General features: G+C 48.6%; 56 protein-coding genes, 1 riboswitch and 2 other annotated features (2 of these 59 running past the window's edge). Of the genes, 33 read left to right on the forward strand and 23 right to left on the reverse strand.

Annotation, left to right across the window (positions count from 1 at the left end; genetic code table 11):
• From lpdA to trpA, 11 genes are all read left to right on the forward strand, one after another.
• On the forward strand, positions 1–410 hold the 3' end of the coding sequence (gene lpdA / locus ABIC15_RS05685) for a dihydrolipoyl dehydrogenase (protein ID WP_354019970.1). Its footprint begins 1012 nt before the window's first position; the window shows 410 of its 1422 coding nt (coding positions 1013–1422); the start codon falls outside the window, past its left edge; its stop codon occupies positions 408–410.
• Positions 411–423: 13 nt separating this feature from the next.
• Positions 424–1437 (forward strand): thiamine pyrophosphate-dependent dehydrogenase E1 component subunit alpha, encoded by a 1014-nt coding sequence (locus tag ABIC15_RS05690; RefSeq protein WP_012369823.1) that lies wholly within the window; start codon positions 424–426, stop codon positions 1435–1437.
• The gene (locus tag ABIC15_RS05695) at positions 1434–2417 is read left to right on the forward strand and encodes an alpha-ketoacid dehydrogenase subunit beta (RefSeq protein WP_354019972.1); all 984 of its coding nucleotides are present in this window, start codon (positions 1434–1436) and stop codon (positions 2415–2417) included. The genes ABIC15_RS05690 and ABIC15_RS05695 overlap by 4 nt, the downstream gene beginning before the upstream one ends.
• Before the next feature lie 13 nt (positions 2418–2430).
• Positions 2431–3714: a dihydrolipoamide acetyltransferase family protein gene (locus ABIC15_RS05700; protein ID WP_012369825.1), complete on the forward strand. Its 1284-nt coding sequence runs from the start codon at positions 2431–2433 to the stop codon at positions 3712–3714.
• 61 nt (positions 3715–3775) lie between these two features.
• Positions 3776–4008 (forward strand) — a binding site (T-box leader).
• A 47-nt stretch (positions 4009–4055) separates the two neighbouring features.
• Positions 4056–4299 (forward strand) — a binding site (T-box leader).
• Positions 4300–4348: 49 nt separating this feature from the next.
• On the forward strand, positions 4349–5743 hold the full coding sequence (trpE, locus tag ABIC15_RS05705) for an anthranilate synthase component I (RefSeq protein ID WP_012369826.1): 1395 nt from the start codon (positions 4349–4351) through the stop codon (positions 5741–5743).
• Positions 5740–6306, forward strand: a complete 567-nt coding sequence (locus ABIC15_RS05710) for an anthranilate synthase component II (RefSeq protein ID WP_012369827.1) — start codon at positions 5740–5742, stop codon at positions 6304–6306. Before trpE ends, ABIC15_RS05710 begins: the two co-directional genes overlap by 4 nt.
• 5 nt (positions 6307–6311) lie before the next feature.
• Positions 6312–7331 carry an anthranilate phosphoribosyltransferase gene (trpD, locus tag ABIC15_RS05715; RefSeq protein WP_354019973.1) on the forward strand — a complete coding sequence of 340 codons (1020 nt, stop codon included), beginning with the start codon at positions 6312–6314 and terminating at the stop codon, positions 7329–7331.
• On the forward strand, positions 7328–8104 hold the full coding sequence (trpC, locus tag ABIC15_RS05720) for an indole-3-glycerol phosphate synthase TrpC (protein WP_354019974.1): 777 nt from the start codon (positions 7328–7330) through the stop codon (positions 8102–8104). Before trpD ends, trpC begins: the two co-directional genes overlap by 4 nt.
• Positions 8091–8669 (forward strand): phosphoribosylanthranilate isomerase, encoded by a 579-nt coding sequence (locus ABIC15_RS05725; protein ID WP_354019976.1) that lies wholly within the window; start codon positions 8091–8093, stop codon positions 8667–8669. The genes trpC and ABIC15_RS05725 overlap by 14 nt, the downstream gene beginning before the upstream one ends.
• Positions 8666–9865, forward strand: coding sequence for a tryptophan synthase subunit beta (gene trpB, locus ABIC15_RS05730; protein WP_354019978.1), 1200 nt, complete (start codon positions 8666–8668; stop codon positions 9863–9865). The genes ABIC15_RS05725 and trpB overlap by 4 nt, the downstream gene beginning before the upstream one ends.
• The gene (gene trpA, locus ABIC15_RS05735) at positions 9865–10644 is read left to right on the forward strand and encodes a tryptophan synthase subunit alpha (protein ID WP_354019980.1); all 780 of its coding nucleotides are present in this window, start codon (positions 9865–9867) and stop codon (positions 10642–10644) included. The genes trpB and trpA overlap by 1 nt, the downstream gene beginning before the upstream one ends.
• A 72-nt stretch (positions 10645–10716) precedes the next feature.
• Here trpA and ABIC15_RS05740 read toward each other — a convergent pair whose 3' ends face one another.
• The 6 genes from ABIC15_RS05740 to ABIC15_RS05765 all read right to left on the reverse strand — a co-directional run bounded on the left by ABIC15_RS05740 (position 10717) and on the right by ABIC15_RS05765 (position 19594).
• Positions 10717–12705, reverse strand: a complete 1989-nt coding sequence (locus ABIC15_RS05740) for a penicillin-binding transpeptidase domain-containing protein (RefSeq protein WP_354019982.1) — start codon at positions 12703–12705, stop codon at positions 10717–10719.
• Positions 12706–12830: 125 nt separating this feature from the next.
• Complete coding sequence (locus ABIC15_RS05745; RefSeq protein WP_131503109.1) at positions 12831–13547, reverse strand: peptidoglycan DD-metalloendopeptidase family protein; 717 nt, start codon at positions 13545–13547, stop codon at positions 12831–12833.
• A 326-nt stretch (positions 13548–13873) separates the two neighbouring features.
• A complete protein-coding gene (locus ABIC15_RS05750; RefSeq protein ID WP_354019983.1) occupies positions 13874–14764 on the reverse strand; it encodes a diacylglycerol/lipid kinase family protein in 891 nt (296 codons plus the stop codon).
• A 120-nt stretch (positions 14765–14884) separates the two neighbouring features.
• Positions 14885–16360 carry an alanine/glycine:cation symporter family protein gene (locus ABIC15_RS05755; protein ID WP_114596320.1) on the reverse strand — a complete coding sequence of 492 codons (1476 nt, stop codon included), beginning with the start codon at positions 16358–16360 and terminating at the stop codon, positions 14885–14887.
• A gap of 213 nt (positions 16361–16573) precedes the next feature.
• Positions 16574–18424 carry a ribosomal protection-like ABC-F family protein gene (gene abc-f / locus ABIC15_RS05760; protein WP_354019986.1) on the reverse strand — a complete coding sequence of 617 codons (1851 nt, stop codon included), beginning with the start codon at positions 18422–18424 and terminating at the stop codon, positions 16574–16576.
• Between the two features lie 288 nt (positions 18425–18712).
• The gene (locus ABIC15_RS05765) at positions 18713–19594 is read right to left on the reverse strand and encodes a DUF1002 domain-containing protein (RefSeq protein ID WP_354019987.1); all 882 of its coding nucleotides are present in this window, start codon (positions 19592–19594) and stop codon (positions 18713–18715) included.
• A gap of 190 nt (positions 19595–19784) precedes the next feature.
• A riboswitch (TPP riboswitch) is annotated at positions 19785–19890 on the forward strand.
• Positions 19891–19964: 74 nt separating this feature from the next.
• Between ABIC15_RS05765 and tenA the strand changes: the two genes are divergently transcribed.
• Positions 19965–20660: a thiaminase II gene (gene tenA / locus ABIC15_RS05770; protein WP_354019988.1), complete on the forward strand. Its 696-nt coding sequence runs from the start codon at positions 19965–19967 to the stop codon at positions 20658–20660.
• A 67-nt stretch (positions 20661–20727) separates the two neighbouring features.
• Here the strand turns inward: tenA and ABIC15_RS05775 are convergent, their stop codons facing one another.
• Positions 20728–21501, reverse strand: a complete 774-nt coding sequence (locus ABIC15_RS05775; protein WP_114596316.1) for a sporulation protein — start codon at positions 21499–21501, stop codon at positions 20728–20730.
• Between the two features lie 116 nt (positions 21502–21617).
• On the opposite strand from ABIC15_RS05775, the gene ABIC15_RS05780 reads away from it, so the two are divergent.
• The 6 genes from ABIC15_RS05780 (at position 21618) to ABIC15_RS05805 (ending at position 26445) form a co-directional block, all read left to right on the forward strand.
• Positions 21618–22802, forward strand: a complete 1185-nt coding sequence (locus tag ABIC15_RS05780) for a class I SAM-dependent methyltransferase (RefSeq protein WP_114596315.1) — start codon at positions 21618–21620, stop codon at positions 22800–22802.
• Positions 22803–22836: 34 nt separating this feature from the next.
• The gene (locus ABIC15_RS05785) at positions 22837–23262 is read left to right on the forward strand and encodes a BrxA/BrxB family bacilliredoxin (RefSeq protein ID WP_354019989.1); all 426 of its coding nucleotides are present in this window, start codon (positions 22837–22839) and stop codon (positions 23260–23262) included.
• Between the two features lie 284 nt (positions 23263–23546).
• The gene (locus ABIC15_RS05790; RefSeq protein WP_354019991.1) at positions 23547–24323 is read left to right on the forward strand and encodes a transporter substrate-binding domain-containing protein; all 777 of its coding nucleotides are present in this window, start codon (positions 23547–23549) and stop codon (positions 24321–24323) included.
• A 60-nt stretch (positions 24324–24383) separates the two neighbouring features.
• Positions 24384–25040: an amino acid ABC transporter permease gene (locus ABIC15_RS05795; RefSeq protein WP_114596312.1), complete on the forward strand. Its 657-nt coding sequence runs from the start codon at positions 24384–24386 to the stop codon at positions 25038–25040.
• A 13-nt stretch (positions 25041–25053) separates the two neighbouring features.
• Positions 25054–25776: an amino acid ABC transporter ATP-binding protein gene (locus tag ABIC15_RS05800; protein WP_041261856.1), complete on the forward strand. Its 723-nt coding sequence runs from the start codon at positions 25054–25056 to the stop codon at positions 25774–25776.
• Positions 25777–25836: 60 nt separating this feature from the next.
• A complete protein-coding gene (locus tag ABIC15_RS05805) occupies positions 25837–26445 on the forward strand; it encodes an HD domain-containing protein (protein WP_354019992.1) in 609 nt (202 codons plus the stop codon).
• A gap of 42 nt (positions 26446–26487) precedes the next feature.
• Here ABIC15_RS05805 and ABIC15_RS05810 read toward each other — a convergent pair whose 3' ends face one another.
• From ABIC15_RS05810 to ABIC15_RS05825, 4 genes are all read right to left on the reverse strand, one after another.
• Positions 26488–27201, reverse strand: coding sequence for a ZIP family metal transporter (locus tag ABIC15_RS05810; protein ID WP_012369847.1), 714 nt, complete (start codon positions 27199–27201; stop codon positions 26488–26490).
• A 150-nt stretch (positions 27202–27351) separates the two neighbouring features.
• A complete protein-coding gene (fadH, locus tag ABIC15_RS05815) occupies positions 27352–28116 on the reverse strand; it encodes a 2,4-dienoyl-CoA reductase (RefSeq protein ID WP_354019994.1) in 765 nt (254 codons plus the stop codon).
• A gap of 88 nt (positions 28117–28204) precedes the next feature.
• Positions 28205–29140 (reverse strand): manganese-dependent inorganic pyrophosphatase, encoded by a 936-nt coding sequence (locus tag ABIC15_RS05820; protein ID WP_354019996.1) that lies wholly within the window; start codon positions 29138–29140, stop codon positions 28205–28207.
• Between the two features lie 56 nt (positions 29141–29196).
• On the reverse strand, positions 29197–30282 hold the full coding sequence (locus tag ABIC15_RS05825) for an N-acetylglucosaminidase (protein ID WP_214766053.1): 1086 nt from the start codon (positions 30280–30282) through the stop codon (positions 29197–29199).
• A 78-nt stretch (positions 30283–30360) separates the two neighbouring features.
• On the opposite strand from ABIC15_RS05825, the gene ABIC15_RS05830 reads away from it, so the two are divergent.
• Together ABIC15_RS05830 and ABIC15_RS05835 are read left to right on the forward strand one after the other, a co-directional pair.
• Positions 30361–31314, forward strand: a complete 954-nt coding sequence (locus ABIC15_RS05830; RefSeq protein ID WP_354019997.1) for an aromatic acid exporter family protein — start codon at positions 30361–30363, stop codon at positions 31312–31314.
• A gap of 228 nt (positions 31315–31542) precedes the next feature.
• Entirely contained in the window at positions 31543–32667 is a 1125-nt protein-coding gene (locus ABIC15_RS05835) for a M20/M25/M40 family metallo-hydrolase (RefSeq protein ID WP_012369853.1), read from the forward strand.
• A gap of 57 nt (positions 32668–32724) precedes the next feature.
• Here ABIC15_RS05835 and ABIC15_RS05840 read toward each other — a convergent pair whose 3' ends face one another.
• Positions 32725–32904, reverse strand: coding sequence for a hypothetical protein (locus ABIC15_RS05840; protein ID WP_012369854.1), 180 nt, complete (start codon positions 32902–32904; stop codon positions 32725–32727).
• A 107-nt stretch (positions 32905–33011) separates the two neighbouring features.
• Between ABIC15_RS05840 and rnz the strand changes: the two genes are divergently transcribed.
• From rnz to ABIC15_RS05875, 7 genes are read left to right on the forward strand one after another with little or no spacing between them, the layout of a single operon-like run.
• On the forward strand, positions 33012–33917 hold the full coding sequence (gene rnz / locus ABIC15_RS05845; RefSeq protein ID WP_354019999.1) for a ribonuclease Z: 906 nt from the start codon (positions 33012–33014) through the stop codon (positions 33915–33917).
• A 5-nt stretch (positions 33918–33922) separates the two neighbouring features.
• A complete protein-coding gene (locus ABIC15_RS05850) occupies positions 33923–34819 on the forward strand; it encodes a hypothetical protein (RefSeq protein ID WP_354020001.1) in 897 nt (298 codons plus the stop codon).
• Entirely contained in the window at positions 34816–35226 is a 411-nt protein-coding gene (locus ABIC15_RS05855) for a DUF4430 domain-containing protein (protein WP_318929503.1), read from the forward strand. The genes ABIC15_RS05850 and ABIC15_RS05855 overlap by 4 nt, the downstream gene beginning before the upstream one ends.
• Positions 35204–35902: a hypothetical protein gene (locus ABIC15_RS05860; RefSeq protein WP_354020003.1), complete on the forward strand. Its 699-nt coding sequence runs from the start codon at positions 35204–35206 to the stop codon at positions 35900–35902. The genes ABIC15_RS05855 and ABIC15_RS05860 overlap by 23 nt, the downstream gene beginning before the upstream one ends.
• Positions 35865–36830 (forward strand): ATP-binding cassette domain-containing protein, encoded by a 966-nt coding sequence (locus tag ABIC15_RS05865; RefSeq protein ID WP_354020004.1) that lies wholly within the window; start codon positions 35865–35867, stop codon positions 36828–36830. Before ABIC15_RS05860 ends, ABIC15_RS05865 begins: the two co-directional genes overlap by 38 nt.
• Positions 36821–37387, forward strand: coding sequence for an ECF transporter S component (locus tag ABIC15_RS05870; protein WP_354020006.1), 567 nt, complete (start codon positions 36821–36823; stop codon positions 37385–37387). The genes ABIC15_RS05865 and ABIC15_RS05870 overlap by 10 nt, the downstream gene beginning before the upstream one ends.
• A 32-nt stretch (positions 37388–37419) precedes the next feature.
• On the forward strand, positions 37420–37794 hold the full coding sequence (locus ABIC15_RS05875; protein WP_354020008.1) for a hypothetical protein: 375 nt from the start codon (positions 37420–37422) through the stop codon (positions 37792–37794).
• 63 nt (positions 37795–37857) lie between these two features.
• Here ABIC15_RS05875 and ABIC15_RS05880 read toward each other — a convergent pair whose 3' ends face one another.
• Positions 37858–38670: an SDR family NAD(P)-dependent oxidoreductase gene (locus ABIC15_RS05880; RefSeq protein WP_354020010.1), complete on the reverse strand. Its 813-nt coding sequence runs from the start codon at positions 38668–38670 to the stop codon at positions 37858–37860.
• 156 nt (positions 38671–38826) lie between these two features.
• Here ABIC15_RS05880 and ABIC15_RS05885 point away from each other — a divergent pair, with 156 nt between their 5' ends.
• Entirely contained in the window at positions 38827–40287 is a 1461-nt protein-coding gene (locus ABIC15_RS05885; RefSeq protein WP_354020012.1) for an MDR family MFS transporter, read from the forward strand.
• Between the two features lie 54 nt (positions 40288–40341).
• Here ABIC15_RS05885 and ABIC15_RS05890 read toward each other — a convergent pair whose 3' ends face one another.
• The gene (locus ABIC15_RS05890) at positions 40342–41235 is read right to left on the reverse strand and encodes a DMT family transporter (RefSeq protein ID WP_354020013.1); all 894 of its coding nucleotides are present in this window, start codon (positions 41233–41235) and stop codon (positions 40342–40344) included.
• 43 nt (positions 41236–41278) lie between these two features.
• Here ABIC15_RS05890 and ABIC15_RS05895 point away from each other — a divergent pair, with 43 nt between their 5' ends.
• The 5 genes from ABIC15_RS05895 to ABIC15_RS05915 all read left to right on the forward strand — a co-directional run bounded on the left by ABIC15_RS05895 (position 41279) and on the right by ABIC15_RS05915 (position 48679).
• Positions 41279–43396: a DNA topoisomerase III gene (locus tag ABIC15_RS05895; RefSeq protein ID WP_354020015.1), complete on the forward strand. Its 2118-nt coding sequence runs from the start codon at positions 41279–41281 to the stop codon at positions 43394–43396.
• Complete coding sequence (locus ABIC15_RS05900; RefSeq protein WP_012369866.1) at positions 43396–43812, forward strand: hypothetical protein; 417 nt, start codon at positions 43396–43398, stop codon at positions 43810–43812. The genes ABIC15_RS05895 and ABIC15_RS05900 overlap by 1 nt, the downstream gene beginning before the upstream one ends.
• Before the next feature lie 70 nt (positions 43813–43882).
• A complete protein-coding gene (locus tag ABIC15_RS05905) occupies positions 43883–44416 on the forward strand; it encodes a hypothetical protein (protein WP_012369867.1) in 534 nt (177 codons plus the stop codon).
• A gap of 394 nt (positions 44417–44810) precedes the next feature.
• Complete coding sequence (locus ABIC15_RS05910; RefSeq protein ID WP_354020017.1) at positions 44811–47381, forward strand: ATP-binding protein; 2571 nt, start codon at positions 44811–44813, stop codon at positions 47379–47381.
• Between the two features lie 239 nt (positions 47382–47620).
• Positions 47621–48679, forward strand: a complete 1059-nt coding sequence (locus tag ABIC15_RS05915; RefSeq protein WP_354020019.1) for an MFS transporter — start codon at positions 47621–47623, stop codon at positions 48677–48679.
• A gap of 72 nt (positions 48680–48751) precedes the next feature.
• Here the strand turns inward: ABIC15_RS05915 and ABIC15_RS05920 are convergent, their stop codons facing one another.
• The 9 genes from ABIC15_RS05920 to ABIC15_RS05960 form a co-directional block, all read right to left on the reverse strand.
• A complete protein-coding gene (locus ABIC15_RS05920; RefSeq protein WP_354020020.1) occupies positions 48752–49930 on the reverse strand; it encodes an MFS transporter in 1179 nt (392 codons plus the stop codon).
• Positions 49931–50076: 146 nt separating this feature from the next.
• Entirely contained in the window at positions 50077–51207 is a 1131-nt protein-coding gene (locus ABIC15_RS05925; protein ID WP_354020022.1) for an ABC transporter permease, read from the reverse strand.
• A complete protein-coding gene (locus ABIC15_RS05930) occupies positions 51207–51908 on the reverse strand; it encodes an ABC transporter ATP-binding protein (RefSeq protein WP_354020024.1) in 702 nt (233 codons plus the stop codon). The genes ABIC15_RS05925 and ABIC15_RS05930 overlap by 1 nt, the downstream gene beginning before the upstream one ends.
• 15 nt (positions 51909–51923) lie before the next feature.
• Positions 51924–52520, reverse strand: coding sequence for an MFS transporter (locus ABIC15_RS05935; RefSeq protein WP_354020026.1), 597 nt, complete (start codon positions 52518–52520; stop codon positions 51924–51926).
• A 10-nt stretch (positions 52521–52530) separates the two neighbouring features.
• Positions 52531–53958, reverse strand: a complete 1428-nt coding sequence (locus ABIC15_RS05940) for an FAD-binding oxidoreductase (RefSeq protein ID WP_483298753.1) — start codon at positions 53956–53958, stop codon at positions 52531–52533.
• An 8-nt stretch (positions 53959–53966) separates the two neighbouring features.
• The gene (locus ABIC15_RS05945; protein WP_290830300.1) at positions 53967–54989 is read right to left on the reverse strand and encodes an ABC transporter permease; all 1023 of its coding nucleotides are present in this window, start codon (positions 54987–54989) and stop codon (positions 53967–53969) included.
• Positions 54986–55852: an ABC transporter permease subunit gene (locus ABIC15_RS05950; protein WP_318091905.1), complete on the reverse strand. Its 867-nt coding sequence runs from the start codon at positions 55850–55852 to the stop codon at positions 54986–54988. The genes ABIC15_RS05945 and ABIC15_RS05950 overlap by 4 nt, the downstream gene beginning before the upstream one ends.
• A 23-nt stretch (positions 55853–55875) precedes the next feature.
• Positions 55876–56943, reverse strand: a complete 1068-nt coding sequence (locus ABIC15_RS05955) for a DUF58 domain-containing protein (RefSeq protein WP_354020028.1) — start codon at positions 56941–56943, stop codon at positions 55876–55878.
• A 4-nt stretch (positions 56944–56947) separates the two neighbouring features.
• Positions 56948–57671 carry the 3' portion of an AAA family ATPase gene (locus tag ABIC15_RS05960; RefSeq protein ID WP_354020030.1) on the reverse strand. 200 nt of this gene lie beyond the right edge of the window, so only the last 724 of its 924 coding nucleotides appear in the window; its start codon lies beyond the right edge, outside the window; it ends in the stop codon at positions 56948–56950.

Raw genomic sequence — 57671 nt, forward strand, 5'->3', positions numbered from 1 at the left:
TCGAAACGATTGTCAACGGTTCAACGACACCGCTGAACTATGCCTTTGTTCCGCGTTGTATTTACAGTGTGCCGGAAGCCGCCTCCGTCGGATTGACGGAAGCCGAAGCGAAGGCAGCAGGACTCGATGTCAAAACGGGGATGTTCTCGTTTAACGGTCTTGGAAAAGCACGGATTGAAGGGGAAGCAGCCGGATTCATTAAACTCGTTTCCGATGCCAAGACGGATGATCTGGTCGGCGTTCATATCGTTGGACCTAAAGCAACGGAATTAATCAGTGAAGGTGGTCTTGCGCTTGTGCTGAATGCAACGGCATGGGAAGTCGGACAGCTTGTCCATCCACACCCTGCACTTTCAGAAGCGTTCGGGGAAGCAGCACTGGCAGTCGACGGATTAGCGGTTCACGCCTAAGGAGGAAAAACAGATGGAAAAAATAGAATTCAAAGAACTCGTCGAACTGGGTTTGACGGAGCAGGACGCGATTCAAATGTTCGAAACGATGGTCCGCGCACGGAAAATCGACGAACGGATGTGGAAATTAAACCGGGCGGGTAAAATTCCATTTCTCGTTTCCTGTCAGGGGCAGGAAGCAGCACAAGTCGGTGCTGCCTTCGCGCTTGAAAAAGGAACAGACTATATCTTGCCGTACTACCGCGATCTCGGAGTTGTCCTGCATTTTGGACAGACGTCACGTGATATCATGTTGTCCGCTTTCGCAAAAGCGGAAGACCCGAACTCAGGTGGACGTCAAATGCCGGGTCATTACGGTTCACGTGCCCTGAACATCGTGACAGGATCAAGTCCGGTCACGACGCAAGTACCGCATGCGGTCGGGATTGCCCTTGCTGCGAAGATGCGTCGGGAACCGCTTGTCGCCTACGTTTCGTTTGGTGAAGGGTCGTCGAACCAAGGAGACTTCCATGAAGGAGCAAACTTTGCCGGCATTCACAAATTACCGGTCATTCTGTTCTGTGAAAACAATAAATATGCGATTTCGACACCACTCTCGAAACAATTATCGGCGAAACACGTTGCCGACCGGGCGATCGGATACGGGATGCCGGGTGTGACGATTGACGGCATCGATCCGCTTGCTGTCTACAAAGCGGTCAAAGAGGCACGTGAACGCGGTCTGCGCGGTGACGGTCCGACACTGATTGAAGTTGAAGTCGAACGTCTCGTACCGCATTCGTCCGATGATGATGATAAATCTTACCGTTCGGCAGAAGAACTGGCTGAACTGAAAACACGCGACGGTGTCAAACTGTTCCGCGAAAAACTGATTCAAATGGGTGTCCTGACAGAAGAAACGGCACAGGAACTCGAAACGAAACTCGAACAAGAAGTCGATGAAGCGACGGCGTATGCGGAAGCGGCAGCTTACGATGCACCGGAAAATGCACTCCGTTACGTGTACGATGAGGGGGAAACGAAATGACGACATTAAGTTTAATCGAAGCCATTAACAGTGCGATCAAAGAAGAGATGGAACGCGATGAATCCGTCTTCGTCCTCGGAGAAGACGTCGGCGTCCGCGGCGGTGTTTTCCGCGCGACACAAGGATTGCTGGAGCAGTTCGGGGAAGAACGTGTCATCGACGCGCCACTCGCTGAAAGTGCAATTGCCGGAGTCGGAATCGGCGCAGCGATGTACGGAATGCGTCCAATTGCTGAAATGCAGTTTGCTGATTTCATCATGCCGGCCGTCAACCAAATCGTCAGTGAAGCGGCGAAAATCCGTTACCGTTCGAACAATGACTGGTCGTGTCCAATCGTCATCCGGGCACCGTTCGGCGGCGGGATTCACGGCGCACTTTACCACTCGCAATCCGTCGAAGCGATGTTCAATTCGACACCGGGCTTAAAAATCGTCATTCCGTCTAATCCATATGATGCGAAAGGTTTGCTGAAAGCAGCCATCCGTTCAAACGATCCTGTCCTGTTCTTTGAACATAAACGCGGCTATCGTCTGCTCAAAGGTGAAGTACCGGAAGAGGATTATATCGTTGAAATCGGCAAAGCCGACGTCAAACGGGAAGGCGAAGATTTGACGGTCATCACGTACGGTCTCTGTGTTCAATTCGCCCTTGACGCAGCGGCGCGTCTTGAAAAAGACGGCATCGATGTCCATATTCTCGACTTGCGGACCGTCTATCCAATCGACCGGGAAGCCGTCGTCGCAGCAGCCCGGAAAACCGGAAAAGTCTTGCTCGTGACAGAAGATAACAAAGAAGGCAGTGTCATGAGTGAAGTGTCGGCCATCATTGCGGAAGAAGCATTGTTTGATCTCGACGCACCAATCGAACGACTGTGCGGTCCGGATGTCCCGGCGATGCCATACGCTCCGACGATGGAGAAATTCTTTAACATCTCGAGCGAAAAAATCGAGGACAAAATCCGGACGCTGCACGCGTACTAAGGGGGAAACGTCAATGAAAACTGAAACATTAACGATGCCACAGCTTGGTGAGAGTGTAACGGAAGGGACGATTTCCCTTTGGCTCGTCAAACCAGGTGATACGGTCAAGAAGTATGATCCGATTGCGGAAGTCATTACTGATAAAGTTACGGCAGAAGTACCGTCGTCGTTTGACGGCGTCATCGACAAACTGCTTGCTGAAGAAGGAGATACGCTGCAAGTCGGGGAAGCAATCGTAACCTTGCAAGTCAGCGGCGGATCGACAGAAGTCGCGGCAACGGAAGAAGCTGTTCCGGCGATTGAAGAAACGCCGGTCTCGAGTGATCAGTCGATGAAGAAACGTTATTCACCAGCCGTTTTGAAATTGTCGGCTGAACACGGCATCGATTTGGAACAGGTTTCGGGAACAGGTGCCGGCGGCCGGATTACCCGGAAAGACTTGTTAAAAATCGTCGAAACCGGACAAATCAAGCAACCGGATACAGTCGAAGCACCGACGATTGAGTCGGTTCCGGCAGCAAAACCGGCTGAGCAACGGGAATCGGCGCAACCGTCACGTCCGCAAGCAGCTAAATCAACAGCAAGCACGACGGAAGACGGAGACATCGAAATTCCGACAGCAGGTGTCCGTCAGGCAATCGCAACGAACATGGTCCGTTCTAAGCACGAAGCACCGCATGCCTGGTTAATGATTGAAGTTGACGTGACAAACTTGGTTGAAGCCCGGAACCGTCATAAAGACGCCTTCTTCAAACAAGAAGGCGTAAAATTGACATTCCTACCGTTCTTCATGAAAGCAACGGTTGAAGGCTTAAAGAAACATCCGATCATGAACTCGACGTGGGCGGGTGACAAGATCATTCAGAAAAAAGCGATCAACCTGTCACTGGCAGTCGCAACACAGGAAGCACTATTCGTACCGGTCGTCAAAAATGCCGACGAGCTCAGCATTAAAGGACTTGCCCGGTCGATTGATGATTTCGGTAAACGCGCGCAAGCCGGACGCTTGTCATCAAGCGAAATGCAGGGCGGAACGTTTACGGTCAACAATACCGGATCATTTGGATCGATTCAGTCAGCACCGATTCTGAACTTCCCGCAAGCGGCAATCTTATCCGTCGAATCGATCGTTAAACGTCCGGTCTGGATCAACGGTATGTTCGCAGCACGCGATATGGTCAACCTCTGTATGTCGATTGACCACCGGGTGCTCGATGGACTCGTGGCCGGTCAATTCCTGCAGACAGTCAAACAGTCACTCGAATCAATTGACCCGAATCAACTGTCTTTATATTGATTCAGACAAATCTGTTGACAGAAAACGGTTTCCAACGTAATATAAAAAACAATTAAACAATACAGACGCAATGACGAAGAGAAGTAACCTATGAAACGATTCAAGAGAGCTGATGGATGGTGCGAATCAGTATCGGGAAACAGGTGAATGGACTTCTGAGCATCAGACCGAACTTATAGTAGGCTCTGACGGGTACCTTCCGTTATCAAGGACGACGAATCAGGGTGACCGGTTCGTTCGAGGGGACTAGCATTAGTCAACGAAGGTGGTACCGCGGGTTTTCCCGTCCTTCATGTTTATCATGAATGGACGGGAAAACCCTTTTCGTATTTAATTGAATAAATAAATCGATGAATGAGTTAAGTAATCAGACAAATCGTTGTTTCAGAGAGCGGAAGAATGGTGGGACTTCCGTACAAGGATGTGTGATGAATGGTCTCATGAGAGCAGGACTGAAAGGTAAGTAGGTCGTGACGGAAGCCCCCGTTATCTCAGGCTACGATGTCTCGTCAAGACGCATCGGAAAGAGTGGGAACGTACTTCGTTCCAATTGTGAGGTGGCACCGCGAGTCTATCGTCCTCCATACGGCATTTGCTGTATGGAGGACTTTTTTTATATCAGGAGGCGAACAGGATGATCGAGACAGAACAATTGATAATCGAACAAATCGAAATGAACGGCGATGAGTTAACACCGATTTCGATCTTTTTACATCTGGAAGGAGACCGGAAATGTCTGCTTGAAAGTTCGGCGAGCGGTGGGAACGGTCGCTACTCGATCATCGGCGTTAATCCGGTTGAACTGCTTCGGGCGGAAGGCAGTCAAGTGACACGACATCATCTTCAGACGGAAGAAACCGTAACGATGACAGGAAATCCGGTCCAACTTCTGCAACAGTCTGTGACACGGGGAACAACGGATTTCGAGTTTCCGTTTTTAAGCGGCGCAATCGGCTATGTCGGCTATGATGCGATTCGGGCCTATGAAAACATCGGACCTGTGCCGGACAGTGATCGGAATTTACCGGACGCACTGCTTGCGGTCTATGACGAAATCATTTTATACGATCATTTGGAACACCGCGTGCATTTGATTCATACGTCACTCGGCGGGCTGACCGACCGGCAGGAGATGGTACGGAAGCTGCATATCCGTAAAACGCAGCTCGAACAAACCGGTCAACAGACGCGGATCGAACTGCCGCTTGAAAATATCGTCTACCAACCGCAGATTGAGAAAGAAACGTTCATCTCGCTCGTCGAGCAGGCAAAACAGCATATTCGGCAGGGTGATGTCTTCCAACTGGTGCTGTCACAACGGTTAGACGCAACATTCGCCGGTGATCCGTTCCACTTTTACCGGAAGTTGCGGCAGGACAATCCGAGCCCGTACCTCTTTTATATTGATTTGGGAGAAGTCATCGTCCTCGGCGCATCCCCGGAAAGCCTGGTTCAAGTCAAAGGTCGTCATGTCACGACGAATCCGATTGCCGGGACACGCCCCCGCGGCAAAACAAAACAGGAAGACATACAACTGGCGGATGAGTTACTGAACGACGAAAAAGAGCAGGCTGAGCACCGGATGCTCGTTGACTTGGGTCGAAACGATCTCGGTCAAGTCTGTCAGATTGGCAGCATTCATGTTTCACGGCAAATGGAAATCGAACGCTTTAAAAATGTCATGCATCTCGTTTCCGTCGTCGAAGGGACACTGGCGGAAGGAAAGACAGGGGCAGACGCCTTGATTTCTTGTCTGCCGGCAGGTACGGTCTCCGGAGCTCCGAAAATTCGGGCGATGCAACTGATCAATCAATACGAGACAAAAAAGCGCGAAGTGTATGCCGGAGCCGTCGGATATTTTGATGTCAGCGGGAATCTTGATTTTGCGCTTGCGATCCGGACGATGGTCATCCAGCACGGAAAAGCGTATGTTCAGGCCGGAGCGGGTATAGTGTATGACTCTGATCCGACCTTGGAGTATGAAGAGACGTTGCACAAAGCGAAGTCACTACTGGAGGTTTGGAAATGATTGTACTGATTGATAACTATGATTCTTTTACCTATAACCTGTATCAATATGCGGCTGTCTACGATGACATCCAGGTCATCCGAAATGATGCGATTGAAGTGACTGCACTTGCTGACTTGCATCCCGACGGTATCATCTTATCACCGGGTCCGGGAAATCCGAATGACGCCGGCATCTGTCTCGACGTGATTAAGACCTATTCCGGAAAAATCCCGATTCTCGGTGTCTGCCTCGGACATCAGGCGATCGGTCAAGCCTTTGGCGGACACGTCATTGAAGCGGATGAAATCCGACACGGGAAAACCTCAACCATCAAACAAACCGGACGCCTGTTTACCGGTCTTCCGGAACGATTCGATGTCATGCGTTACCACTCGTTGATTGTCGACCGGACGACCTTACCCGAAGTACTTGAAGTAACGGCAACGACGGATGACGGCATAATCATGGCACTCGAACACCGTGACCATCCGACCTACGGGATTCAGTTTCACCCGGAATCGATCGGAACACCATTTGGACAAGACATGATTCAACGATTTATCGAATTGATGAAGGAGTGACAGGAATGAAGGACGTATTAACAAAACTGGCAAACGCCAATCATCTTCGTTTTGAAGAAATGCAACAAGCTGCCCGTGAACTGTTTGCGGAAGACGTCACGGACAGCGAAATCGCAGCTTTTTTGATTGCCTTAAAAGCAAAAGGGGAAACAGCGGAAGAACTGGCCGGTCTCGCCTCAATCATGCGTGAAGTCGCACTCGACATTCCGGTGACGGGAACGGATTTTATCGATAACTGCGGTACAGGCGGCGACGGTTCCCAATCCTTTAACATCAGTACGACAGCGGCATTCGTTTTGGCCGGTGCCGGAGCCAAAGTAGCAAAACACGGAAACCGGAGTGTCTCAAGCAAAACGGGCAGTGCCGATGTACTCGAAGCACTCGGTGTCCCGCTCGATGTGACGGCAGAAGACATTGCGAAGTTGCTTGAAGCAAACGGGATTGCGTTTCTGTTCGCCCAACGGATGCACCCGCGTGTCAAACAGATCATGAAAGTCCGCCGCGATTTACGGATTCCGACAATCTTTAATCTGATTGGACCGCTAACGAATCCGGTACCATTAAAAACACAGTTACTCGGAATTTACCGGGAAGATTTGCTGGAGACGATGGCCTTGACCTTGCATCGGCTTGGACGAAAACGTGCCATCGTCTTACACGGAGCGTGTGGGATGGATGAAGCATCACTCGCAGGAACAAATCAATTGGTACTGCTCGATCAAGGCGAGTTGATCCGGTTCAGTCTTCATCCGGAAGAAGTTGGACTGGCGGTCGCGCCACTCGAAGCCATCCGTGGCGGTACGGCTGCAGAAAACGCGGAAATCCTCTTGCGGGTCCTCCGCGGGGAAGCGGGTCCGTACCGGGATACCGTCTTACTCAATGCCGGAATCGCTTTGTTTGCGGAAGGTCGGGTCGAGACGATTCGCGAAGGAATCGAACGGTCGGCGGAAAGCATCGATTCCGGTCGCGCCCTTGAAAAATTACAATTTTTACAACGGATGAAACAACAGGAGGCAATCGGATGAATATATTAGACCGCATCATCGAGACGAAACGACAGGAAGTTGCCCGCTTGAAAATCGACGGCGTGGGTCAAGCGGAGCCGAGAAGACTTAACCAATCGATTCATCAATCGCTTGGCGGAACGGATTTGTCCGTCATCGCGGAAATTAAACGGGCTTCACCGTCAAAAGGCGATATTTCACTACATGTCGATCCTGCCGAACAGGCAAAACGGTATGCCGCGAGCGGAGCGACCGTGATCTCGGTGTTGACCGATCAGACGTATTTTAAAGGAAGCATGGAAGATTTAGCGGCCGTCACGAAAGCAGTCAACGTTCCGGTGCTGTGTAAGGACTTTATGGTCGACCGGATCCAGATTGATCTTGCGAAAGCGCATGGTGCCAGTTTGATTCTGTTGATCGTTGCGGCGCTTGACGAAGAAACCTTACACGATCTATACGCCTATGCTTATGCGAGTGGCCTCGAAGTATTGGTCGAAGTGCACGATGCGACGGAACTGGAACGGGCGGAACGGTTGCAGGCAAAAATCATCGGCATCAACAACCGCAATCTGAAAAAATTCGAAGTGAGTCTCGAAACATCGCTCGAACTGCTGAAGACGAAGTCACCCGATGTCCGCTATATCAGTGAGAGCGGCATCAAGACCGTTGCTGAAGCACAGATGCTTCATGCAGCAGGAGCGGACGGGATTCTGATTGGAGAAACACTGATGCGGGCGGAGAATCCGGCAGATTTCATTGAAGCCGTCAACGGAGTCAAACATGACACGTATTAAATTCTGCGGGCTGAAGCGGGCGGAAGACGTCCGGTACGCTGTAAGACTGGCGGATTATATCGGATTCGTCTTTGCTCCGAGCAAGAGGCAGGTCACATTGACGGAAGCAGCACGGCTTCGGGCAGAAATTCCGGAGACGGTCCAGGTCGTCGGTGTGTTCGTCTCTCCGACGAAACAGGAAGTCGAAGAAGCGATTGAACAGGTCGGACTGGATTTGATTCAGCTTCACGGGCAGGTCCCGGATGAGTTGTACCGGGAGAAACGGGTGCCGGTCATTCAGGCGCTCGCGGCCGGAACACAGGTTACGATTCATCCGGACGCCGATTATGTGTTATTTGATGCACCGGAAGCGGGAAGCGGTCAAACCTTTGATTGGACAACCAATCTACGGGTCGATCAACCGATGTTCGTCGCAGGTGGTCTGCAGGCAGATAACGTCGGACAAGTGATTGAACGGTATCAGCCGTTTGCTGTTGATGTCTCAAGCGGTATTGAAACGAATGGTCAAAAAGATACGAAAAAAATGCAGGCATTTCATGATGCCGTAAAGGAGACTTTTAAATGACACGTTATTCACAACCTGATGCACTGGGACAGTACGGAATCTACGGAGGACGTTACATTCCGGAAACGTTGATGCAAGCCGTTCTTGAGCTCGAACAAGCCTATACCGAAGTGAAGGAAGATCCGGCGTTTCATGAACGGATGAATGATTTACTCGAAAATTATGTCGGACGAAAAACACCGCTTTATTACGCGGAACATTTGACGCGGGCGATCGGCGGCGCCAAAATCTACTTGAAACGCGAAGATTTGAATCATACAGGAGCGCATAAAATCAACAATACGATTGGGCAAGCACTACTCGCCGAACGGATGGGAAAACGGAAAATTGTTGCCGAGACCGGTGCCGGACAACACGGTGTCGCGACGGCGACCGTCTGTGCGCTACTTGATCTCGAATGTGTCATCTTTATGGGAGAAGAAGACATCCGGCGCCAGGAATTAAACGTCTTCCGGATGGAGTTGCTCGGCGCGAAAGTCGTTTCGGTAACGCAAGGAAGCCGGACGTTAAAAGATGCTGTCAATGAAGCGTTACGTTACTGGGTCAAACACGTCGACGATACGCATTACTTGATGGGATCGGTCCTCGGCCCCCACCCGTTCCCGGAAATCGTCCGTGATTTCCAAGCCATCATCGGTAAGGAAACACGGGCGCAGATTCTTGAAAAAGAAGGCAAATTACCGGAAGCCATCGTTGCCTGTGTCGGAGGCGGAAGCAACGCAATTGGCATGTTCCATCCGTTCATCGACGATGAAGAGGTCGCATTGTACGGCATCGAAGCAGCCGGAAACGGACTCGAGACGGAGAAACATGCCGCCACGATGTCTAAAGGTGAGGTCGGTGTCCTGCACGGTTCAATGATGTATCTCTTACAGGATGAGCATGGTCAAGTCACGGAAGCGCACTCGATTTCAGCCGGACTGGACTATCCGGGAGTCGGACCGGAACACAGCCTGCTAAAAGACATCGGCCGTGTTCAGTACGAAGCAGTAACGGATCAACAGGCACTCGATGCCTTGCAACTGCTCTGTCAAAAAGAAGGCATCATTCCGGCCCTGGAGTCGGCTCATGCCGTCGCACAGGCGACGGAACTCGCAAAAAGGATGAAACCGGAAGAAGTTGTCGTCATCTGTCTTTCAGGACGCGGCGATAAAGATGTCATGACCGTCAGAAATGCCTTGAAGGGGGAAGCATGATGCGATTAGAAGAAGCAATCCGAACAGTTAACGCACGTGGTGAAAAAGCGTTTATCCCGTATGTCATGGGAGGAGACGGAGGCATCGATCGTCTGCCGAATATTTTAGCGTTTCTTGAACGATCCGGTGCGACAGCGATTGAAGTCGGGGTGCCGTTTTCCGATCCAGTTGCCGATGGTCCGGTCATTCAGGAAGCAGGACTACGGGCACTGGCAGAGAAAATCAGTTTGAAGGATGTCCTTGAGGCGATCCGGATTGCGCGTCAGTCAACCAGCGTGCCAATCGTCGTCATGACGTACTTGAATCCAATCTTCCGCTTCGGCATTGATTCCTTTTTATCGACGTGCCGTGAAGTCGGTGTCGACGGGTTGATCATTCCTGATCTGCCACTCGAACAAAGCGATCAGTTTTTTGCCGGGCGCAATAAAACAGAAATCGCACTCGTTCAACTGGTCTCGCTGACCAGTCCGATTGAACGAATTGAAAAACTGGCCACACACAGTGAAGGGTTCCTTTACGCCGTGACCGTTAACGGGACGACAGGGGGACAAACCAACTTCGGGGATTCACTTGAACAGCATTTGGCGAAAGTGGCGCAACTGAGTCCGGTTCCGGTCATGGCTGGCTTCGGGATCAGTACACCGGAACACGTCCGTCAGCTCAGTACAAGTGTCGCCGGTGTCATCGTTGGCAGTAAAATCGTCGAATTGTTGCAGCAAGGGGATGAAAAGGCAATTGAACAGTTGATGGCAGCCCGCCTGCCGGACGTGACAGTGTAAAAATAGGAGCATCACAAAACGAGGGTACCGGATTTTTCATTCCGGTACCCTCGTTTGCTGTAGCATCACTTTTCATTTGTTGGCATGACTTTTTAAAACGTCGGCGACAAGACCCGATACATACGGGCTGCCCCGGTCTTCCTTCTCGACCGATTCAATCATGATCGCAACGAGCAAATCTTTCTTGTCATTATCATAGCCGACGAAAAAGCCGTTCTCCTGACCGTTTTCTTCACCGGACTTCTTTAGTTCAGCTGTACCTGTTTTGCCGGCAACTTTAATTTCAGGAATATCAGCCGGTAAGGAATAGCCGGCATGAACGACATCATACAGATCGTCGCGGATCATTGCAGCATCTTTTGCGTCGAGGACGTCTTTTTTCCAGACCTGCTTCGTTTTTTCTTCTGCAAGCAACGTCGGTCGATAAATTGTCCCGTCCGTCAGGAAAATCTCGTACATCGAAGCAAGGTGCAGGATGTTTGTCAGCATCTGTCCTTGTCCATAAGATGTATCCATCAGCTGACCGTCGGAAGCAATCGAACCGTCGTTTGAAATTTGTGACGCCCGCATCGGATAGGTGAAGGGAATCTTTTCTCCGTATCCAAGTGCTTCAAGACCGGAAGTAAACGTGCTGGTTCCGATTTGTTCGAGTGTCGATTTTGCGAAGTAGATATTATCCGAGTAGACCAAAGCATTATGGAGATTGACAGGATCCGGTGTCTCGTGAATCCGAGTGACGTTGAAACCGTCGATTTTTGTCTTTAACCCGTCAATCGTATACGCTTTTTCCGGATCGAGCGTTTGACTTTTTAAGCCGACCGCTGCCGTCAACGGTTTTTGGGTCGAGCCGGGAGCAAAGGCACTCGTAAACCGGTTCAACAGCGGTTGATCCGGATCGTTCGTCAGCGTATCGAGACGGGCCTGTGAAATACCCGTTGTAAATTCCGACGGATCGAATCCGGGAGAACTTAACAGGACACGGGTCTCACCGGTCCGGGGATCAATCGCGGTCGCAGTCCCCGGATCCTCTTTCATCGTCGCATAGGTCGTTTGTTGTAACTTCCCGTCGATCGTCAGTTCGATATCCTGTCCATCCTTTGCTTCCGTCTCGGCGACGGTAATCGTTGTTTTATCCGGCTTGACGATGTTGATTCGGGCACCGGACGTACCGCGCAACGTCTCGTCGAGCACTTGTTCAAGTCCCCGTTTTCCGACTTGTTCGCCTGCTTGGATCGTTTGTTTGGATTGTTTGATGTCATCGGCTGTTGCGGAACCGGTATAGCCGATCAAATGGGAAGTCGCTTTCCCGAACGGATATGTCCGGACTTCCGTTTCCTTGACGCTGATACCGTCGAGTTGCTTGAGGCGGTCGATTTTTGATTTATCATTTGCTGTATACGTCTTCAGCGGAACGAATTGTCCATCCTTGACCCAACTGGCGCCGAGTGCATCTTCGATTGCAGAGACAGGACGGTCGAGCCGTTTGGCAAGCGCCGTAAGATCCTTGACTTCACCTGCAACGGCCCCGACTTGGTAACCGGTGCCTGTCGTGGCGAGAGGCTGATTTTTGACATCAAGTAAATCACCACGTTTTGCATCGAGCGTCGTCAACTGGACTTGATCCTCTTTCTTGAAATCCTTCAAAACAAACGAAGAATCCCAGTCAATGAACCAGTTTTCCGTATCTTGTTGTTTCTCGAACGTCAACGGGACGTCTTTTTTATAGGAAACCGGTCCGGCCAGTGTCTCAAAAGAGATTGTCACCGGTAAACTGGTCTGTTCCTTCTCTTCGTTTTCTTCGGTTTTCATTCGTTCGACAGAGATCTTTTCAATGGCAAGAGAATCGGCTAATTTTTTTGTCCGATCAATAAACTCTTTTTTACCGTATGTTTTTTTAGTTTCCTTGCTGGCATAATCAGCATACATTTTATCGTAATCTTGTTTTTCCCATAATTTGATATAGGCATCTAATCGTTCTTCAGGTGTCGGCTGATCTTGGCAGCCGGCAAGGATGGTCAGTACGAAGCTTGTCGAAAGCAGAAGCGGGAGTGTCTTCTTCAAGGGAAATCCTCCTTTACGGAAAGTCTGTCCTATAACCGTATCATTCTTTGCAAAGGATTTCATCTCGAACGAACGACAAAAAAACTCACGCGAAGACAAACAGTCGCGTGAGAGAAGATCAGGTCTTAATTAAAATAGTTCAGCGGGTTGACGCTGTTTGCTGCAGAAGAAGCGCTGTAAACATAGTTTCCACGGTGCATTTCAAAATGAAGGTGTGAGCCGAATGAGTTGCCGGTGTTGCCGATATTACCGATGCGTGAACCCTTAGCAACCGTTTGTCCAACAGAAACAGCACGACTGCTTAAGTGTGCATATACCGTCGTATAGGAAATTCCATTGACAGTATGCTTCATCATGATGTGGTTACCGTAAGCGCCGTAATACCGGGAAGTGATGACTGTACCGGCAGCAGAAGCATAAACCGGTGTACCGGTCGGGGCAGCGATATCAATCCCGTTATGGAACGTGTAACCGTAAGTACCGCTAGCGGCGCCATACCCTTGGGCAATCCGTCCACTGGCTGGTCGTGAAAATCCGCTAGACGCTTTTGTAGATGTCGTAACACTGTATTTTTTAGCATATGTAGAAGAGATGTAACGAGATGTGCCGCCGTAAGAAATTTTTGTCCAAGATCCGGACACTCCTAAATAATTGAAGGTTTGACCAGAATTGACACTACCGACAACTTTGTAAGCAGTCGAAGGACCCGTTCGAACCCGCAACCCGTCTGCAGTTACTTTTACTTTGTACGTTGTTGCTGCTTCAACTTTTTCTATACCCGTTGTAGCGAAACCAGAAACCATCAGTGCTGTCATTGTCATAGTTGTAATCATGCGTTTCATGTAGAAGTTCCTCCTAAAGTGTGAAAGACGACGGACGATTATGTAAGGGAACAAGACCCTTTCAAAGTTGTAAGATGCAAAGCATATGTATTTAATATGTATAAATATTTTCTTGATAGAATGATTATAGCATCGCGAATAACACAAAAATATTTCAGTTTCATTGCAAGATTATAGTTGTATAACATATATTGTAATGGAATATTTTTCATTTAGTATCTGAATTTATTTTTACTAAAATAGAATGTATAGCCCTTTTTATGAAAAAAATTAATAGCCCGTGATGATGTGTGTCTCACATCGTCACGGGCTATAGGCAAAAAGAATTAGGTGGAAACGGGTGCGAAAACAGTTAAATGCTGACTTAAGACCTGAACCGTAACGGGAAGATGACCCGCTGTGTCGCCGTCAGCATTAATCGGGAGACGTTCCTTTGAATCGATATGAACTTCTTTTGTCGTAAAATATTCCACCTGATCAGCGTCAGAAATTTTTCCGGTTAATAGTTTCGGTAAGGCCTGTAAGGCATCAAAGAAACCAAGCTGTTTGACGATGAAGACATGCAACAGACCATCGTCGACACGGGCTTCTTTCGCAAACGATTCGAAACCGCCGACGGAATTGGTCAAGGAAATGATCAGGAGAGGCGTTTCACCATCAAACGATTTTTCTTTCGCCGTCAGTTGGATCGGATAGGGACTGTGGTCTTTAAAGGCTTTTAGTCCTTCAATGAAGTAGGCGACGGAACCAAGCGATGTTTTTTGTTCGACACTTACTTCTTCGACCGCTTCTGCAATCAAACCGACAGCGATGACGTTCATGAAATAATGATCATCATACTTACCGATGTCGAGCGGGCGGGACGGGGCATCCTCTAAAACGCTGATAGCTTCCTGCGGATCTGTCGGAATGTTTAATGCACGCGCTAAATCATTGACCGTTCCGAGCGGCACGATGCCAAGCGTCGGTCGATGTTCTTGTTCCGCGATGCCGGTGATGACTTCATTAACCGTTCCATCTCCACCCATAGCGACGACGGCATCATAATGCCCGACTGCAGCTTGTTTGGCAAATTCGGTTGCATCGCGTTCTTTTTCCGTAAAACGGACATCGACTTCCGTAAACCGTTGCGCCAATGTTCCTTCCGCAAATTCAGCGTGTTTCTTTCCAAGTTCTTTACCGGATGACGGATTGATGATGAGCATGACTTTTGACACAAATGATTCCTCCTTTGATTCTACCTGTTCCTATTTTCCCAAGATTCCATAAACATAATCCTGGACAGAAAAAAACCTTGGACATCACGAAGATTCGTCATGTCCAAGGAAACGATGAAATTAGCGACGGGCGATTGGAGGAGGGGATGCTTCTCCTGCTGCCGGACGAACGGTTTCTTCTTCGTCCCAACACTCTGTATTTTCGATACCGAGTGCTTTCGCCGAGAAGACAGGATCGAGTCCTTTTTTCCGTTGTTCCTGGTAATCGTTGATGACTTTGAGGGCGATACCGCCTAAGAGTGAGATGGCCGTCAAGTTGATCAACGTCATACCTGCCATGAAGAGGTCAGCGAAGCTCCAAACCATTCCCAGACTGAGTACGGAACCGATGAAAACAAAGGCCATTGTCGCAATTCGGAATCCGAAGACAGCAGCCGGACTGTTTTTGATGAATTCGATGTTTGTTTCACCGTAGTAGTAGCTGCCGACGATCGAACTGAAGGCGAACAAGAAGACACAGATTGCAATGAAAGCTGGAGCGATAGCGCCAAGCTGCTCACCTAGAGCATTCTGTAGCATGGCGATTCCTTCGCCGTTACCCGAAGCATAGCTGTCACTCAACAAGACGATAGCAGCTGTTGCTGTACAAACGATCAACGTATCAAGGAAAACACCAAGTGTTTGTAGGAATCCTTGTTTGGCTGGGTGAGAAACTTCGGCCGCCGCGGCAGCGTTCGGTGCAGAACCCATACCGGCTTCGTTTGAGAACAGACCCCGTTTGACACCAAGCGAAATCGCGGCTCCGACCGATCCGCCGAAAGCTTGCTCGATGCCGAAAGCGCTCTTGAAGATCATCGCGAAGACGCCGGGAAGTTCCGTCAGGTTCGTGACGACGACGAACAGAGCAGCAATCAGGTAAAGACCGGCCATGACAGGGACGACGATGGCTGAGAACTTCGCCACCCGGTGAACACCACCGAAGATGACCAGTCCTGTCAAGACAACGAGTACTCCGCCGACGACAGCTTTATTGACACCAAAGGCATTATCAAATGCTGCCGCAATCGTGTTCGATTGAACGGAATTGAAGATTAAGCCGAACGTGACAGCGATTAAGATGGCGAAGACAACACCGAGCGCACGGTTTTTTAAACCTTTTTCGATGTAGTAGGCGGGACCGCCGCGGTAAGCATTCGTTTTACTGTCGCGGACTTTATAGACTTGAGCAAGCGTACTTTCAATTAAAGCCGTTGCGCCTCCGAGTAATGCGACCATCCACATCCAGAAGACGGCACCGGGACCGCCGAGCGTAATGGCAATCGTAACACCGGCGAGGTTACCAGTTCCGATTCGCGTAGCGGCACCGATGAAGAACGACTGTAAAGAGGTGATGCTTTGTCCTTCATCGTCCGTTGTCTTCTCGTTTTTATCGAGTGTGACACGGAACATTTCTTTTAAGTACCGGAACTGAATGAATTTTGTCCGAATCGTAAAGTAGATGCCGACTCCGATCAGTGCCGCGATTAAAACATAAGACCATAATAAGTTGTTGGCAAAATCGACTCCTGATTGTACTGCTTGCTGAAAGGCATCCATCTGAAAAATTCCTCCTAATGTGTTGTAGTAAAATGGCTATACGCTAAATTATACGAATTTTCAGATAATAAGCAAGGTAAATTTTAAAACTTTTTTTCACAAACTAACTGTGTTAACTATTTAGAATGTAAAAAAGAGTTTGTTTTTTACTATGAAAAAAGACCTGCCGAAGAGGACGACAGGTCAAAAAAGAAATGCTAAGAAACAGATTGGTCATTCCAAAGTCAGAAATTGTTCGTAAAGGTCGTTGAGGTGATGCACCAGCTCTTCACGCGCGTCAAAAAGTTTCGTCAATATGTCGTAATCCGTTGCCTGTTCCAGTTCTGATCCCAGCAGATGGAGCTCCTGCTCTGTCTGATTAATGGATTCTTCCAGTTGTCGTGAGCGTTGCATCGGAGAAATCGGAGTTGATCGTTTAGGCAGTTTTTTATTTGAAGGGATGTGTTCCGTTTCAGCCACAGGAGACTTTACAGCGTGCTTACTTACCGCATAGGCGTAGGGACCGTGATACAACGCCGGCGTTTGCTCAAGCCAAAGTGTTTTCGTAAACAGACGATTCAAGAAGTAGCGGTCATGTGAAACGGCGATCAACGTCCCTTCAAACGACTCAAGTGCCTCTTCGAGAGCGTCACGTGATTCGATATCGAGATGATTCGTCGGTTCATCGAGAATCAAGACGTTTAGTTCCGAGTGGACTAAAATTGCGAGCATCAGACGCATACGCTCGCCCCCGCTTAAAGCGCTCACAGGTAAAAAGACACGCGGACCGAAAAATAAAAACTGGGCGAGGTGTTTTCGGGCTGTCCCTTCATCGCTAGCGATACTTGACCGGAAGATATCAATCAAACGTTGATCGTCAGGAAAATCGATGTGTTGCGATAAATAGCCGATTTTCACCGAAGGCCCCCGCGAGATGAGACCGCTTGTCGGTTGGATCCGTCCTAACAACAGTTGCAACAGTGTCGTTTTTCCGCTGCCATTGGCGCCGACGATGGCCAGGCGATCTTTTGCGACGATTTCAACAGTTAAGGCGTGAAACAAAGGATTCTCGGTAAAGGAGACCCTGACATCTTCTAGTCGATAGACCATCCGGCTTGTTTTGCCTTGGGCATTAAAAACGACATCGGGCGTCACGGCTTCGAGTTGAGGACGTTTAATACGTTCGATCCGTTCAAGTGCCCGTTCCATCGATTTCGCTTTCCGAAACAGCTTTTCGCTCGGTGGAGAAGCTTCATTCGCCCACTGGCGAAGGCGGCGGATCGCATCCTTCATTTGCTTGATTTTTTTTTGTTGTTCTTGATAGGCATGGAATTGCTCGAGCAACAGCCGTTCTTTTTCCGTCATATAGTACGAATAGTTCCCCCGGTATAGTTGAATCTGACCATCTTCCAGTTCGGCAATGCTCGTTACGACCGTATCGAGAAATACACGATCGTGTGACACGATCAGAACGGCGCCGGCATAGCTCGATAAAAAGGATTCAAGCCATTCGACGGCTTCGAGATCAAGATGGTTCGTCGGCTCATCGAGAATCAACAAATCGGGTTCGGTTAACAGCATACGTCCGAGGCAGATTTTCGTTTGTTCGCCGCCGCTGAGCTGCTCGAACGACCGGTCGAGTAGAGGATGTAGTCGTAAACCGTTAATCATCCGGTCGACTTTGGATTCAAGCAGATAACCGCCTTGCCGCTCGAATGTTTCCGTCACCTTCGTGTACTGCTCAAGCAACGATTCGATTTGATCCGTGTTCGTTGTCATGGCTTGTTCGAGATCGTGTAGTGACTGGCGTAAGTCGAGCAAGGAGGCAAAAGCGGTCCATAGGACATCAAGTCCGGTCATGCCGGAATTGTAGACCGGTAACTGTTCCAAGTAACCGATCGATAGTCCGCTTTTTTGATAGATAGTCCCGGCATCGGGTGAATCAAGTCGTGCCATCAAACGCAGGAGAGTTGTTTTCCCGCTCCCGTTGCGTCCGATTAAACCGATCCGGTCGTTTGATTGGATAAAGAGGGAGACGTCCGTTAGAACGTCTTCGCCTCCGAATTGTTTTGTCAGGTGTTGCATGTCGCAGATCATCATAGGAAATGTCCTCTCTGACGCATCAAAAAAGGAGAGTGCAAACAGCACTCTCCTCGACTCGTGGAAGATGCGCTTTGCTTTATTTTTCAAGTATGGAGTTCTTCAAAAAAGGGCAGACTGATCCCTTAGAACGCCATTCCATGAAAAATTGCGCGCAACAGATAAAGTTGTTCCATCAACCAATGCTTACACGCAGCAAAACCCATGTCTTCCCACCACCTTTTCTCATTCGATGACTCTATTTTACCATTTCAACCGGAACGAAAGAACAGATTATTTAAATAAGCCGGCAATGGAGTTGAAAAATGCACTTAAGCCGTCAAACAGCTTTGCAAAAAATCCTTTTGTTTCTTCTGAGGTTGCAAAGGATTGAATGTTTTGCCCGGCATCCTTCAATCCATTTTCAATTTGTCCCCAGTTGAGGTCTGCTTGCTCCATTTGATTAAACAAACCGGTCAAGCGTTCCATCTGGGCATCGGACAGATTGATGTTGTTGTTTTGAATGACTTGGACGATGACATTCTCGATCTCGACTTTTGTTTCCGGTTTTTGTTTGGCGATTTCCGCTTTGATTTCGTTCATCAAGTCGGCGACTTTGTCCGTTCCGACCGTTTTCCCAACGTCCGACGTGACGGACAATTCTTGTTGGGCCAAATCTTTTCGTTCATCCGTCAGTTTGATCCCGGTTTCAGCCGACGTCTGATCGTAGGCTTTCATGATTCCGGTCAAAGCCGAAGTGCCGGTTACTTTATAAGGGGATGTGATGGTGATGTCGGCATCGGTTACGCCGGCCGTGACGAGGGCATTCAAGTACATGTCTTTCGTCACCCACGTGATATTTTCCGTTGCGACGGACAGACCGTCACCTTTTTCGGCTAACTCGATCTTGGCGGAGGAATACATGCCGCCGCCGCGCTGGGACTGGGGAATATTTTTCCCGAGATATTTTTCTTCGTCCGCAGACGTCGCGATAATCGGAGTGATGCCTTCCGGTGCATTCAGGCGGGACAAGACCCATGTTTTATCCTTTGCCCCAAGCGATTCGCCCAGTGTGATGATTGTTTTATCGACGACCTGCTCGGCAGATGCAGCGGTTGGCAGTAATAGCATCGTGGCAAGTAATGCCGAAGCGGTCCATGTGATGGTTTTATTCATAAAAAATTCCTCCGTTATTTAAGTATCAGGTACTAAGTTCAGTCTAATCGACCGGTGACAGAAGAGAATCGGTCTCAAGAACGAGCTGGCATCGACCTTCCGTCATGTACATTGTACAAAAAAATCGAGTGAAATGACGAGAATGGGTCAATTCCATATCAAATCATGATAAACTCAAAACAAATCAAATAACGACCACTAGGGGAGTCAGTAGGCTGACTGAGACGACGGAGACGTGCGGACCCTTTGAACCTGATTAAGTTTGGACTTACGGAGGGAAGTGGCGTGGCTGATCCTCTTTTTGTGATCGTTTCACGTCATACCTGACAAATGGTGTGGCGTTTTTTTGATTAACAAAGGGGGAAACAAGATGACATTCAGTGAAGAAATCCGGCAAGCGGCAAGACGGTATTGGGACAGCAGCTTTATCCATCCATTCGTAACCGGCATTGCGGACGGAACATTGCCGGAAGAAAAATTTCGTCATTATGTTTTGCAGGATGCCTATTACTTAAAACATTTCGCAAAAATTCAGGCACGGGCCGCTTCGAAAGCACAGGACTTCGCAATGATTGCCGAACTTGCGGAACATGCGACGTCGACCTATGCTGCAGAACTCAGTCTGCATCAATCGTTTTTTGAACCGCTCGGAATTTCAGACAAGGTACTGGCAGAGTTTGAACCGGCACCGACTGCATACGCGTATATTTCGCATATGCACCATGCGAGTGAAGGAACGCTTGGGGAGACGATCGCTGCGATTTTACCGTGTTACTGGCTTTATTATGAGATTGGACAACAGTTACAAGCCGCGACACCGGCTTCACCGATTTATCAGCAATGGATTGCGACATACAGTTCGGAATGGTTCGAGCGGGTGGTCTTTGAACAGATTGACCGGTTAAATGAGTTGGCAGAGAAGGCGGGTGAACATGAACGCGTCCGGATGAAACAACATTTCGTCAGAAGCTGTTATTACGAATTGATGTTTTGGCAGATGGGCTGGGCGGAAGAAACGTTTGAACGGCAGTATGAACAGACGATGGAAATGACATCATCCAAGTAAAGAAGGAAATACAAACACCGGATCCGCTTATCGTCGGATCCGGTGTTTGTTCTATAGAAAACATCAATCAACTGTGGTGTTCAATCAAATCGGCGAGACGTTGCTTCACGAGTGACGGATTGGTTAAGTCCTGATTCGATAATGAAAGTTTTGTCATCGTCTCGTCGGTTCCTGCCATTTCGCTGAACAGCGAACCGAGACTGTGGGCACGGCGGTCAATTTGGACGACGATGTCGATGCCGGAGCGGTCCTGTAATAAAATGACTTCGATTTCGTCCAGCTTGTGAGCGTAATGTGTCCCGCGGGCAGAATACTCGAGTTCCTGTGCAATCGGCAAATCTTTCCGGAAACGTCCCGGTAATTTTTCTGTATCGGCCTTTTTTAAGCGGAATCCAAGATCTTCCATTGCTTCGAGGATGACCGATTGATGGTCGTTCGCCTTGACGACGACCGCGTCATGGTCGGAAGGGTCGACGGCTTGCGCGATGTCGAGGCCGGTCTCAATCCATGATTTCGATTGGCTGACGGAGAGTGGTGTATTAAAGGGAACTTGGAGTGTAAACGGAATTTCCCGTTCAACGCCTGCTTCGATTGTAAACGGTGCTTCATTTAATGCAAAACGGTCGAGTGTGAACGTTGTAAATGACGTACTGTCCCCGACTTCTTGTTTGTACTGGGTATTAAAGGCGAGATAAATCCGGGCGATTTCCTGATCGACGTTACCGCCTTTAATATGAACGACTCCTTGAATCGTTCCACCTGGTTCACATTGATCGTGCTCGAGGCGTGTATCGACGGTGGCGGCACCGATGCCGATTTGCGAAAGAATTTTTTTGAACATGTTGTGTTCCTCCTTAAATTAAGTATGACAGCCGAAAATAAAGCTGACTTGCTTGTCGAACGGGGACGAATTTGCTACAGTTTCGAAAGACCAAACAAAAAAGGACGGGACGATACGTGGAACTACACCAATTAAAAGACCTGCTCACTAAAAAACTGGAGGCGGCTTCACTCGTCCACGCGACGATCAGCGGTCCGCGCCAAAAATCAAACGATCTTCGTCGAATCAAGTTAAAGCCGATTCTACTTAAAGATACGTATGCAATCCAGTTAGAGTTTCAACATGAACGGATCATTAAGCATGAGAACTTAAGTATAGAAGAATTTATTTTACGAATGGACGAATATTTTAATGAATTTCGTCAATTTTTATTCCGTTTTGAGACGGAAGAAGTCCAGTTCCAGCTTTCGAAGAAAATGAAAGTTTCGCTGAAAACGACAGCCAAGGAACCGGTGAAGGCCGAACTGTCTCATAATCGAAAGAAAAGTCATCTGCTCGAAGACGGCGTGCCGGTCCCGTTTTTGATCCGTCTTGGTGTCATGACGGAAGACGGACAGGTCAAACGTCAAAAATACGATAAGTTTAAACAAATCAATCGTTTTCTTGAATTCGTCGAAGACAGCATTGCAGCGTTGCCGCAAGGGCGTACGTTACGGATTTTGGATTTCGGGTGCGGTAAATCGTATCTGACGTTTGCTCTTTATCATTACCTGAAGGTCGTCAAGGGCTTTGATTTAAATGTCACCGGTCTTGATCTTAAGAAAGAAGTCATTGAGGACTGCACCGTGATCGCTGCTGACTTAGGGTATGACGATTTATCATTCCGTGTCGGGGACGTCCATGATTACGACCAGGATACGGAAGTTGATTTAATGGTGACGCTGCATGCTTGTGACGTGGCGACGGATGTCGCACTTGCCCGTGCCGTTGATTGGAACGCATCAGTCATTCTCAGTGTCCCGTGTTGTCAGAAAGAATTGAACCGTCAATTGGATTGTTCACCGCTTGACGTCATGCTGCAACATGGATTGATTCAAGAAAAGTTTGCTTCACTCGCGACGGATTCCATCCGGGCAGAGTTATTGACACTGGTCGGATACGATACGCAATTGCTTGAGTTCATCGATTTGGAACATACGCCGAAAAACATCTTGATTCGGGCCTACAAGAATCCGAAGCAGCCAACGGAAGAAAAAATTGACCGGTATATCGCTTTCCGAGACCTGTTACACGCTAAACCGTATTTAGAACACGAATTGAGCGGCAGACTTGGACAGATTTCACCGAAACTCGTACAATAAAGAAGACAACGATTTAAAGGGGGAAATAAATACAATGGATTTCCAAATGTATTTTGAAGATGTCGTTCAAACGGCACGTAAAGAAGCAGCTGCGGCTGGTTTTGAAGAATTAACGACGGCCGAAAGCGTCGATGAGGCGATGAAGCGTGACGGTTTGACGCTCGTCCTCGTCAATTCGGTTTGTGGATGTGCCGGTGGCATCGCGCGTCCGGCTGCAGCTTATATCAACCGGATGGAAGGTGTAAAACCGGATCATTTCGTGACCGTATTTGCAGGACAAGACCGGGAAGCAACAGACCGGGCGCGTGAATACTTCGAAGGATATCCATCGTCATCACCATCATTCGCATTGATGCAAGATGGAAACATCCTCTCGATGGTCGAACGGTTTGACATCGAATCGTTTACTGCAGAAGAAGTCGTCGAAAAGTTAGAGTCATTGATTGAAATCTACGCGTAACAGTGAAAAAGAGGCCAACGTGAAAACGTTGGTCTTTTTTTGTTTGCACGGGAATAAAACAAAAATAAATGTAAGCGTTAACAAAAATGGTGTTGATCAAATAAAGCGAATAAATTCAGGTTTTATGCACTATTTTCATATTTTTATGCTTTACAATGAATAAATATTCGTATATTCTAAAAGCAATTAATCAGGTCGAACTTTTTAGTATTGAATTAGAAAAAAACATAAGTCATACTATTGTTAAAGTTCTGACAATTGAGCGTTGGAAGGGGAATTTATTGATGAAGAAATTAGTAGCAACGGCAATGGCAGGCATTCTTGCAGTCACGATGGCAGCATGTGGGGCTTCGGAGGAATCAACAGGCGACACGACGAAGAAGAACGATAAAGTATTGACGATGGGAACATCAGCGGATTACTTCCCGTTCGAGTATATCGATACAGCAAAAGGCGATGATATCGTCGGCTTTGATGTGGCAATCGCCAAAGAAGTGACAAAAAATCTCGGATACGATCTAAAAATCGAGGACATGGAATTTGGTAGTCTGCTCGGAGCACTCAGTGCGGGACGTGTTGATTTCGTCATGGCAGGAATGACGCCGACCGACGAGCGGAAGAAAAACGCCGACTTCACGGATATTTATTTCCAGTCTAAAAACCTGGTCATGACGAAAGATAAAGCCATCACGTCAGATGACGAATTAAAAGGCAAGAAGCTAGGTGTCCAACTCGGATCGATCCAGGAAGCGTTGGCGAAGGACCGTTACAAAGACAGTGAAGCTGTTTCATTAAATAAAATTCCGGAAATCATTCAGGAGTTGAATACGGGCCGGATCGACGCCTTGATCATTGAAGACGCAGTGGCCGTCAAGTACATGGATCAGGACAAAGCATTAAAAACGTATGAAATCAAAGAAGACGGGCCAACCGGTTCGGCCGTCGCCTTCAAAAAAGGGGACAAAATGCGTGACGACTTCAACAAAGAGTTGAAGAAGATGATCGACAACGGCGACATCGATAAACTCGCGGAAGAATGGTTCCAAAAAGAAGCAAAATAAGAGTAGTGCATAGGGGTGGGGGTAACCTCATCCCTTTTGTGCGACGTTAGGAGATTGGTTATGATAGACTTTACAAAGATTCAAGATTCAATCCCATATATTCTGCAAGGAATTCCAGTTCTATTTCAAGTCGTCATCGTCGCCGCGATTGCCGGTATGTTAATCGGGATCGTCGTCGCAGCGCTGAAGATTACGAAAAATGGATTCGTTCGGTTCATTGGTCATGCCTATACGGCAGTTTTCCGCGGAACGCCGCTCATTTTACAACTGGCGATCATTCACTTTGGGTTACCGCAGTTGACAGGGTACGTGACGACCGGTTATCAATCGGCGGTCATTGCCTTTTCTCTGAACTCCGGTGCCTATATCTCTGAAATCATCCGGGCCGGGATTCAAGCCGTTGACCGCGGACAATGGGAAGCAGCAGACGCCCTTGGTATTCCTTACATGAAACAGTTACGATCAATCATCTTGCCGCAAGCGTTCAAAAACATCCTGCCGGCACTCATGAATGAATTGATCACATTAACAAAAGAATCGGCATTGGTCTCAACGGTCAGCGTACTTGACGTCATGCGCCGGGCGCAGGTCGTCGGAGGAGAAAAGGCCTTGTATTTTGAGCCGCTGTTGTTTGCGGGATTCATTTACTTCGTACTTGTCATGGGATTGTCCTTGATTGGTCAACAAGTCGAAAAAGCTATGAGAAAGAGTGGGTAATCAGATGGAACCTATGATTCAAGTGACTGATCTGTATAAGCAGTTCGGAAAATTAGAAGTCTTAAAAGGCATTACGACGACGGTCGGGCGGGGAGAAGTCGTTGCCGTCATCGGTCCGTCGGGATCCGGGAAATCAACGTTCTTACGATGCATCAATTTGTTGGAACAGCCGACAAGCGGCACGATTAACGTCGATGGGTTTGAACTGACGAAACCGAAAGCCAATATCGCGAAGGCCCGTCAAAACATCGGCATGGTGTTCCAACAGTTTAATCTGTTCCCGCATAAATCGGTCCTCGATAACTTGATTTATGCACCGATTAACGTGCTTGGTCTCTCGAAAGATGCAGCTGTCAAACGGGCGGAAGTCCTGCTCGAACGCGTCGGTTTGGCCGAAAAACGGGACAACTTCCCGAACCAGCTGTCGGGCGGTCAAAAACAACGGGTCGCGATTGCCCGAGCGCTCGCGATGGAACCGAACGTCATGCTGTTTGACGAACCGACATCAGCCCTTGACCCGGAAATGGTCAATGAAGTGCTTGACGTCATGAAACAACTCGCGGAAAGCGGAATGACAATGGTCATCGTTACGCACGAGATGGGCTTTGCAAAAGAAGTTGCAGATCGCGTCCTGTTCCTCGATGAAGGGATTCTGATGGAAGAAGGCAGTCCGGTTGAACTGTTTGATCATCCGAAAACCGATCGCGCCAAAAAATTCTTGGAAAAAGTGTTATGACGAAAAGCGCTGACTCGATTCAACGAGTCGGCGCTTTTTTTAAGACAGGGGAGGTAGATTATGGGGAACGAAGAAACGGAACGGTTTGTCCAAGCGTTTCATGCCGCTGATTTTTCCGGACATGACTTTGCCCACATCGAACGTGTCCGGAAGATGGCATTACGGATTTCAGCAGCTGAGGGAGGCGACGCACACATCATTGAACTCGCTGCACTCCTGCACGATGTAGCAGACAGTAAACTCGGCGGAACGAGTGACAGCGTCGATCAGTATTTGCGACCACGCGTCCCGGAACAGGACCGCCTGCATATCCTCGACATCATCAACAGCTTATCGTTTAAAGGAGGCAACCGTCCGACGATGAAGACACTGGAAGGGAAGATTGTCCAGGACGCGGACCGCTTGGACGCGATCGGTGCGATTGGGATTGCCCGGACATTTCAATTTGCAGGACACTTTAAGGAACCGATGTATGTGCCGGGACTCGTTCCCCGCGAGCCGGGTGATCGGACAGGGACGACAAGTGCCTTACATCATTTCGATGAAAAATTATTCCGCTTAAAAGATTTGATGAATACGAAGACAGCGAAGATCATTGCTGAAGATCGTCATCAGTATATGCTGGAATTCGTCGAACGGTTCAAGCAGGAATGGAACGGTCAGTACTGATAAAAACAGGGATCTGCTCCTGATAGAGCGGATCCCTGTTCGTTAACTTAAGATGACAGCTGTAATCAGACCGAGGGAAGCGAACAGACCAACGATGGCTCCGCCTTCCTCATGCGCTTCCGGCATCATTGTTGAAGCGAGCATGGCAATGATACCGCCACTGGCAAAAGCACCAATCATCGCAAACTGCATATCCGGCAATTCTGATAAAATCGAATACCCGGCAAGGGAGGCGAGCGCGGAAATCAACCAGACGACTCCCCACATGACCAGGATTTTTTTCTTCGAGAAACCGTCTTTTTGTAAGCCGGTCGTGCTCGACAAACCTTCCGGGATGTTACTGACGAAAATGGCTGCGACAAGCGCGGCGCTGACATTTCCCGATAATAAACTGGCACCAATCATGATCGATTCCGGAATCGCATCAAGAATCGTTCCGAAAAAGATGGCAGTTCCTGTCCCTTCGTTTCCGCCGGATGAGCGTTTTCGTTTACTGGCCCCACGTGAGGAAACAAACATATCAAAAGCAGTGAACACGAGTGCCCCCACGATGAAGGAGATGCCGACAATCTTCGTCGTGGATTTATTTAGGGCTTCATCCAATAACTCAAACGTTGCCGCCCCGATTAAAATCCCTGTTCCAAACGACATCACGTATCCGATCAACCGTTGTTTAAGAGGGAGAAACAAACCAATCAAAGCTCCGATGACGACGGCTCCTCCAGCGATGGCCCCCCACATAAAAGCGATTCCCATGTAAACATCCTCCTTAGCTCTTTCCCTATCTGTATTACTATTTTCCTAAAAAAATGATTGATAAACATAGCTAGTTAAAAAAGCAGAAAAGGTAATCCGCAAACAAGGAAAAACGCCTTTCGCTGAAAAGGCGAGAGGCGTATTGTATGATCAAAACGGTTGTTTATTTAACCAATGCCCGCCGTCGAGGGCAATACATTCCCCATTTAAATAACTCGCTTGATCGGACAACATCCAGGTCGCTAGTCCGGCGATTTCTTCCGGTGTGCCGAATCGGCCGAGCGGGACGTTGCGGCGAATCCGTTCCGCATGTTCCGGTGACATGGCAAGTTTATCGGCGCCGCCGGTCCGTTCAATCGGTCCCGGACTGATTGCATTGATGCGGGCTCCGTATTTGTATCCCCATTCGACAGCAAGTGTTCGTGTCAGGTTCAGGACACCAGCTTTTGCCGCAGCACTCGGTGCGACACCGGCACCTGCCTGCCACGCGTATGAGGCAACGATATTCAAGATTTGTCCGCCCGATACGTTGTCTTCCTGCCAGCCTTTGACGAGGGCATGGGAACAGTTGAATGTCCCGTTCAAGACGATATCAATTACCGTTTTCCATCCGTTCGGTGAGAGTTCGTCCGTCGGACAGATGAAGTTACCGGCGGCATTGTTGATCAGGGCTTCCAGCTGTCCAAACTGTTGCCGGGTTTGATTGACGGCAGCGATACAGGCATCCGGATCCCGGACATCCATTTGTATGACACTGTGTTGTCCGTCAATCGCTTGTAAATCCTGATCGGTTTGCTGCAACCGTTCGGCATTCCGACCGGTCACGACGACATTCCACCCGGCTTCTTTTAAAGCGATTGCCATCGCTTTCCCCATTCCGCTCGTACCACCTGTGACAAGTACTGTTTTTGCCATTTCCAAAACCCCCTTATAAAATGAATGAATTGCCATTCAATATAAGTATTCAAAAAAGAAGGAGTAAACTCCTTCTTTTGAACAGAAATTATTCGACGGCTACTGCCGTATTTGTCAACACAGGAACAACTTGTTTTTTCCGCGAAACGACACCTTCGAGATAAAGGAGATGGTTCGTCGCTTCAAGTCCGAAGGCCCGTTCGACAAGCGATGCTTCAGGTCCGAGGACGAGCGCCACCGAATTGTTCGTCAGGATATCCGTGACGAGTAACATGTACAAATCCAAATCTTTTTCGGCAATCAAGGCTTCGATCCGCGTTTCGAGTTCTGCCTGACGAAGCAAGACTTCTGCCGTGTCGACCGTGTTTGCTTGGGCAATCTCGACTTTGAATGGTCCCATTGAGAATTCTTTTGCATCAAGTGAGATCAGCTCATCGACGGTTTTCTTCGATAGATCAGCACCCGCTTTTAACATGTCGAGACCATAAACGTTGGCGTCGACACCGGCAATCGTCGCCAGTTCACGTGCGGCTAACACGTCTTGCTCCGTGCATGTCGGCGACTTAAACAACAAGGAATCGGAAACGATGGCTGACAACATCAAACCGGCAATTTCCGGTTTGATCGCAACACCGTGTTCTTTGTACATTTTGTTTAGGATCGTCGTCGTGCAACCGACTGGTTCCGCACGGTAATAAACCGGATCAGATGTCTCGAAGTTGGCAATCCGGTGATGGTCGATGACTTCCGTCACTTTGACAGCATCGATATCATCCGCGCTTTGTTGACGTTCATTGTGGTCAACAAGAATGACGTGTTGTGCTTCTTTTGATACTTCCGTTACGAGGCGGGGACGAGCGACTTTAAAGTAGTCGAGGGCAAATTGTGTTTCCCCGTTGACTTCACCAAGACGAACGGCTTCAGCATGAACACCGAGCTCTTTTTTTAATTCGGCATAGGCGATCGCCGATGCAATCGTATCCGTGTCCGGATTTTTATGACCAAATACTAAAACTTTTTCCATGTGTATTCACTCCTAAATGATTGATGTCTCGCCCATTAGTGTACCATAAGTCCGTTTTAGACGGCGTTCATTTTCAAGAGTATGCCGGCGATTTTTTCGCTCCAATACGGATCGGATGCGTAAAAAACATTCATTCCACGTGCCTTGTTTCCAAGAAACGGACCGCGGTAGTATTTCCCGTCTTTCGAAAGATAGTCGCGGGCAATGAAGCGGCCTGTTTTCCGGATGGAGTCTTCAAACGAATCATAGGCCGTCGCATTTTGACCGGGAGCAATATCCGTTGCATTGACGCCAAACAGATTGAACTTGTCTTTTGCGATGTCCGACCGTCCGTAATCGGACTCGTGAATCGCATGGGCAAGCAGATAAGCCGCATTGATGCGATAGGTGCGTTCAACTTGCTTAAAGGTCTTTCCTTTCCCGATCAACGGACTGTCGGGAGCATTTTTTTTAATGTAGGCATCGAGTTGTTTCGCTGTCAAAGCGGTCGGTTTCCGTAAATCCTGCGTTAGTGTTTTCGATTCAACGTACTGCATCGTTCGGTCATCTAACGACGCTGGTGCTTCCCCGGCTGTGATCAAACCGCCGAGTCCGGCATCGGCGACGATGTAATGCAACAGACGATCGCCTTGCTTTTCATAATAGGACCGGTTACTGGATTGTTCAAGCGGGTAAAGAGTCAGCCGATCGGAAGCAACGTAACCGGTCAGACCGGCAATTTCAACCCGGCTGACGGAATCTGTGTACGCAAGCAGGGAAAGACGGCTGCCGGGGGCGATATACGTATGTCGTTTTTTTAGAGCGCGGTCGGTGTAGATGTTCAGCGTCTGATTCGGCTTGACGATGCCGATCCCGCTGCCGGTCAAATAGATATAACGTTCATCCGCCGTCCGTTTGACGGCCCCGCGGCGTCCGTCGATAAAGGCCTTCGCTTTTTCGGCAGAATCGAATTCTTCTTCCCGGATGACTTTCCCGTCCCGATATAATTCCGCAACATAAGGAGAAGCCGGAGGAAGAATGGTTTGCGGTTTCTCCCGTAACAGCAGGAACAATCCGCAACCGAGTAAGAAAAAGAAGACAAGCCCCTTGAAAGAACCCGTTCGACGGACCGGGCGGGCGGGGCGAATTGTACGTTTAGTCAAAAAATCACGTCCTTCAAAAAAATCAATCGACAACCTAGGTAAAGAATAGGTAACCTAACAAAGAATGGAGGGAAGTCTGTGTTTATCGGATATCGAACGTTAAAAACCGCTGTCGCAGCGGCACTGGCGATGTGGATTGCGGAAAAGATGCAGCTGGATTACTACGTCTTTGCAGCCATCATCGCTATTTTGAGTATTCAAGCGACAAGAAAAAAATCATTTCGGTCGTCGTATGAACGGATCATGGCGTCCATTCTCGCGATTGGACTTGGTTTTGTCATCTTCGAAGTCATCGGCTACCGTCCGATTGCCATTGCACTTTATTTCATTCTATTTCTTCCGTTGACGCAACGCCTCCGCCTGCAGGACGGTTTTATCACGAGTGTCGTCATTCTCACCCATCTTTACGTCGCACAGCAATTGAATCTGGCCATCTTTTTAAACGAAATTTATTTGCTGCTGATCGGTGTCGGTGTCGGACTACTCATGAACATGTATATGCCGAGTCTCGACCGGACGATTGCCGAGCGGCGGCTGCAGATCGATCAACGGATTGCCGCCTTGTTCTTTGAAGTCGCAGCCGCGATTGAAACGGGATGGATCAATCGGCATTCGTTGACACTGCACGAGACGGAACGGCTGTTGAAGGAAGGAAAGGATGCTTCGCTGAAACGGATGGGCAATGCCATCGGTCGACGGAATGATGATGAAGACTACCTGTATTTCCGAATGCGTGAACAACAGTTTGAATTATTAAACGGAATCGTCCGCAACGTCGATGATCTTGTCCTCGTCGTAGAAGAAGGAAAAAAAGTCGCCGGCCTGTTCCGGACAATTGGTGACAATGTCCGACCCGATGCCGACGCAACGTTATTTTTAGCGGAACTCGAACGACTGCTCGAAGAGTTTCGCGAGTCACCGCTCCCGAGGACACGGGATGAGTTTGAAGTCCGGTCCGCTTTACTGCATATGTTGCAGGAAGCAGAGCAATATTTGCAATTAAAGCAACGATTCGTCAATCAGAAGAGGTAGAACATCGTCGAGGCAAAGGTGCCCAGCAGGAAAATTGTCAAAATCGTAATCGTCGTCCACTTAATGATTCGTTGTTGTTTTGATGGTTTTGCCATAGCAAGACCGCTCCTTTCATACTTCCATTGATTATAGCCATTGTACAAACAACGCTTGCGAAGTGCAAATCTGCCTATAGATGGTATACTAAAAAAGCGCTAGATGAACTGAAAAAATGAGGAGGAATGCAACATGGTTAATGAGCAACGTGTGCTCGACACCTTTTTAGAACTGGTCCAGATTGATTCGGAATCAAAAGAAGAGGCACAAATTTGTGCCCATTTGAAAGAGACGTTTACGGCACTGGGGTGTGACGTATTCGAAGATGACGCTTCATCGAAAACCGAGCATAAAGGGAACAACTTAATCATCACGCTTCCGGCAACAAAAGACGGCGTCGATAAAATTTATTTCACTTCCCATATGGATACGGTTTTCCCGGGACAGGGAATCAAACCAATCATCGAGGACGGTTACGTGAAGACGGACGGAACGACGATTCTTGGGGCAGATGATAAAACGGGGCTTGCTTCGTTGATCGAACTGGTCCATGTCTTAAACGAAACGAACCAGCCGCACGGGAAAATTCAATTCGTCATTACGGTAGGGGAAGAATCAGGCTTAGTCGGCGCTATGGTTCTCGATCCTTCGAAGATTGATGCGGATTACGGTTTTGCTTTGGACTCGGACGGTAAAGTCGGAGACATCATTACGGCTGCACCAACCCAAGCGAAAGTAAATGCCAAAATTTACGGTAAAACCGCTCATGCCGGTGTGGCACCTGAAAAAGGAATTTCGGCCATCACGATTGCAGCAAAAGCGATTGCCAAAATGCCGCTCGGCCGCATCGATGAAGAAACGACAGCAAATATCGGACGCTTCAGCGGTGGTGGTCCATCGACCAACATCGTATGTGATTACGTGGAAATCTTTGCCGAGGCCCGTTCGCTCGTTGCGCCTAAAATGGAAGCTCAAACAGCGAAAATGAAAGCGGCGTTTGAAGAGGTTGCCGCTGAATTTGGCGGACGTGCCGAAGTCGAAGTTAAAGTCATGTATCCTGGTTTCAAATTTGAAGACGGTGATCAAGTTGTCGAGGTTGCGAAAGCAGCGATTACACAACTCGGTCGGACACCACGTCTCTTGCACTCTGGCGGGGGATCAGATGCAAACGTGATTGCCGGTTTCGGTATTCCGACCGTCAACCTGGCTGTCGGCTATGAAGACATTCATACAACGAATGAAAAAATGCCGATTGAAGAGCTCGTGAAAACAGCAGAATTGTGCGTGACGTTAGTCGATTACATCACAAATAAATGATGACAGACTAAAAAGAGTGTACCGCGACATTGCGGTACACTCTTTGTTCGTTTACGATTAAGTTAATTGAGGACGTTCGAAAAATTCCATCGACTCCAGAATGAGTTCCTCGGTACAGAGTAAAGTCGTTGCGATTTCTTGAAGTTGAATCGATTTTCCGTACTGTTGCCGATAGTTCTCGTTCAATAAACGAGCAGCTTGTACGACACGTGCATAAGTCCGTTCGATTTTGGTCATGGAAAACCCACCTTTCGAATCAGTATAGGCCCATTTTAGCATGCTTCGGACCGAGAAAGGTGTATTTTATGTATTAAAAATGCTAATTTTACGAAAAGGGGAAAAAGATGGAATTTTATTTTTTAGGGACCGGTGCAGGAATGCCGTCCAAACAACGGAATGTGTCTGCGATTGCGCTCTTACATCCGAAAATGACCTGGTTGTTTGACTGTGGAGAAGCGACACAACACCAAATGTTGCACAGTCCGATTAAACCGCGCAAAGTCAGTACGATTTTTATTACACATCTGCATGGAGATCATATTTTCGGTCTTCCCGGCTTCATCAGTACGCGGGCTGCACTCGAAGGAACGACGTTATTAACGATTTTCGGTCCAAAAGGAATCAAGGAATGGCTCGAGGCAACTTTGCGTATCACCGGTACGTACTTACGTTATCCGCTTGATGTCATTGAAGTCGAAGCCGGTCAGACCTATGAGCAGGAAGGATTTCACATTCACGTTGAAGCGTTGGAACATCGCTTTTTAGCCTACGGTTACCGGATTGAAGGTCAGGAAGAAAAAGGAGCTCTGCACGTTGAAGCGCTGAAACAACTGGGTGTCCCTTCAGGACCGCTCTATCGACAAATCAAACAGGAGGAAACGTTTGTTTTCGAGGGAACGGAATATCAGTCAACGGATTTTCTCGGAGAACCGAAGCCGGGCATCAAGTTGGCGGTGTTAGGAGATACGGTACCATGTGAAGGAAGCCTTCGGTTGGCGGAAAAAGTCGATGTTCTTGTCCACGAAGCGACATTTGCCGATTCGGAACAGGATCATGCAGGACGATTTGGTCATTCAACAGCTAGACAAGCGGCTGAAATCGCTTTGAAAGCAGGGGTGAAGAAACTGTTGTTGACGCATATTTCGGCGCGATATGTCGATCAGGAACAACGGTTGGAAGCGGAGGCGCGGGAAGTATTTGAAGAGTCATACCTCATGACGGATCATCAATCTGTCGTGATTAAGGGGTAACCAACATGGACTTTCTTATCCAATGGTCATTGTTTCTGTTAGCAAGTATCCTGCTCGGTTTCTTTTTAGAAAAACGGACCGAAAAGGAACAATATCTTTACCTGAAGTTTGTTTTTTATGCTTGCTTAGGATCAGTGTCGTTTCCTGTTTACGATATCCAATTGCCGCTTGGCATTATTTTGTTCCTGATTGTCCTGCATCCGAAAAAAAATTCACGGTACAAACGATATATGGCCTTATTCGGATTCCTCTTTTTTCTGCTTCAGCTCATCATGGGACCGTTTGATACGTTTACGCTGCGGGAAGAAACGCAACAAATGGGACAGGTCACGATTACGAATGAATCGTTTGATACGCTGATGACGCACATTGATCGGCGGATCGGAGATGACTCTTTGCGACTTGAACAAAGTCAGTTGTTATTTGATCAGGGAGGTAACTTGCGGAATGCGACATTTGAGTTGATTGCGAAAAGTCCGAAACGGTTCATCCGGTACGAAGTGTCGTATCAGGAAGTGACGGGCACATTAACGTATCGTCCCCGGGAAGAAGTCCTGACGCGTTCGCTTGAGGTTTATTATCAAAAATTAATTGATGCTTCAACCTCGTTTCAGACATTGAAGACGTTATCCATCAAACAGATTCTTCATGAATCGAAGACTCCTTATGTCGAGATGGATTTGGACGGGTTGTATGAAACGTTCAGCTTACAGGATGCGACAGTTCTCTTGATTAACGATCAAGGCGAACTGATTCCGTATGTCAACACGGGAGACGATGTGTTAGCCAACGCGATTCGATTGACGTACTTGCGTTCTGACGGTCAATCGTTACGGGAGAAAACCATACTTTTATACAATTACAGTTTTGAGACCTCAAGACGAAAAGGAGTCGTACGATGAAAAAATGGATATTAATCGGGGGAGTCCTCCTCCTGGCAGGATGTGCGGAACAACCGACAGATCAAGCTGCTGAATCAAAGAAGTGTGAACGTTTGGTAGAAGTATCGGTCGTCAATCATGCAAGTGATAAGACATTATATGAAAAAGACATGTGTCTCAAGAAATCAGAGACGGCACTTGATGCGTTAGAAGAAACGGATCTTCCAGTCGTCAAAACCGGTAAGGGTGAGATGGCATACGTGACGGCCGTTGACGGCATCCGTGAAAAATCAGCCGGAGCAAGCAGCGGCTGGGTGTTCGGCGTCAATGACAAACCGGCACAAGTCGGGGCAGGGGCGTATCAATTAAAAGACGGCGACCGTCTGGAATGGCGATTTGAAAAAGATGCAATGGCTTATTTTCAGTAAGGCGGAACGGGAGCGACTTCATCCACTGAATGTCGCTCTTTTTTTAGTGGCGATGTTATCGGTCCCGTTTTTTTTGCAGACGCATGTCAGCATTCTGATTGTCTTGAGCGGACATCTACTGTTCTTTACGTGGATTCGGCAATGGAATGTCCTGCGTTATTTAACCTTACCCTTGATTTATATCGGAATGATGTATGTTCCTTTGCTTGTCGGTGCTTCCGTTGATCCATACGGAATTTGGTTGACCGGTCTGACGGTGGCATTGTTCGTAACATCCAGTCAACTGACCTTCACCCTGGTCCGCCTTGATCAAATGGGACCGTTATTCCGGGTTTTACCGCGCCTGACCCGTTTGACGGGAATGGTCTTGGCAATCTTACCTTCATTGCTCCGGACGTGGCCGGAAGTGAAAATGAGCCATGCCAAACAACCGCTGGCGGAAAAGATGGAACGGGTGGCACTGTACCACCTGTTGCCCGTCGAAGCGGTTCCCAGTTCGTTACGGCGTTTGACGCGTTCTGATTGGATGACCGGGCTTTTAATTACAGGAATCTATCTTGCCTTCTGGTCTCCTGTAGCAGTAGTAGCCGCTTTAGTGTTACCCGGACTGTTGATGTTCTCGAAAGGAGGGATACGCGATGCCTACCATTATTACCGACGAAACAGGGTCACGTAAGTGGCTGGAACAACTGGCTCGTGCGGCCGGGACAGAAGTGATTCAACCGGATCGCCTGCTGCATGGCCGTGTCCGCGATATGTTGGCGACAACCAGTCTGTTCGTTGCTGGAGAACTGGCAACGTTACTCGGCTTAGAAGCTTTCTTTGACCGGGAGACAAGTGAATTATCCTCGGGGGAACAGCAACTGGTCTCGCTCGGGTATACCTTGTCCGGCTTACCGGAAAAAATCTTCTTGGCAGAGCCGTTTTTATTTTTAGATCAAGTCCGCAAAACCCGGCTGATGCTGTTGTTCGAGGAAATCGAACGCCGTTTTTCCTGCCAGATCACCTATTCCGTCATTCAACAGCAGCCCCTTGAAAAGCTGGAAGGAATAGAACCGGGCAAAGGAAAGGTCATCGATGAGATATGGCGCATCCGGCACCGCTATCCGTTACAGGAAAAGTATGCCTTGTCGATTGAACGATTATCCTTTCATCTGGGGGAACGGGTGGCCCTGATCGGAGCCAACGGAAGCGGAAAATCAACATTGCTCCGTCTGTTACTTGGTGTAGAACGGCCGCTGTACGGAAAGGTTAGCCGGACCGGAGAAAAATGTTATGTTCCGGCACATCCGGCGCTTGCACCTGTCCTCGACAAGCCGAACGCTACGTTTTCTGAACAAAAACAACAATTGATGGAACGGCTTTCCTGGAAGGAAGAAGCCTGTTATTTTGATGAACCGACGGCCGGATTAACCAATCGGCAACGGTCTGCGTTCATTCAAAATATGCTCGATCATCCGGATCAATTGATTGTATTCGCTACGCACGATCCTGATTTGATTTCTTATGCGACCCGAGTCGTCTATCTGGTTCAGGGGGAAATTGCTTTTGACGGTCCAACTTCGACCTTCATCGAGCAAAGCAGGTTATACGAATGGAACTGATCGGAGCAGCAGTCCTCATCATCAGTGTAGTTGTTTTATCTTTTGAAAAGCGTCCGATGTCAGAGGCGATGCTTCGGTTCATTGCGCTGGTCACAGCGGCAGCGATTGTCGGACGGCTGATTTTTGCGAGCATTCCGAACGTCCAGCCGGCGACGGCACTGGTTCTTTTGGTCGCTGCCTGTGTAGGACCGGTCACCGGCGCCATTGTCGGGATGCTTGTAGTCGTGTTGACGAGTTTATTTTTAGGAAGTGGTCCTTTCGTATTATTTCAAATTATTGCCTATACGGTCATCAGTCTTTTCTGTATTTTGCCGGGCATGCAGACGCGGTGGATTCTAACGGCTTATGGACTGGCGGCAGGTTTTTTTTATGGATGGATCAGCAATTTGGGTTTTTTGATCTTTACGGACTTTTCGCGGGAAGCGTTTTTTACACTCCTTTTGACAGGCGGTTTTTTTGATTTGTTGCACGGTGTTTCGAACGCTGTTTTCATCTGGTTGCTGTATCCGATTTTTTTACGGATTCTGCATTCGTTTGATGGAAAACAGGGTACATGATAAGTAATCCCATTCGATTGGAGTGAAGCGTAATGCTGAGTTCGCCGCTGTCCATAACGTATCTCGTCGGGGTGTTACTTATTGCTGGTTTGGGTCTGGCATTTGGGAGTATTTTATTGTTGAAGGAAACGATTCGGGGACGGTATGCAGGGTTTTACTTACTGGCAGCAGCCATTTTTCCCGGAGCGATGCTGATTACATCTGCAGAAGGCGGATTAGTCGGACATCTCTTTTTTGAAACGGATCTCTTCTTGTCGATTGTCGCCTGGTTATTAGTCCTGTCGAGCGGTTATTTGGTCATGGTGACGGGAGCAGTCACTCTTCGGTATGTATACCGCTACACCTCGATTCCGAAAAATGTTCAAAAATGGATGACGGATCATGTGCATCGTCCGAAACCGAACTGAATCAAAGAAGACGTTCGTTCTTTTCCGGTATGAAAAGAACGGACGTCTTTTTTAATGTCTGGATCAGTTGGAGACAGCGAATTCTTCAACCGGCGTTTCATGTTGTTGCTGATCTGGATTTTGAATGCGTCCCGTGACTTCCGTCAAAAGGCGGCGCGGCAAGAATTTTGCAAATGTCACCATGGCGCGGTTGCTCGCTCCCGGTACGACAACCCGTTTGCCTTTTAAGGTTCCCCGGTATCCGGCAAAGGCGACGAGATGAGACGGCATGCTTTTGAAAGGTAACGTAATCTGTGCACGGTCAAAGAAGTTCGTATCCGTCGGTCCCGGGCAAAGGCAGGTGACCGTCACGCCCGAACCGTCCAGTTCAGAAGCGAGCGCTTCGGACAGCGATAGGACATACGCTTTTGTCGCGTAATAGACACTCATGTAAGGTCCCGGCATGAAGGCGGCAACAGAGGCCACATTCAAAATCCGGCCGAATCCGCGGTCAAGCATTCCCGGCACCAACCGTTTCGTCAGTTCCGTCAAGGCGACGACGTTGACATGGATTGAATTTAAATCTTCGGACGGATCGATTTCTGCAAAGCGACCGGATGTCGCAAAGCCGGCGTTGTTGAACAACAGATCGACCGTCAGTTCATGTTCTTCGAGGAAACTGAGGATCCGCGAGACACTGTCCGGTTTTGAAAGATCGGCTGCGAATGTATAAGCCTTGATTTGGTAACGTTTTTCAAGGACATGCTTGAGCTCCGTCAGTTTCTTTTCATTGCGGGCAATCAACACACAATCAAACCCGTCACGTGCCGCCAAAACAGCCAAATCGAGACCGATTCCACCGGAAGCACCTGTAATCAAAGCGGTTTTTCGTAACATATCATACTCCTCCATTCAATTGATGACTCATTCTCTAAACTTTATCATTCCCTATTGTTCCCTTGATTCCTGCTCGATAAGCATCTCCTTTTAGAAGTCCGCCGATTCAAGGTATGATAAAAAAAGGATACACCTACAGAAAGTGAGCTGAGTCTCTTGAGGAAAAATGTCACGATTGCTTTGTTATTAGCTACATTTCTAGCGGCGATTGAAGGTACGATCGTTGCGACGGCAACACCGGTCATGGCAAGTGAGTTAAACGGCGCGAAACTCGTCAGCTGGATTTTCGCCGGTTTCTTACTGTTCATGGCCGTCTCAACACCGATTTACGGGAAGATGGCAGACCTGTACGGAAGAAAACGTGTCCTGTTATTCGGAATCGGTGTCTTCACGGTCGCGTCGCTCGCCTGTGGATTGGCGCAATCGATGGAAATGCTGATTCTGTTCCGTGCCGCGCAAGGAATCGGAGCGGGAGCCGTCTTGCCGATTGCGATGACGATCATCGGGGATTTATATACATACGAGGAACGCGGAAAAATTCAAGGCGTTTTAAGTGCGGTTTGGGGAATCTCGGGTGTCGCCGGTCCGCTCGTCGGCGGTTTTTTAGTCGAGACGTTATCGTGGCGTTACATCTTTTTATTGAATGTACCGTTTGCTCTGATTTCATTCATCATGATTGTTTTGTTTTATAAAGAAAATGTCACTGAGACGTCACGGAAGATTGATTACCGGGGAGCCATTTTATTTGCGACTGGCATGAGCGCGTTACTGTACGGATTATTATCGGGAAGTGAATCCGAATCATTTGCCGAGCCGCTGATTTTAATCAGTTTTGCAGTCAGTGTGATCCTGTTGTTCTGGTTTTACCGGGTCGAGAAAAAAGCGTCGGATCCGCTGTTGCCACCGGCGGTCATCCGGCATCCGGTCATTCTCGTCATCAATTTGGCGGTTTTCTTTTCTGCCTGGGTACTCGTCTCGATGTCGGCCTACATCCCGATTTTCGCGCAAGGCGTGCTCGGGAAAAGTCCGACGGAAGCCGGCTTTATGCTGATGCCGCTGTCGTTGTTTTGGACACTGACTGCCATCATCGGCGGACGGACGATCGGAATTGCCTCGCCGCGCTACCGAACGATGACTGGAATGGGGTTACTCGTCATCGGGATGGCGATTTTAATCGGAATCGGCCGGGAATCGAGTGATGTCTTTATCTATCTTGCTGTTTCGTTGATCGGAATCGGTTTCGGACTGGCACAACCCGTCTTTATGGTCGTCCTGCAGACTTCGGTCGACTGGTCGCTCCGCGGATCAGCGACTGCCGTCAACTCGTTTTTGAGTACGACCGGACAAACGCTTGGTGTGGCGATCTTCGGGACCTTGTTTAATGTGTCGATCATCCAGGCATTTTCCGACTCGAAGCTGCTTTCCGGCTATTCGATTGATCCGTTTTTCCAGTCGGGTACGGCATCCCGTTACGGAGCGGACGTTCAATCGGCCGCGGAACAGGCACTCGCAAACGGACTGCATCTCGTCTTCATCGGGGGTCTCGTCTGTGCCATTCTGGCCTTTTTCATGACCTTCCGACTGCCGAAAGTCCGTCCGGAAGATCCAACCAATTAAAAAATACCAGTCAGACCATCTTCTAACAGAAGACTGCTGACTGGTATTTATTTTTTATTCCGCAGTCGTCGCGGCATTTTGTTTGGCAAATTGTTCCCGGATATCGCGTTCATTGCGGCGCAGGAACAGACCGATTCCGACGAGCAGTAAGGCAGCACCGGTGATTTGAATCCACGTCAATGATTCCTGGAACAGGAAGTATCCGAAAATCATTCCCCAAACGGCTTCCCCGAGAATCGTGATGCTGACGATGCTGGCGCTAACACGTGACAAGGCCCAGTTGAATAAGTTGTGACCGAGCAGTGTCGGGAAAACAGCGAGTAAAATATAGATTTTCCAATCGGTTTGGAATGAACCGACTAGATTGACCGATTGAATGAGCGAAAACAGTAACAGAACGACGGAAGACACGGCATAGACGCCGAATGAATACGTATTCGTCGAGACACTTGTTCGGACGTGTTGACCGAGCAGCCAGTAACCGGCGACAAGAATCGTTGCCAGCAGGGCGAGTCCGTCTCCAATCAGTGCTCTTGGACCAACCGCGATGTCACCATAAGCGACAAGTCCGCCGCCGATTAAAGCGACACCGACGAAAAAGAGCGCTTTTCTCGACGGATGCTGTTTGAAGAAGACGGCATTGCCGATTAAAACAAAAATCGGACTCGCGGTTACGAAGAGCGTCGAACTGGCAACTGTCGTATAATCAAGGGACAGGAACCACAGCCAAAAATGACCGGCTAAGAGAATTCCGCTTAATATCATATGTCGGATGGTCGTTGAACTGAGACTAAGTAATTCTTTCAGGTGAATCAACGGTAACAGCAACAGTGTCGAAAACAACATTCTGTAAAAAGCAACCGCTTCAATTGGGGTTTCGGCACATTTAACGAAAATTGCAGATGTCGAGATAAAAAAGAGTGCCATGAATAAAGTGAAATAGGGCATGTTAACCTCCGCGTGTCTGAAGTAAGGAAATGAGGGTGAACCAATGCAATTAATCATTGCGGAAAAACCAAAACAAGCTGAAAAACTCGCAGCACCGTATCCATCGGTCAAGCGGGACGGATATATTGAAATCAAACCGTGTGACCGGTTTCCGGCGGGGGCAAAGCTTGCTTATGCCGTCGGCCATTTATGTGAACTCCAGGAACCAGCCCATTACGATGCCAAATGGAAACGATGGAACTATGACCATCTTCCGATCATCCCGGAACAGTTCGACTACCGGTTATCCCGGGGAAAAAGCAAAACCTTTCAAGTCATCAAGAAGTTACTGAACGAACGGACGACAACTTCCATCATTATAGCATCGGATGCCGAGCGAGAGGGAGAGGCAATCGTCCGATTGATTCTCCGGTTGGCCAATAACGCAAAACCGATTCAGCGCCTTTGGATTTCCAGTCTGACCCCGCAGGCCGTTGATCACGGTTTTGCGAACCTGCTCGACGGCAAAGAAACCGAGAATCTGTTCCACGAGGCGATGAGCCGCGCCTGTGCCGACTGGTTAATCGGGATGAATGCTTCCCGGGCCTATACGACGCTGCTCAAGAAAAAAGGCATCGCCGATGTCTTTTCACTAGGACGGGTCCAGACGCCGACATTGTCATTGATCGTCGAACGGGAAAAACAGATTGAGAACTTCCGTCCGGAAACATTTTTTGAAGTCGAGGCCGACTTTACACGGTATACTGGAAAATACATCAATCTGAAAAAACAAACAAAGATTACGGAACGAAGCCTTGCGGAAGCGATTGTGGCCCGGACGGCAGGAACCGGTACCGTCGCAGCGGTCGATAAGACAGAACAAGTTGAAAAACCGCCGTTCTGGTTCAGTTTGTCGCTCTTGCAAACGGAAGCCAGTCGCCGTTTTGGACTCGGGGCAAAGGAAACACTCGATATCGCGCAAAAACTTTATATCCGGGGCTGGATCAGTTATCCGCGGACGGATTCGTCCTTCGTCTCAAAAGACGAGGCGAGCCAGTTTCCGGCGATTTTAAAACGGCTCTTGAAACAGCCGGAGTATACCGAACTGACGGACATTGTGACGAACAATCTAACGAACAATAAACGGTATGTCAATTCCGCGAAGGTCAGTGATCACTATGCCATCATCCCGACGGAAGAAGCGGGAGCCGTTGCGAAACTGTCCGGACGTGATGCGCAAGTCTATGATTTAATCGTCCGCCGTTTCCTGGCCGCGTTTGCACCGGATGCCCGGTCGGAAAAAACGGAAATCATCACGGAACGGGAACAGGACCGTTTCCTGACGAAGGGCAGCCGGTCGCTTGAACTCGGTTTTAAGAAAGTCTTGAAAATTGAAGCAAAAGAGCAGGAATTGCCGGCAGTGGAAGTCGGTCAGCCGGTACCCATCAAAGGAGCAAAGCTGCTCGAGAAACAGACGGAACCGCCAAAACGCTATACGGAAGGGACGCTGATTCTCGGAATGAAGACAGCCGGGAAAGTGCTCGAAAATGAACTGCAAGCCATCATGAAGGAAATCGAAGGCCTGGGAACAGAAGCGACACGCGCCGGCATCATCGACGGACTGAAACGCCGGGAATACATTCAAGTCAAGAAAAAAGAACTCCATCCGACAGCAAAAGGGCGGATTTTGATTGAAGCCGTCAGCGGCAGTATCCTCGCTTCCCCGGAGATGACGGCAAAGTGGGAAAGCCGGCTCGACCAAATCGGCAAAGGGGAAGCATCCGCGGCTCAATTTGTCGATCAGGCGAAGAAGCTGTCCCAGCATTTAGTCCAGGATGCGAAAACACGGGTGGAACAACTGGAAGTCGATCCGACGCAAGTTCCGGCTAAACGGGCACGCGGCGCCACGAACCGGCCGGTCGGCATCTGTCCCGTCTGTCAGGCGGAACTGCTTGATCGTGGAAAGTTTTACGGGTGCAGTGCCTATCAGAAAAACAATTGCGGGTTTACCCTGCCGAAGACGATACTCGGGGCGCGTCTGACACAAACCGAGCTGAAAAAAATGCTCGCGAACGGAAAAACAAAACCGCTTGAGATGAAAAAGAACGGGCGGACTTTCCAGGCGATGCTGTATTTGGAACAACACCAATTGAAATTTGAGTTCGTGAAGGGAGAAGCTTGATGTATTACGATTTAATGGAGAATAAAACCTTTATCCCGATGTTTGAACAATTTTTAAAAGAGGGGACAAAGCTGACGGTCTGGTTTCCGAACGAAGTGACGATCGGGCAGGCGGATGCTTTGATCGAAGAAGCGGAGGAATTGTTCGGGGTGACGGCCGAAGTCATCGATGATCCGCAATCGTTCGGAAAATCCTTGCTGTTGCCGTATTTAACGGAGCAGGAAACCCGGGAAGACGATTTCGTCCGTTACGAAACGGTGATGACGGAAGAGGTGAAAGCAGTCTTACGGGAATTGACCTTGCCGATGATGACAGACGGTGATTTCGCCGTCCTCTATTCGTACCGGATTGACCGGCCGGATGGTTTTTTATTCGTCGAAGATTGGTTTAATGCAGAAGTTTCCTTAGAAACTTAACAAAAAAACGGAAACCCTCCTGGTTCGTGTTGCGTAAGAGTAACTATCACACGAAACGAGGAGGGCTTTTATGTCGTTTTCAGGAATCGCTTCATTGCTTAACGGCAACCGACTGTTGCTGTATATCGAAGGTGACGGTTTTTTTTCCGGAATGCCGGTTTTTATGATGATCTTTTTTGGAATCATCGTATGTATTTTCGTCATCGGTCTGTTTGCGATGATTACACAGGGTGCCTCGACACACAGTCTGACGAAGTCGCTCCGGCATCATGCCTCGGAACTCGTGACACCGTCGGAGGAAAGTGCACAGCGGTATCTGGATTATCTCCGCTCCTTGTCATCGTTTCCGGTCGAAAAGACGAATCTCGAACCGATTCGTTTGGCGAAAGGGATTCTATCGTTGATTCAACAGACGGATCAGGTACAGGAGGCAACGAAAAAAGACATCGCGGCACAATATGCACGACTCGGTGTGTTGATGGGGGATCCGCTCGCGGATGAAGAACCTGTCCGCCGTCATTCGAGTATGCATCATCACCATGACCACCATCAGATGCACGTCAATCAGCAACAGAACGATCACTCCAATCATTCTAATTTTTAATGGTTTGGAGCCGACTCACGAGTCAGTCTCTACAAAGAAAAGGGTGACGGATTCCAATTCCGTCACTCTTTTTTCGTTAAAAAAGATCACCCGGTTCACGCGACTCCTGCAGGAAAAAGTACAAGTTGGGCTGTCAGAGACAAACTGGCTTGTATCTCGCCTGAGAAAAGGGCGTGAAAGAACGAGTGATGCCTTTTGGAATCAGCTCCTTTTAACAAATCGTCCTAAAATCCCCCATTTTTTGAAATCTCTTTGTAACATACAAGCATTTAGATTAAAGTTAGATGAAAAGTAATCTTTTTTGAGCATATTTAGTGGTTTTGCCTAAAAAACCTTTAGAATAAGGTTTAGAAACAATTAGTTTAAATTTTTACAAGTAGAGGGGGATGAATAGATGAAGTCATGGCTTAATCGAACGATTGGACGCCAAATTATGTCTGCCTTCTATATGATTATATTGACACTCGTGCTGACCTCAGCCGGCGTTTATTTTTATACGAAAAGTCAGGTTCAGACATCACGTCAGGAACTGCTGACATTAAACGATCATCGGACACGTGCGACGAACTTATATGAATCATGGCAAAGTCTTCAGTATGAAATGCGCGGATTCGTCTTATTAGGTGATGAAGCAATGCTGGAAGAAATTGAACGTAAAAAAACGAACATCAATCAACAAACAACGTGGTTTGAGAAAAATGCCCGTTTTAAAGAAGAAAAACAGTATGCAAAAGATGCCCGATCGCTTTATACGGCGTATACGCAACGCGTCATGCCGAGTCTGACGAACTACGTCGCTGCTAAAAAAGACGGGGATGTGACAGAACCGTTCCTGCAGATGGCAACGCTCGGAAAAGTCACGAAAGCACCGACACTCGATCCAAAACGGAAGTTCAATATCAAAACGAAAAGTGCAGCGGATATGAGTTCAAGCATCGTCGATATGGAAACGGTCTTCACGAAGTACCGCAACTCGCTCAATAAACAGGAACTTGCGGCGCAAGAAAAACTGGGCAAACAGGTCAATGCTTCTCAAGTACTTGGGTTCATTAATCTGGCTGTTCTCCTGCTGATCATTGCGTTGCTTGTCCGTCCATTTGTCTCGCGTCTGACCGGACAATTACGTCAGTTGAACCGGGAGAGCAGTCGTCTCGCACAAGGCGAGGATGCGACACCAATCAAAGTTGTGAATTCACAGGATGAAGTCGGTGAATTAACGACAACTTTCAATCAGATGGCAGCATCGATTTCTTCCCAAAAGATGCAACTCGTTTCAAGTAACGATGAGTTGCAGAGTCAGCAGGAAGAACTCGTTGCCCAACAGGAAGAGTTACAGATGCAACAAGAAGAACTGGAAGAAGCGCTCGATACTACGTTGCGAAATGAAACGCATTTGCGGTACCGCAATGAGTTGACGGAAACGCTCGCTTCGCGGGAAACGTTAACGGCTTACCCTGCAATCATTGAAAAATTAATTACGATTACCGATGCCGAGCTTGGTGCGATCGTTTTCCTTGACGACGATCGTTATACGGATATCGTCTCGTACGGGATGACACCGGATCAGGAGCATCAGTTGTTACACTCTTCAATTTCGTTACTGGAACGGGCACGGATGCACAAGCACGCCGTCCGTTCGACGAAACAAGTGACGAGTGATCATCCGCTTCCTTACCCGTACAGCATGTACGAAACGGTTGTCCCGGTCATGGATCCGTCGACCAATACGATGATCGCAAGCATCTATCTGGTCCGTTACCGGGATCAGTTTAATGAGGAGCAAACGGAAGAAATCTGGTCGTTCTCCCGACAGTTGGCCTTGTCACTGCTCCGGATGCGGGTCTTTGATGAAATCGAGCGGGAACGCGAGAAAACATCGAAGCTGTTGCATTCGATCCGTGAAGCTGTCATTTATATCGAAGATGATAAGATTTTCGCCAACAAACCGTTACTCGCCTTGTTCCATCATCCGTCCCATGATCAATTTGATGAGGGATTGATGACGCTTGACGTCAAGATTGAAGAGTTGGCTGTTCAGGTCGATCAACATGAAGCATTCCTCGAATATATGAGTCGGGTCTGTCTTCATGAAATTCCAACCGAAGGCTTATCCTTATCCTTAAACAAAGAGGAACGATTTGTCCAAGTGTATGCGGAAGGGATTCAGTACGGCGGCCGTTTCCGCGGAACGATGCTCGTGCTGCGGGATGTGACGATTGAAACCGGCATCGACCGGATGAAGTCGGAGTTCGTCTCGACAGTATCCCATGAGTTGCGGACGCCGCTTGCATCCATCTTCGGGTATACCGAGTTGATGCTGGCGAAAGACTTGCCTGTCGATCGTCAGCAACGGTACTTGACGACGATTCATTCGGAGACGCAACGTCTGACGAGTCTCGTCAATGATTTTCTTGATGTTCAGCGCATGGAATCCAGTCAGCAACAGTATCAGTTTGTAAAACTCGATCTTCGGAACTTGATTCAGGAAGTTGCCGAATTCCATGCCGGTTCAACGAGTCATCACCAATTGACACTCGAAACCGGGGACCGGCCGCTTCGTTGGATTGAAGCGGACGAACCAAAAATGCGGCAATTATTCGGGAATTTGATTAATAATGCCATTAAATATTCACCGGACGGCGGAGAGATTGAGCTTAAGCTGGAAGAGCTGGAGGACCGGTTACGGATCCAAATCATCGATGAAGGAATCGGGATTCCGCAACACGCCTTACCGGAACTCTTCAGTAAGTTTTACCGGGTCGATAATTCTGACAGCCGGAAAATCGGCGGGACCGGTCTTGGCCTTGCAATCTGTCAGGAAATCGTCCGTGCCCATGACGGGTTGATCCATGTGGAATCAACAGAAGGGAGCGGTTCGACCTTTACGATTGAACTGCCGTTCGTGCAGGTGAGTTCGCTTGAAACAATTACTGGAACGGAACACGCGAAAGACCATAAAAGATAAGCAGACTGAAACAGCAGCAGACAACGGACTATCCGTTGTCTGCTTTTTGGTGTAAAACGATTCGGAAGAAACAGTAACGGGAAAAGTAAAAAACAGGTCACAGAATATTATTCAAAAAGGAGGAATTCACTGTGAAACAGATACGACCGCCTTGCTAAGTTCGACTTCGACGAAATATTCAACTGCTGTATCTGAATCGTTGTTTGACCGCATGTCTGCCGGCTTACGTTATTGAGCGATTGTTTTGGCAACAACGCGGCATGACGGTGCAGGACGTCGTCTATGCTGAAATTGTCTTTGCCCTGACGGTGGTGATGCTAGAAGTCCCATTTGGTTTGTTCGCTGACCGGTTGGGACGGAAAATCAGTCTGCTGACAGGAACCCTATTTGAAACGTTATCGTTTGTAATCTTGCTTCACGCGTACGACCTGTCGTCCTTTTTACTCGCCATGGTGTTAGCCGGAATCGGAAGTGCCGCTGTCAGCGGAGCGGAAGAAGCATTGATTTACGAAACGATGGAGCAACTAGGGGGAAGGGAGCATTTTGAGAAAACGATTGGTCGGATAAACGCGGCAGGCCTTGCAGCAACCGGTAGTGCGGCGCTGATTGGAGCATGGCTTGCGACACTGTATGAGCTGACGGTGCATTATTATCTCTCGTTTGGTTGTTTGACGGCGGCTGTTTTTGTCAGTTGCTTGTTGACTGAACCGGACAAATCCGGACGACCGTCAGTTTCTGTTACGTGTTACGACTGGTGTCGGAGGAACCTTGTTCCTTCGTTTATCCGGGTGACGTTACTCAGCATTTCGTTCGGTGCGACAATCACGTTCTTGGATGAGTTTTGGCAATTGTATGTTCAGTATCAAGGTATTTCCGTCTCCTGGTTTGGGATTATCTTGATTGGCTTGATGGTTGCCCAGGGACTCGGTAATCTTTTGCCTAAACCGGCCCGTCCGTTCGTTCCGCTCAGCGTTCTTCTACTTGTGTATGGAGGCGGTTTTGTCTTACTTGCTGTGATGGACAGTCGATGGTCCGTTTTTGTCTTAATAGGTCTGTTTTTGATTTACGGCTGGTCGGAACCAGTCCTGACGACATGGTTGCAGGACATATTGACGGATGATGTTCGGGCGACCGGCAGTTCAATGCTGTCGATGCTTGAGAGTGTGGTGACGATCGGAATCGGATTGGGATTTGGTCAAATCAGTCAAAGTTCAGGTCTTAACGGAGCCTATTTCTCGCTTGGACTTGTCTGTCTGTTGATGGGAACAAGATTGCTGGTATTTCATCAAAAAAGATAGCAACGAACAGATGAAAAAGAGAGGTCTTTCCAGGTGTGATACCTGAAAAAACCTCTCTTTGGTGTGCTCGTCTTATGAGATGCGCTGTTTCTGCTTGATCGAAACGGCATCAGGCAAACGCCGTGCTGCCGGGAACATCAGCAGAGCGACAGCGGCCGCGATCCAGTAGACAGTCTCGATACTCAAACGGTCCGCAAGCAATCCGAACAGCAGACTGCCGAGACAAAAGCTGAGCGTATAGACGGTTTGTTGCATGCTGTAGACATACGGTAAGCGGGCGGCTGGCGTCGCTTCTTGTAAACAGGTAGTCAACTCAATCGCCCGTAGTTGGTTAGAAGCGCCCTGCAATACACAGGCGACAACGGCAAAGACGACAGACGGTGCAAATGCAAATAAGACGGTGGCTCCGACCGATAACGCCACACTCAGCGTTAACAGGGAAGCAGACTTAGTCCGGCGGAGCATGTAATAACTGCCACCGATCATGCTGAGCAGGTAAAAGGCATTTAAGATGCCCCACCAGCTGTCAGATACATGGAGATGCGTATCAATATAAACAAGGAATAACGCTGAAATCCAGGCGGTACTGGCAAAGGCGTCGATGCCGAGCAACGTCGTATTCAGCCGGGCCAGTTCAGTCGTCCATGTATAGCGGAAGCTCGACCGGAACGATGGTGTTTCCTGCGTTTCTTCGACAGGATCCGCGAGTTGACGGACCTGATGACGAAACAGACCGGTCCAGAGACTTGCCAAAACAAACAAGCCGAATGAAATCGTCAGCACGAGACCGGGGGAGCCGAGGCTGACAAAAATCGCACCGAGCGGCCACATTACCAGTTGGACAACTTGGTTTGTCCCTTGAACCAGACTGTTGGCTTTTTGAAGATTATCCGTGATTCGCGGCAGGAAGGCACTTTCGAGCGGTCGGGCAAATCCGTCGAGAAAGGCAATCCAGACGACGCATCCAAGCAGATAACCGAACGGTAAATCAAGAAATACAATCAGACCGAGGCTGATCGTTTTTAAAAGCTGACTGGATAACAAAAGCGAAGCATGACGGAACCTTCTTGCGAGATCGGCAAAGAAAAATCCGCTGATCGTCATGCCTGCTGTCACGGCAATCGGAAACAGGGCAACAGTGCTGGCCTGTCCGGTTTCAGCATACAGGGTAGCGATGAGAGCGACGATGTAGAGCGCATCTCCCGCATTTGCTACCCACTGGCTGACCAGTAAAGTTGTAAATCGGTTCATCTATAAAACCTCCACATCGTTCGTATTTAGTTAGTGGGTGGGTAAATAGATGAATTTACATCGGTCAGCCTCATTTCGCGTTTTTTTTGATTGTATAAGGAAAAAAATGGATTGTCAATGGAGTCGGGAAAATGAGGTCAATGAACTCAGACCGGGCGTTGTTTTTTGAGCGCCCGCATGTTGAGGGCGACGAATAACACAACAAATCCTGCCAGCACGACGAGGTCGACCCAAATGTCCTGCAACCCGTAGCCCCGAGTCATGATATTTTGCAAGGCGTGCGCAGCATAAGTCAACGGCATCAACCGGTTGATGACTTCCACCCAAAGTGGCGCATCACTCAAATCAAACAGTCCGCTGAAAAAGATCTGAGGTACGATTGCTAAAGGGATGAACTGAATCAGTTGAAATTCCGTCCGGGAAAAACTCGACAGCAGTAAGCCGAGTGACAAGGCGACACTTGCCGTCAGAAGATTGACGAACAAAAGCAGGAAGTAGTTCCCCTGTTGCGTCACGTCAAGTACGTTGACGATGAACAGTTGGATGAGAATCGTTTGAATCGTGACGAATAAAAAAAAACCAACGAAATAACCGAAGACAATGCTTGAGCGTTTGAGCGGAGTCGCAAGTGTCCGTTCCAGTGTGCCGCTCGACCGTTCCCGTAAAAAGCTGACACCGGCAATGATGAAAACGAATAAGAAGATAAAAAAGCCCATTAAGGCAGGAGCGATTTGGTCAAACAATTCAGCGTCCGGATTGCCGTATAAAAACTGGATGTCGGGTTTAGTGACGGCCGGTGTGACAGGTTGCGGTGTTTCAAACGTTTGATTCGTCAATTGAGTCAGCTGTTGCTGCAACTGTTTAACGGCTGCCGTAAGTTTCGTATTGGCAGCAGACGCTTGTTGTCCCTGGATTGTAATCAATGTCTCCTGAATGACTTGAAGCGCCGCTGCATTTTTTGAAATATCGCCGCCTTCAATCAAAACTTGCGGCTGATTCTGTTGAAAGGTGATCAGGGCGTCGATTTCGCGATCCTTCATGGCAGTGACACCGGCCGTTTTGTCTGTAAAGGTGCGGGTATCGGTTTTTGTTTTTAACGTATCTTGAAAGGCTGCCGGCAGATCGACCGTACCGATCGTCACATCATCCGAGCTCGACCCGAGAATCGTTGACAGTAAGAACAGGACAAACAGCGGAGCGAGAAACATCATCGCAATCGTTCGTTTATCCCGAAAAATTTGTGAAATGACACGTTCCGCTACCGTCAGAGTTTGCATCAGACTCGCTCCTTTTGAATGAAAGCTTCATCGATGGAACCAAAGCGCTGAATCAGATCGTCCGGTGTACCGGCTTCGATCAGGCGACCGTGCTGAATTAATAACAGACGATCGCAACGCTCGGCTTCATCCATGACGTGTGTCGTGACGAGTACCGTTACACCGGATTGACGCAGTTGTTCAAATTCATGCCAAAATGTTTTTTTTAGGGCGGGGTCAATCCCGACCGTCGGCTCATCGAGCAGTAAAAGACTCGGTTCATGAATCAAAGCGATGGCAAGACTGAGCCGACGCTTCATTCCGCCGGAAAACTGATGGATCGGACGATCGGCATCTTTTTTTAAATCGACGAATTCAAGGACGGTTTCGATCCGGGCCCGAAGCCGTGCTTTTTTCAAACCGTATAATTTTCCGAAGTATTTGAGGTTCCCCCGTGACGTCAAGTCTTCATAGAGCGCATCAGATTGTGCCATATAACCGATTTTCTCGGCTTGTGCGAGCGAGGGTTGTCGTGTTCCGAGAACGGTAATCGTCCCAGTCGTCGGTTGCTGCAGACCGATCAAGGACTTAATTAAAGTCGTTTTACCGGAGCCGCTTGGTCCGATCAACCCGACGATTTCCCCCCGACCGATTGAAAACTGGACATCGGTCAAGACCGTTCGTTTTCCGAATGATTGTGAGTAATGGGTCACGTCAATCATGCCATCACATCCCTTCTACTTCTTTATACCCGCTTCGCTGCTTGACGATGAAGGATCCACCTGTTTTTTTTCGGAACGCGGCCGATCCCAAAGTAAACGGACCGTTACATAAAAATAAACAGCGGAGATAATATAAAAGAGACTGCCGATCGTCAAAAAATCAATCAGATAACCGGCGGCGATGATGCCGAGCGCCGACCAGAGGGACGTCTTAAAGTGATAGCGGCCGATTGTCCGACCGACCGTTGTCAGAGCGAGTTCCTGCCGGGCGAGAATGGTTTTTTCCGTATTCTTTTGGAATGCCCCGAGTATTCCCATAATGATTTGAATCAGGTAGACGTGACTGATGGACGTGACGATCGGAACATACAATAAAATCAGTGCCATACCGAACGTATGGAAAATCAGCAGGGACCGGTCGCCGAACCGGTCGCTTAAACGACCGATACCGAGATAGGCGAACGCTGACGTCAGCGTGAAGAGACCGTAGGCCAGACCGAACTGGGCATAGGAATCCCCGATTTGCCGGACGAGTAACAAATAAAAGGGGAAAATGATACTGCTGCTCATTAAGATCATACTTTGAATACGAACAAAAAGTGGATAATTCATCGTTGTCTCCTTACTTCAAATAGTCCAGATAGAATTGGTTCATGAAAAGTCCTTTCGGATCCTGTCGTTGTTTCGCGGCTTTAAAAGCAGCGGCATTCGGATAGGCTGCGGTGAACTGATCACGTGTCGCAAACGGATAGTACGGCAGGTAGTAACTGCCCTGATGTTCGAGTGTCGCATCGATCAATTTCTGGACGATCCGCTTCGTTTCGTTGATGGATGCCGGATCCGTTTCCGTATTGATCAGCCAGACGAGGGCAAACATATCCTGTTTGGCATAAGACAAGGCGGCCGTTCTATCCTGCTCGACATAGCGGATCGTAATGTTTAAGACATTTAATTCGTCGGTCGTTAAAATCGTCCGCAACTGATCGATATAGGAAACAAACGAATCAACCGGAACAAAATATTCCTGGAGTAACTCCGTCCGGCCGGGACTGGTATATTCCATGAAAGCACTGTCGGAGCGCATGACATTATTCCGGGATTCATACGTCCCGCTCTGCTTCAGGAAATACGACTTTTGGAAGGACCACAACTTATTTTTGCCGAAGTCACTGTACCGGGAGAGACCGAGTAAGGCTTTCGGCAGGGCAATGATTGTTTCCTGCTTAAGCGGTTTCTCTTCAATCGGAACCGTTCGTTCGGCTTTATGATAATTCGTCACATACATCTCTTTGAAAAACCCGTCCGGCGCGACGGAAATACGTCCGATATGCATCCGGACGTCAGCATCACCGAGTACATGTTGCCGGAAATAAGCCGGATAATCATGATAGTCCAAAGCGACGGTCTGCTCGGTATACCATTCGTCGTCGGTCAGTTTCAGGGTGACATCCAAAATGATGCCGAACAGTCCGTATCCGCCGGGGACGAGGCGGAATAAATCCGCATTTTCGTTTCGGCTGACATGGACGACGGTACCGTCTGCCTTCAACAGCCGGAAGGAATCGACGGTATCGAGCAGGGAACCGTAGCGGATATCCCGGCCATGGACATTGACGCTGAGGGCACCACCGACCGTAAAGATGTTTTGGGATTGCATGACCTGAACCGCCAGTCCGTCCGGCTGAATCCGCTCTTGAATTTCGGCCCAGGTGATTCCGCTTTGGACTGTAATCCGGTGCTTGTCCGGTGTATATGCCAAAATCCGGTCGTAATCCGTCATATCGAGAACTGTCGTATCCGGGAGATAGGTTTGTCCGCCCTGGCTGTGTTGAATACCGGCGACAGAAACGGTTTCCTGCCGCTGTTTTGCTTGTGCAACCCAGGACTTGAGATCGTTCGTCGATGTTGCCGAACGAATCTGTTTGACACGGGTCGGGAGTAATTTCGATTGGTCGGAACTGGTCAGGACCGGATGTTGATAAGTCCAAAGGGAAAAACTAAAAACCGTCATATACACTGCAATGACGGTACCAACAGCTATTCGTTTCATACATCCTCCTAGGATTTGATTGAAATGTCGACCGAATCAAACGGGTCGGATAAGCGGCTTGCTGCGGCTTCTGCGTCTGCTGCAGCAAGCGGGACAGTGGGAATCATTTGTTGTCGCCGCAAGCGGTAAGCACGCTCGAGGCGGCTCGTCAGTAGATTGGCAAAGAACACGAGCAAAGCCAAAGTGATCGCCGGGACTAAAAACAGATGGTTGATCCAGGAAACGGCCGTGAACTGAAAAAAATAATAACCGAACTGGGAAGCCCATTCAAAAATCGTCGGGGCAGCATTACCTTCGAACAAGACAAGTGTTCCGCCGAAAAATATGCCAAACAACGAGAGATGGATCAGGACCATCAATGTCTGGACAAACTGTTGCATGAAGACAATCGTCAACGTCGGCAACAGGTGCGGCCAGATGTGTGTCCGGAATTGATAGCCCGGACGCCCGCCGAGTGTCCGGGCGACAAGCATGAACTCTTGAGCGAGCAGTTGCCGGGTTTCACCGATGAAATACAGCACGAGTGCCGGTAAACCGAGTAACGTCAAGACACTGATCTCAAGGAAGACCCTTGAGAACGTAGACGGAATCTCGGCGGGATCGACGAACTGGAACGCCGGTAACAGAATGAATAACGCGATCAGCGAAATCGGAAGGATCAGGAAACCGTCTAACAGCAGTCGTAATGCCGTGTACAGCCGTTTCTTCCGAAAAGCAAGCGGGATGCCAATCAGCAGCGCAAGAGCGATTCGGGCGAAGGCGATGCTGACGCAAATACCGATCGTCCACTTGGCACCTTCAATCATCACCTGAAACAAATCGTTTCCGGAACGATCCGTCCCGAGCCACCGTTCTGCAGACGGTTCAAGCGGTGAGGTGGCGATAAATGTTCCATCCTTTGAATAGAGGTTCTGAATTTGATCGACCTGTCCATCACGAAAGACGGAATTGGCAAAACTGAGTATCAGTAAGGTCCCGAAGAACAGCAGACACATCCAAAAGACGGGGTCACGCAGTAAAACACGTCTCATGAGATTTCTCCTTTCCACGAGCGGGGGATACAAAGTTCTGCCACTGTATCCAAAATGAAAAAGGGTACGTAAATGAGGAGCAACAAGACGAGTAATACCGAAAAATCTTGATTGATTAAGATAAAACGGAACAGTCCCTGGACGTTAAAAGCATATTCGATGACGACCAGACTCGACAGAATCGTAATAGTGTTGGTCCGGAAAAACAGATAAAACCGATAAAACAGATTGGGCATTAAATGTTGCCAAAACAGTTGGGTCGAGTGCATTCCTTTAGCACGGGCCAACTCCAGATAGCTCGCATGCTGTTCTTCCTGAATCCGACCGGTCAACCATTTGATGAAGAAAAAGACAGTCGTCAATGATAAAGTCAAAATCGGCAGGAAACGAATCGAATCTGCGAATCCGCCGGCAATTTCAATTTGATTAAATCCGGTCGTCTTAAATAAAAAAACGATGATGGACTGGGAAACGATGATCCAAAATAAATCGGGAATCATTTCAAGGAGCCGGGCGGATTGTGTCAGGATGGACCGGGTTTTTGATCCTGTCCGGTAAAATAAGAAGGCATAAAGCAACGCCACGACCGATGAACAGATCAGCGCACTGGTGAAAATGACGAGCGTTTCCTGGATGAACGGCTGGAGATCAGGCATCAGCGGTCTTTTTTCAGAAGCGGTGACATTGTAATAAGTCAACGGGGCGGAGGTCGTCAACAGACCGAGCTGTTGTTGGACCATTTTGAAATAGCCCGGAAAATCCGGCCGCATCTGAACGATTAAACCCGGCAGAGCGCTGATCCCGACTAAAACAAGAAAAGCAAAAACAAGTTGAGTAGTTTTACGAATGATAAACGACGACATATTGTTCCTCCTACATTAGCAGTTTAACCGATAGCCTGAATGAGATCATTGCCAATTTGAATCAATTGACTGTTGCGGTGTTTCCGGCGTGTGATGTACCGCTCGAATTGTCCGGTCGGAATATAGGTATCCCGCGTCGACAGTGTCGAAAGCATCAATAGGATTTGTTTCAGTTGAGGCTGTCCTTCCTGCAACTTCAAATGAGTCATCCGGTTGTTTACATCCAGATGATTGATGAACAATTCAACCTTACATCCTTCCTTGATCAGTTCACTGACCAGAAAGGCCGTCTGATCAAGGAACGTCTCGAAATTCGTATGCAATCCGTAACCGCTTGGTCCGGACAGATTCAAGGCGAGCGTGAACGTATCCTGGTTACTCGTTTCAAAGACTTTTGCCTGCAACCGGCCGGTCTTCGCTGTCGCATACCAATCAATTTCCTTGGATGGTTCTGACGTATACGGTTTAGCGCCCAGTTGAACCAGTTTGTTTTTCAGCGGTGAGTAGCGATCCGCGCGGTCCCCGATCCGCAGGCGGTTTAACAGGAGCGGTGTCGCCTGTGCCGTCAACGAAGGAAGGACCGTAAATTGAGGAAAGTCATCGAAGGTAAAAAGATAGACACCCATCCGCCAAGGGAGCCGGATGGTTAATGTGAGTTCATCAAAATGAGCCGGTCCCCGCCGCATCGCCTGAATCGGAATCTCGAGTTGTTCGTCCGATTGAATGACGGCGTGATAGGTATGTGGATGAAGCGGGTCCATGTCGGGAAAAATCAGGCCATCTTCCGTATGCAACCGCAGCGTGGTTTTTAACCCCAACTTTTGCAGGGCTTCGAGACCAAAAAGCTGCAGGCGTAATGAGGCCGATTCCTGATTAAACATCAATGGTTCGTAATGTTTCCACTCTAAGGCAATGTCCCGCCGTAATTGTTTTTCGGTCTGACCGACGACATAATGGATGGTTCCAACGGCAGCAAACAGAAAGCCAATCAACGAGAGTCCCGGGATAAATAAGAAGACGAACGTCAAGATGACATAGACGGAAAAGAGCCGGCGCTCGAGCCAAAAAGGAACGGAACGTTCGATGTACATCCTGTCACCCCATTTCGACCGGAACCGGGATATCGTCAAGCAGATGAAGTAACACATCGGCTTTTGTCGTTTTGATACCGCCTTCGAGTGTCAGCGTCAAGCGGTGGGACAACACATGTTTTGCCAAGTATTTGACGTCCTCCGGAATGATAAAATCGCGGCCGCTCAGGAACGCAAAGCTTTGTGATGCCCGAAGCAAAGCAATCGCCCCGCGGGGACTGACTCCGACTCCGACAAGGGCGTGATGACGGGTCGCTTGGACGATGGCGAGCAGGTAATCGAGGACGTCCTGAGAGGCGTGGACACGCCGGGCTTCTTCCTGCCAGGTAATCAGGTCACCTCCTGTTGCGATGCCGATTGCCTGTTTCCGGACATTGGCCAAGACTTCGTTCAACAGTTGCCGTTCGTGTTCAAGATTCGGATAACCGACTTCAATCGCCACCATGAACCGGTCAAGCTGAGCGTCCGGTAGCGGGAACGTTCCGGCGGATTCAATCGGGTTTTGCGTTGCGATGACAAAAAACGGAGCCGGCATCTGATAGGTCGTTCCACCAATCGAGACTTGGCGTTCTTCCATCGCTTCGAGCAGAGCTGACTGGGTGCGCGGGACAGCCCGGTTGATTTCATCGATCAACACGACGTTCGCGAACAGCGGTCCGCGTTTGTTCTCAAATTCCTGTGTTTTCATGTTAAAGAAGTCGGAGCCGATGACATCAGATGGCAGGAGG

Source organism: Exiguobacterium sp. PvP048, from assembly GCF_040549175.1.
Taxonomy (GTDB): Bacteria; Bacillota; Bacilli; order Exiguobacteriales; family Exiguobacteriaceae; genus Exiguobacterium_A; species Exiguobacterium_A artemiae.

Bases quoted from the DNA above. Each gene is read 5' to 3' on its own strand.
- ABIC15_RS05840 (WP_012369854.1), bottom strand. From the start codon at position 32,904: ATGACCAAAATCGAACGGACTTATGCACGTGTCGTACAAGCTGCTCGT.
- ABIC15_RS05800 (WP_041261856.1), top strand. From the start codon at position 25,054: ATGATTCAAGTGACTGATCTGTATAAGCAGTTCGGAAAATTAGAAGTC.
- ABIC15_RS05875 (WP_354020008.1), top strand. From the start codon at position 37,420: ATGCTGAGTTCGCCGCTGTCCATAACGTATCTCGTCGGGGTGTTACTT.
- ABIC15_RS05905 (WP_012369867.1), top strand. From the start codon at position 43,883: ATGTCGTTTTCAGGAATCGCTTCATTGCTTAACGGCAACCGACTGTTG.
- ABIC15_RS05890 (WP_354020013.1), bottom strand. From the start codon at position 41,235: ATGCCCTATTTCACTTTATTCATGGCACTCTTTTTTATCTCGACATCT.
- trpB (WP_354019978.1), top strand. From the start codon at position 8,666: ATGACACGTTATTCACAACCTGATGCACTGGGACAGTACGGAATCTAC.
- ABIC15_RS05745 (WP_131503109.1), bottom strand. From the start codon at position 13,547: ATGAAACGCATGATTACAACTATGACAATGACAGCACTGATGGTTTCT.
- ABIC15_RS05725 (WP_354019976.1), top strand. From the start codon at position 8,091: ATGACACGTATTAAATTCTGCGGGCTGAAGCGGGCGGAAGACGTCCGG.
- trpD (WP_354019973.1), top strand. From the start codon at position 6,312: ATGAAGGACGTATTAACAAAACTGGCAAACGCCAATCATCTTCGTTTT.
- ABIC15_RS05870 (WP_354020006.1), top strand. From the start codon at position 36,821: ATGGAACTGATCGGAGCAGCAGTCCTCATCATCAGTGTAGTTGTTTTA.
- ABIC15_RS05940 (WP_483298753.1), bottom strand. From the start codon at position 53,958: ATGAAACGAATAGCTGTTGGTACCGTCATTGCAGTGTATATGACGGTT.
- ABIC15_RS05935 (WP_354020026.1), bottom strand. From the start codon at position 52,520: ATGAATTATCCACTTTTTGTTCGTATTCAAAGTATGATCTTAATGAGC.
- trpE (WP_012369826.1), top strand. From the start codon at position 4,349: ATGATCGAGACAGAACAATTGATAATCGAACAAATCGAAATGAACGGC.
- ABIC15_RS05945 (WP_290830300.1), bottom strand. From the start codon at position 54,989: ATGAGACGTGTTTTACTGCGTGACCCCGTCTTTTGGATGTGTCTGCTG.
- ABIC15_RS05850 (WP_354020001.1), top strand. From the start codon at position 33,923: ATGGACTTTCTTATCCAATGGTCATTGTTTCTGTTAGCAAGTATCCTG.
- ABIC15_RS05775 (WP_114596316.1), bottom strand. From the start codon at position 21,501: ATGTTCAAAAAAATTCTTTCGCAAATCGGCATCGGTGCCGCCACCGTC.
- ABIC15_RS05755 (WP_114596320.1), bottom strand. From the start codon at position 16,360: ATGGATGCCTTTCAGCAAGCAGTACAATCAGGAGTCGATTTTGCCAAC.
- ABIC15_RS05910 (WP_354020017.1), top strand. From the start codon at position 44,811: ATGAAGTCATGGCTTAATCGAACGATTGGACGCCAAATTATGTCTGCC.
- ABIC15_RS05860 (WP_354020003.1), top strand. From the start codon at position 35,204: ATGCAATGGCTTATTTTCAGTAAGGCGGAACGGGAGCGACTTCATCCA.
- ABIC15_RS05765 (WP_354019987.1), bottom strand. From the start codon at position 19,594: ATGAATAAAACCATCACATGGACCGCTTCGGCATTACTTGCCACGATG.
- ABIC15_RS05925 (WP_354020022.1), bottom strand. From the start codon at position 51,207: ATGCAAACTCTGACGGTAGCGGAACGTGTCATTTCACAAATTTTTCGG.
- ABIC15_RS05805 (WP_354019992.1), top strand. From the start codon at position 25,837: ATGGGGAACGAAGAAACGGAACGGTTTGTCCAAGCGTTTCATGCCGCT.
- abc-f (WP_354019986.1), bottom strand. From the start codon at position 18,424: ATGCAACACCTGACAAAACAATTCGGAGGCGAAGACGTTCTAACGGAC.
- ABIC15_RS05810 (WP_012369847.1), bottom strand. From the start codon at position 27,201: ATGGGAATCGCTTTTATGTGGGGGGCCATCGCTGGAGGAGCCGTCGTC.
- ABIC15_RS05900 (WP_012369866.1), top strand. From the start codon at position 43,396: ATGTATTACGATTTAATGGAGAATAAAACCTTTATCCCGATGTTTGAA.
- ABIC15_RS05710 (WP_012369827.1), top strand. From the start codon at position 5,740: ATGATTGTACTGATTGATAACTATGATTCTTTTACCTATAACCTGTAT.
- ABIC15_RS05690 (WP_012369823.1), top strand. From the start codon at position 424: ATGGAAAAAATAGAATTCAAAGAACTCGTCGAACTGGGTTTGACGGAG.
- ABIC15_RS05950 (WP_318091905.1), bottom strand. From the start codon at position 55,852: ATGTCGTCGTTTATCATTCGTAAAACTACTCAACTTGTTTTTGCTTTT.
- ABIC15_RS05920 (WP_354020020.1), bottom strand. From the start codon at position 49,930: ATGAACCGATTTACAACTTTACTGGTCAGCCAGTGGGTAGCAAATGCG.
- fadH (WP_354019994.1), bottom strand. From the start codon at position 28,116: ATGGCAAAAACAGTACTTGTCACAGGTGGTACGAGCGGAATGGGGAAA.
- ABIC15_RS05795 (WP_114596312.1), top strand. From the start codon at position 24,384: ATGATAGACTTTACAAAGATTCAAGATTCAATCCCATATATTCTGCAA.
- ABIC15_RS05855 (WP_318929503.1), top strand. From the start codon at position 34,816: ATGAAAAAATGGATATTAATCGGGGGAGTCCTCCTCCTGGCAGGATGT.
- ABIC15_RS05700 (WP_012369825.1), top strand. From the start codon at position 2,431: ATGAAAACTGAAACATTAACGATGCCACAGCTTGGTGAGAGTGTAACG.
- ABIC15_RS05895 (WP_354020015.1), top strand. From the start codon at position 41,279: ATGCAATTAATCATTGCGGAAAAACCAAAACAAGCTGAAAAACTCGCA.
- ABIC15_RS05930 (WP_354020024.1), bottom strand. From the start codon at position 51,908: ATGATTGACGTGACCCATTACTCACAATCATTCGGAAAACGAACGGTC.
- ABIC15_RS05955 (WP_354020028.1), bottom strand. From the start codon at position 56,943: ATGTACATCGAACGTTCCGTTCCTTTTTGGCTCGAGCGCCGGCTCTTT.
- ABIC15_RS05695 (WP_354019972.1), top strand. From the start codon at position 1,434: ATGACGACATTAAGTTTAATCGAAGCCATTAACAGTGCGATCAAAGAA.
- ABIC15_RS05865 (WP_354020004.1), top strand. From the start codon at position 35,865: ATGCCTACCATTATTACCGACGAAACAGGGTCACGTAAGTGGCTGGAA.
- ABIC15_RS05835 (WP_012369853.1), top strand. From the start codon at position 31,543: ATGGTTAATGAGCAACGTGTGCTCGACACCTTTTTAGAACTGGTCCAG.
- ABIC15_RS05785 (WP_354019989.1), top strand. From the start codon at position 22,837: ATGGATTTCCAAATGTATTTTGAAGATGTCGTTCAAACGGCACGTAAA.
- trpC (WP_354019974.1), top strand. From the start codon at position 7,328: ATGAATATATTAGACCGCATCATCGAGACGAAACGACAGGAAGTTGCC.
- trpA (WP_354019980.1), top strand. From the start codon at position 9,865: ATGCGATTAGAAGAAGCAATCCGAACAGTTAACGCACGTGGTGAAAAA.
- ABIC15_RS05880 (WP_354020010.1), bottom strand. From the start codon at position 38,670: ATGTTACGAAAAACCGCTTTGATTACAGGTGCTTCCGGTGGAATCGGT.
- ABIC15_RS05790 (WP_354019991.1), top strand. From the start codon at position 23,547: ATGAAGAAATTAGTAGCAACGGCAATGGCAGGCATTCTTGCAGTCACG.
- rnz (WP_354019999.1), top strand. From the start codon at position 33,012: ATGGAATTTTATTTTTTAGGGACCGGTGCAGGAATGCCGTCCAAACAA.
- tenA (WP_354019988.1), top strand. From the start codon at position 19,965: ATGACATTCAGTGAAGAAATCCGGCAAGCGGCAAGACGGTATTGGGAC.
- ABIC15_RS05820 (WP_354019996.1), bottom strand. From the start codon at position 29,140: ATGGAAAAAGTTTTAGTATTTGGTCATAAAAATCCGGACACGGATACG.